This window comes from Enterobacter chuandaensis, assembly GCF_039718975.1.
GTDB lineage: Bacteria > Pseudomonadota > Gammaproteobacteria > Enterobacterales > Enterobacteriaceae > Enterobacter > Enterobacter chuandaensis.
Genome location: NZ_CP097173.1, coordinates 1 through 56,243 on the forward strand (window position 1 = coordinate 1; position 56,243 = coordinate 56,243).

The window sequence follows — 56,243 nt, forward strand, 5'->3', positions numbered from 1 at the left end:
GTGTCACTTTCGCTTTGGCAGCAGTGTCTTGCCCGATTGCAGGATGAGTTACCAGCCACAGAATTCAGTATGTGGATCCGCCCGTTGCAGGCGGAGCTGAGCGATAACACGCTGGCTTTGTATGCGCCAAACCGTTTTGTGCTCGATTGGGTAAGAGACAAGTACCTCAATAACATCAATGGCCTGCTGAACGATTTCTGCGGGTCAGATGTTCCACAGCTGCGTTTTGAAGTGGGCACAAAGCCGGTCACCCAAACCGTTCGTGAAACCGTGAACGTCACCGCGCCCGCTCAGGCTGTTCCGGCTCCGGCGCCTCGCGTCGCACCTGCTCGTCAGGGCTGGGATAACGTCCCTGCGCCCGCTGAGCCCACCTATCGTTCTAACGTTAACGTGAAGCACACGTTCGATAACTTTGTTGAAGGTAAGTCGAACCAGCTGGCGCGCGCGGCGGCCCGTCAGGTTGCCGATAACCCCGGCGGGGCCTACAACCCGCTGTTCCTGTATGGCGGCACGGGTCTGGGTAAAACGCACCTGTTGCATGCGGTGGGTAACGGCATTATGGCGCGCAAGCCCAACGCGAAAGTGGTGTATATGCACTCCGAGCGCTTCGTTCAGGACATGGTAAAAGCCCTGCAAAACAATGCGATCGAAGAGTTTAAACGCTACTACCGTTCCGTTGACGCGCTGCTGATCGATGACATCCAGTTCTTTGCTAATAAAGAACGATCGCAGGAAGAATTTTTCCACACCTTCAACGCCCTGCTGGAAGGCAATCAGCAGATCATTTTGACCTCGGATCGTTATCCAAAAGAGATCAACGGTGTTGAAGATCGTCTGAAATCCCGCTTCGGCTGGGGCCTGACCGTGGCGATCGAGCCACCGGAGCTGGAAACCCGCGTCGCGATCCTGATGAAGAAAGCCGATGAGAACGACATCCGCCTGCCGGGTGAAGTGGCTTTCTTCATTGCCAAGCGTCTGCGCTCCAACGTGCGTGAGCTGGAAGGGGCGCTGAACCGCGTTATCGCCAATGCCAACTTCACCGGTCGTGCGATCACCATCGATTTTGTGCGTGAAGCACTGCGTGATTTGTTGGCATTGCAGGAAAAACTGGTCACCATCGACAATATTCAAAAGACGGTGGCTGAGTACTACAAGATCAAAGTGGCAGATTTACTGTCTAAACGTCGTTCCCGCTCGGTGGCGCGTCCGCGTCAGATGGCGATGGCGCTGGCAAAGGAGTTAACCAACCACAGTCTGCCGGAAATCGGCGATGCGTTTGGTGGCCGTGACCATACGACCGTGCTGCACGCTTGTCGTAAGATTGAGCAGTTACGCGAAGAAAGCCACGACATAAAAGAAGATTTTTCCAATCTAATCAGAACATTATCATCGTGACGCTATGAAATTTACCGTTGAACGTGAACATTTATTAAAACCGCTGCAACAGGTGAGTGGCCCATTAGGCGGCCGCCCAACGCTGCCTATTCTCGGAAACCTGCTGCTTCAGGTCGCGGACGGTACGCTGTCGCTGACCGGCACAGACCTGGAAATGGAAATGATCGCGCGCGTTACGCTGACTCAGCCGCACGACGCGGGCGCGACCACGGTTCCTGCACGTAAATTCTTTGATATCTGCCGCGGGCTGCCGGAAGGCGCTGAAATCGCCGTGCAGCTGGAAGGCGACCGTATGCTGGTGCGCTCTGGCCGCAGCCGTTTCTCGCTCTCCACGCTGCCAGCTGCGGACTTCCCGAACCTGGACGACTGGCAGAGCGAAGTTGAATTCACCCTGCCACAGGCGACGATGAAGCGCCTGATTGAAGCCACGCAGTTCTCCATGGCGCATCAGGACGTGCGTTACTACTTAAACGGCATGCTGTTCGAAACCGAAGGTGAAGAGCTGCGTACCGTCGCGACTGACGGCCACCGTCTGGCGGTCTGTTCCATGCCGATTGGCGATTCGCTGCCAAACCATTCGGTGATCGTGCCGCGTAAAGGGGTGATTGAACTGATGCGTATGCTCGACGGTGGCGACACGCCGCTGCGCGTGCAGATCGGCAGCAACAACATCCGCGCGCACGTGGGCGATTTTGTCTTCACCTCGAAGCTGGTTGACGGTCGTTTCCCGGATTATCGCCGCGTGTTGCCGAAGAACCCGGACAAAACGCTGGAAGCGGGCTGCGATAGCCTCAAGCAGGCCTTTGCACGTGCGGCTATTCTCTCCAACGAGAAATTCCGCGGCGTGCGCCTGTACGTGAGTGAAAACCAGATCAAAATCACCGCTAACAACCCGGAGCAGGAAGAGGCAGAAGAGATTCTGGACGTCACCTACGCCGGGGCTGAGATGGAAATCGGCTTTAACGTCAGCTACGTGCTGGATGTGCTCAATGCACTGAAATGCGAGAACGTACGCATTCTGCTGACTGACTCCGTTTCGAGCGTACAGATTGAAGATGCCGCATCACAGTCGGCTGCTTATGTTGTCATGCCAATGAGACTGTAATGTCGCTCACCCGTCTGTTGATCCGCGACTTTCGCAATATCGAAAGCGCGGATCTCGCTTTATCCCCCGGCTTTAACTTTCTGGTTGGCGCGAACGGCAGCGGCAAAACCAGCGTGCTGGAAGCCATCTATACGCTCGGCCACGGCCGGGCGTTTCGCAGTTTGCAGATTGGTCGCGTCATTCGCCACGAGCAGGAATCCTTTGTTCTGCACGGGCGTTTGCAGGGGGCGGAGCGAGAAACCGCCATCGGCCTGACCAAAGACAAGCAGGGCGACAGCAAGGTGCGCATCGACGGCACCGACGGCCACAAGGTGGCGGAGCTGGCGCTGCTGATGCCGATGCAGCTGATTACGCCCGAGGGGTTTACTTTACTCAACGGCGGCCCCAAATACAGAAGAGCGTTCCTCGACTGGGGATGCTTTCACAATGAAGCCGGTTTCTTTAACGCCTGGAGCAACCTGAAGCGTCTGCTCAAGCAGCGTAACGCTGCACTGCGCCAGGTGACCCGTTACGCCCAGCTGCGTCCGTGGGATATGGAGTTAATTCCTCTCGCGGAACAAATCAGCCGTTGGCGTGCCGAATACAGCGCGGGTATTGCCGAAGATATGGCCGACACCTGCAAACAGTTTTTACCCGAGTTCTCTCTCACCTTTTCCTTCCAGCGCGGCTGGGAGAAAGAGACGGATTATGCCGAGGTGTTAGAGAGAAGCTTCGAGCGCGACCGCATGTTGACCTACACCGCGCACGGCCCGCACAAGGCGGATTTCCGCATTCGTGCCGACGGTGCGCCGGTGGAAGACACGCTGTCGCGCGGGCAGCTCAAGCTCCTGATGTGCGCGCTGCGCCTGGCGCAGGGGGAGTTCCTCACCCGCGAGAGCGGACGGCGCTGCCTGTACCTGATAGATGATTTTGCCTCGGAACTTGACGACGCGCGGCGCGGGCTGCTTGCCAGCCGCTTAAAAGCCACGCAGTCGCAGGTTTTCGTCAGCGCCATTAGCGCTGAACACGTTATGGACATGTCGGACGAAAATTCGAAGATGTTTACCGTGGAAAAGGGTAAAATAACGGATTAACCCAAGTTGAAATGAGCGAGAAACGTTGATGTCGAATTCTTATGACTCCTCCAGTATCAAAGTCCTGAAAGGGCTGGATGCGGTGCGTAAGCGCCCGGGTATGTATATCGGCGACACGGATGACGGCACCGGTCTGCACCACATGGTATTCGAGGTGGTAGATAACGCTATCGACGAAGCGCTCGCGGGTCACTGTAAAGACATCGTGGTCACCATCCATGCGGACAACTCCGTCTCCGTCACCGATGATGGCCGTGGCATCCCGACCGGTATTCACCCGGAAGAGGGCGTCTCTGCTGCGGAAGTGATCATGACCGTGCTGCACGCAGGCGGTAAGTTCGATGATAACTCCTATAAAGTTTCCGGCGGCCTGCACGGCGTAGGCGTTTCCGTAGTAAACGCCCTGTCGCAGAAGCTGGAGCTGGTTATCCAGCGCGAAGGCAAAATTCACCGTCAGATCTACCAGCACGGCGTGCCTGAAGCCCCGCTGGCCGTTACCGGCGATACCGAGAAAACCGGTACCATGGTGCGTTTCTGGCCGAGCCTTGAAACCTTCACCAACGTCACCGAATTCGAGTACGACATCCTGGCGAAGCGCCTGCGTGAACTGTCGTTCCTGAATTCCGGCGTCTCTATTCGCCTGCGCGACAAACGCGACAACAAAGAAGACCACTTCCACTACGAAGGCGGTATCAAGGCGTTCGTTGAGTATCTGAACAAGAACAAAACGCCAATTCACCCGAATATCTTCTACTTCTCCACCGAAAAAGACGGTATCGGCGTAGAAGTGGCGCTGCAGTGGAACGACGGTTTCCAGGAAAACATCTACTGCTTCACCAACAACATTCCACAGCGCGACGGCGGTACGCACCTTGCGGGCTTCCGCGCGGCGATGACCCGTACCCTGAACGCCTACATGGATAAAGAAGGCTACAGCAAAAAAGCGAAAGTCAGCGCCACCGGTGACGACGCCCGTGAAGGCCTGATTGCCGTGGTCTCCGTGAAGGTGCCGGATCCGAAGTTCTCCTCACAGACTAAAGACAAGCTGGTCTCTTCCGAGGTGAAATCCGCGGTTGAACAGCAGATGAACGAACTGCTGAGCGAATACCTGCTGGAAAACCCGAACGACGCGAAAATCGTTGTGGGCAAAATTATTGATGCGGCGCGTGCCCGTGAAGCGGCGCGTAAAGCCCGCGAAATGACCCGCCGTAAAGGCGCGCTGGACCTGGCTGGCCTGCCGGGCAAGCTGGCTGACTGTCAGGAACGCGACCCGGCGCTGTCCGAACTGTACCTCGTGGAAGGGGACTCCGCGGGCGGTTCTGCGAAGCAGGGCCGTAACCGTAAGAACCAGGCGATTCTGCCGTTGAAGGGTAAAATCCTCAACGTTGAGAAAGCGCGCTTCGACAAGATGCTCTCTTCTCAGGAAGTGGCGACGCTCATCACCGCGCTGGGCTGCGGCATTGGTCGCGATGAGTACAACCCGGACAAGCTGCGCTATCACAGCATCATCATCATGACCGATGCGGACGTCGACGGCTCGCACATTCGTACGCTGCTGTTGACCTTCTTCTATCGTCAGATGCCTGAAATCGTTGAGCGTGGCCACGTCTACATTGCACAGCCGCCGCTGTACAAAGTGAAGAAAGGCAAGCAAGAACAGTATATTAAAGACGACGACGCGATGGATCAGTACCAAATCGCGATCGCCCTTGATGGTGCGACCCTGCACGCGAACTCGCACGCCCCTGCACTGGCCGGTGAACCCCTGGAGCGTCTGGTCTCCGAGTTTAACGCCACGCAGAAAATGATTGGCCGTATGGAGCGTCGCTATCCAAAAGCGCTGCTGAAGGAACTGGTCTATCAGCCAACCCTGACCGAAGCCGATCTGAGCAACGAGCAGACCGTGACCCGCTGGGTGAACACCCTGGTGAGCGAGCTGAACGAGAAAGAGCAGCACGGCAGCCAGTGGAAGTTCGACGTTCAGCAGAATGCGGCACAGCAGTTTGAGCCGATTGTTCGCGTGCGTACTCACGGCGTCGACACCGACTACCCGCTGGAGCACGAATTTGTAACCGGCCCGGAATACCGCCGTATCTGCACGCTCGGCGAGAAGCTGCGCGGCCTGATCGAAGATGATGCGTTCATCGAACGTGGCGAACGTCGTCAGCCGGTAGCCAGCTTCGAGCAGGCGCTGGACTGGCTGGTGAAAGAGTCCCGTCGCGGCCTCTCTATCCAGCGTTATAAAGGTCTGGGCGAAATGAACCCGGATCAGCTGTGGGAAACCACCATGGATCCGGAAAGCCGCCGCATGCTGCGCGTCACCGTGAAAGACGCGATTGCTGCCGACCAGCTGTTCACGACCCTGATGGGCGATGCGGTAGAACCACGTCGTGCCTTCATCGAAGAGAACGCGCTGAAAGCGGCAAATATCGATATTTAATCGTCGTTATACTGCATGATAACTGGCCGCGCTTTTAGCGCGGCTTTTTTGTGGGCGCAGGCATATCCAGCGACATCACGGACGGTAAACGGCTCGCCAGCGTATCTATCGCTATTCTTACCCTCAGCGGCAGGTGCGGCGTCTGCTGCCAGACGGCATGAACGTTGAAATGCACATCCGGTGCCTGCTTTAAGAGCGGGACGAGTTTACCCTGGTGAATATCTTTAACGACCATCCAGCACGGCAGCCATGCAATGCCGTGTCCGGCCAGCGCAGCGTCGCAAATAGCCTGTAAGTCATCCATATTGAGTGAGGAACGGGGAGTAAAGGTGTGCGACGTCCCTTCGTCATCCATCAGTTGCCAGGACAACACTCTGCCTGCGCGCAGATAGTTAATGGCCGTATGCTCGGGTAAATCATCCACCCTTTGCGGCTGGCCCTTCTTCAGCAGATACTCCGGCGCGGCGCACAGCACCATGCGGTGCTCTCCCAGCTTTCTGGCCACCAGCACGCTGCTGTCCTGCAGCGTGCCGTTGCGCACCGCCATATCGAAGCCTTCCTCGACCAGATCCACCACGCGGTCGCTGAATGACATTTCAAGCTCAAGCCCCGGGTGTTCCTGCGCCAGCGCGATCAGCAGCGGGGCGACGCACTGGCGGCCAAACAGCACCGGCATGGCAACGCGCAGGCGGCCGCTGACCTGCTGTTTTCCGGTTTCAAGCAGCGATTCCGCGCCCCGAATCTCCTCCAGCGCGCGAAGGCAGCGTTCATAAAAAAGCGCGCCATTATCGGTCAGCCTCTGGCTGCGGGTGGTGCGTTGAAAAAGGCGCACTCCCAATCGCTGTTCGAGGCGAGCGATGCTTTTTCCCACCGCTGAGCGCGACAAATGCAGCCTGATAGCGGCCTGGGCAAAACTTCCTGCCTCAACGGTGGCCACAAAAACAGGAATATCCTTCAGCGTATCGGTCATGGATTGTATCTATTCTGGCGTCAATAAAGAGAAAACTTATCGCCACTGGTGATAATCAGTCAACGGTAGACTGTCAGGACTAAAGCTCATCTGATGGCAGGAGAAATAAAATGACAGAGACAATGCAACGCTGGTCCATGGATGCCCTCGGGCGCGAGAACCTCAAGCTCATTCAGGAACCTGTTCCACAGCCCGGCCCGGGTGAGATCCGCGTGCGGGTGAATGCCGTAGCGCTTAACTATCGCGATAAAATGGTTGTTGAAGGCACAATGCCGATCCCGCTTTCCTTCCCTTTTACCCCGGCGTCTGACATGGCGGGCGTGGTGGACAGTATTGGTGAAGGCGTTACGCGCTTCAAACCCGGCGCACGCGTCATCTCAACCTTCTTCCCTGAGTGGATCGACGGTAAGCCGCAGGCGGACGCGCGTAATCTGCCCTATAAAACGTCCGGCGGCTACTTCCAGGGAATGCTGGCTGAGTATGTGATTGTGAAGGAAGACGCGCTGGTGGCCTCCCCGGAGACTCTGGATGACGCTGAAGCCAGCACGCTTCCCTGCGCAGGGCTTACCGCCTGGTTTGCGCTGGTGGAGCGCGGCCAGCTGCGCGCCGGGCAATCGGTGCTTGTACAAGGGACGGGCGGCGTGGCGATATTCGCCCTGCAAATTGCAAAAGCGCACGGGGCAGAGGTATTTGTCACCTCGGGGAGCGATGAGAAACTGGCGCTCGCCAAAACGCTGGGGGCCAGCCAAGGCATCAACCGGCTGAAAGGCGACTGGGCAGAAGATACGCTGGCGCTCACGCAGGATCGCGGCATCGACCATATTATTGAAACCGTGGGGGGCGAAAACCTGAAGCACTCCCTGCGCGCCGTTGCCGTTCACGGACGTATCTCGGTGATTGGCGTGCTGGCCGGGACGGACATTTCGTTACCTGCTGGCGAGCTGCTGCTGAAATCCCCCGTCATTCAGGGGATTGGCGTGGGGCACCGCCGGGCGCTGGAAGATTTCGTCCGCGCCGTGGATGTGACGGGGCTGAAACCCGTGATTGAACGCCGCTACCGCTTTGACGAGCTTAAACAGGCGTTTGAACACCTCGATCGCGGCGCGTTCGGTAAAATCGTTCTCACCCGCGAGTAAGCCTTTGTTCCCCGGGATAAGCGTAAAAGGGGGGATTCTGTTGCGCAATATAGCTCTATTTTTGTGGGCTTAATCGCGTTAGCATGAGGCAGCACTCATTTATCCCGGGGAACTCATGGCTATCAAACTTATTGCAATCGATATGGACGGTACGCTGCTGCTGCCAGACCACACTATCTCTCCTGCCGTTAAAAACGCGATCGCCGCCGCACGTGCGAAGGGCGTGAATGTGGTTCTGACCACGGGGCGTCCGTATGCGGGCGTGCACAGCTACCTGAAAGAACTGCACATGAATCAGCCGGGCGACTACTGCATCACCTATAACGGCGCGCTGGTGCAGAAAGCCGCAGATGGCAGTACGGTTGCGCAAACTGCGTTGAGCTATGATGACTACCTGTTCCTCGAAAAACTGTCCCGTGAAGTGGGCTCCCACTTCCACGCGCTCGATCGCAATACGCTCTACACCGCCAACCGCGATATCAGCTACTACACGGTGCATGAATCCTACGTTGCGACCATTCCGCTGGTGTTCTGTGAAGCCGAGAAAATGGATCCTACGACGCAGTTCCTGAAGGTGATGATGATTGACGAGCCGGAGATCCTGGATAAAGCCATCGCGCGCATTCCGGCAGAGGTAAAAGAGAAGTATACCGTGCTGAAAAGTGCGCCGTACTTCCTCGAAATTCTCGATAAACGCGTCAATAAGGGCACCGGCGTGAAATCGCTCGCTGATGCGCTGGGGATTAAGCCGGAAGAGATCATGGCGCTGGGTGACCAGGAAAACGACATCGCGATGATTGAATTTGCAGGCGTGGGCGTGGCAATGGATAACGCGATCCCGTCGGTGAAAGAGGTGGCCAACTTCGTCACCAAATCCAACCTGGAAGACGGCGTTGCCTGGGCGATCGAGAAATTCGTTCTGTCGTAACAAGCGCTTAAATCATCAGCCTCGGTTATCGACCGGGGCTTTTTTTTGCGCTGAATTTATTGAATTGTTCTTTTTGTGATCTGTATTGTAGTACAACATGAATTGATTGTACTACATTGTCGCCAGGGCAAAGACGAACCACCTCACGTTTGTACTGCAAAAGTGAGGTGAAATTCAGCGGTCGCGGTAAAGTAGTGATGGACATACAGAGCACAAGGACTCTCCATGACTCTCAATAAAACCGATCGCATCGTCATCACGCTGGGCACCCAGATTGTGGGGGGAAAATACGTTCCCGGTTCGCCGCTGCCGGCAGAGGCCGAACTGTGTGAGGAGTTTGAAACCTCGCGCAACATCATCCGGGAAGTGTTCCGCTCGCTGATGGCGAAGCGGCTGATTGAAATGAAACGCTATCGCGGCGCGTTTGTCGCTCCGCGCAACCAGTGGAACTACCTCGATACCGACGTGCTGCAGTGGGTGCTGGAAAACGACTACGACCCGCGGCTTATCGGCGCGATGAGTGAAGTTCGAAACCTGGTGGAACCGGCAATTGCGCGCTGGGCGGCGGAACGCGCAACCTCCGGCGATTTGGCCCAGATTGAGTCGGCTTTAAACGACATGATCGCCAATAACCAGAACCGGGAGGCGTTTAACGAGGCGGACATTCGCTACCACGAAGCGGTGCTGCAGTCGGTGCATAACCCGGTATTACAGCAGCTTAGCGTAGCGATCAGCTCGCTACAGCGAGCGGTATTTGAACGTACCTGGATGGGCGATGAGGCCAACATGCCGAAGACGCTCCAGGAACATAAAGTGCTGTTCGATGCGATACGGCATCAGGACGGCGATGCGGCAGAGCAGGCGGCACTAACCATGATTGCCAGCTCGACACGAAGGCTAAAGGAAATCACATGACATCTCGCTACATCGCCATTGACTGGGGATCGACCAACCTGCGCGCCTGGCTGTACCAGGGCGAGCAGTGCCTGGAGAGCAGGCAATCAGAAGCAGGCGTCACGCGCCTGAACGGTAAATCCCCCGAGGCGGTGTTAGCAGAGGTCACACAAAACTGGCGCGACAGCGCCACGCCAGTGGTTATGGCGGGAATGGTGGGCAGCAACGTAGGCTGGAAAATCGCGCCTTATCTGCCGGTTCCCGCTCGTTTCTCCGCCATTGGTGAGCAGTTAACGTCAGTTGGCGACAATATCTGGATTATTCCCGGTTTGAGCGTCTCCCGCGACGATAACCACAACGTGATGCGCGGCGAAGAGACGCAGCTGCTTGGCGCGCGCGCGCTTTCTCCTTCTTCTGTCTACGTCATGCCCGGCACGCACTGCAAGTGGGTCCAGGCTGACGCTGAGCAAATCCACGATTTTCGCACCGTGATGACCGGCGAACTGCACCATTTGCTGCTCAACCATTCGCTGGTGGGAGCCGGTTTACCTGAGCAGGAACCCTCGCCAGAGGCGTTTGCCGCCGGGCTTGAACGTGGGATTGCCTCCCCTGCCGTTTTGCCGCAGCTTTTTGAGGTTCGCGCCTCGCACGTGTTGGGAAATCTCCCGCGCGAGCAGGTCAGCGAGTTTCTCTCCGGCCTGCTGATTGGCGCAGAGGTCGCCAGCATGCGTGAGTTCATCGCGCACGAGCAGGCCATCACGATTGTCGCAGGCGCATCGCTGACGTCGCGCTACGAGCAGGCGTTTCGCGCCGTTGGGCGTGATGTTGCAACGGTATCCGGCGACACGGCATTTCAGGCAGGAATAAGGAGCATCGCTCATGCAGTGGCAAACTGATCTTCCCCTTATCGCAATTTTGCGCGGCATCACGCCCGATGAGGCGTTAGCCCACGTCGGCGCGGTTATCGACGCCGGATTCGACGCGGTGGAAATCCCGCTCAACTCGCCCGATTGGGAAAAAAGCATTCCGGCCGTGGTGGAGGCCTTCGGCAATAAGGCGCTGATTGGCGCAGGTACCGTGTTACAGCCTGAGCAGGTCGATCGGCTGGCAAAGATGGGCTGCAGGCTTATCGTCACGCCCAATATTCAGCCTGAGGTAATCCGCCGAGCGGTGGGTTACGGCATGACCGTCTGCCCGGGCTGCGCCACCGCCACTGAAGCCTTTGCTGCCCTCGATGCGGGCGCGCAGTCGCTCAAAATTTTCCCGTCGTCGGCTTTTGGACCGGACTACATCAAGGCGTTGAAAGCGGTATTGCCCGCCAGCGTGCCGGTCTTTGCCGTGGGCGGCGTAACGCCAGAAAACCTGGGTCAGTGGATGAGCGCTGGCTGTGTGGGCGCCGGACTGGGCAGCGATCTTTATCGCGCCGGACAGTCCGTGGAACGTACCGCACAGCAGGCGGCAGCATTTGTGAAAGCGTATCGAGAGGCAGTTAAATGAAAATAACCAAACTCACCACGTACCGTTTACCCCCGCGCTGGATGTTCCTGAAAATCGAAACCGATGAAGGAGTAGTAGGCTGGGGCGAACCCGTAATTGAAGGGCGCGCGCGCACCGTTGAAGCGGCGGTGCACGAGCTGGGTGAATACCTGATCGGTCAGGATCCGGCGCGCATTAATGACCTGTGGCAGGTGATGTACCGCGCGGGCTTCTACCGCGGTGGTCCGATCCTGATGAGCGCCATCGCCGGTATCGACCAGGCGCTGTGGGATATCAAAGGTAAAGTGCTGAACGCGCCGGTCTGGCAGCTCATGGGCGGCCTGGTGCGCGACAAAATCAAAGCCTACAGCTGGGTGGGCGGCGACCGTCCTGCGGAAGTGATCGACGGCATCACGCAGCTGCGCAACATCGGCTTTGACACCTTCAAGCTCAACGGCTGCGAAGAGATGGGCGTTATCGACAACTCGCGTGCGGTAGACCGGGCGGTCAACACCGTGGCGCAAATCCGTGAAGCCTTTGGCAACGAAATTGAGTTTGGCCTGGATTTCCACGGCCGCGTCAGCGCGCCGATGGCCAAAGTGCTGATTAAAGAGCTGGAGCCGTATCGCCCGCTGTTTATCGAAGAGCCGGTGTTGGCCGAGCAGGCGGAATACTATCCAAAACTGGCTGAACAGACCCACATTCCCATCGCGGCGGGTGAACGTATGTTCTCGCGCTTCGAGTTTAAACGCGTGCTTGAAGCGGGCGGGATTGCGATCCTGCAGCCTGACCTCTCTCACGCGGGCGGCATCACCGAGTGCTACAAAATTGCCGGGATGGCAGAAGCTTACGATGTGGCGCTGGCACCGCACTGCCCGCTCGGGCCGATTGCGCTGGCGGCCTGTCTGCACGTCGATTTCGTCTCCCGCAACGCGGTGTTCCAGGAACAGAGCATGGGAATTCACTATAACAAGGGCGCGGAACTGCTTGATTTTGTGAAAAACAAAGAAGACTTCTGCATGGAAGGCGGTTTCTTTAAACCGTTAACGAAGCCGGGCCTTGGCGTGGAAATTGACGAAGCCAAAGTCATTGAGCTGAGTAAAAATGCGCCGGACTGGCGTAACCCACTGTGGCGTCATGAGGACGGCAGCGTAGCGGAATGGTAATCGCCATCCCGTAGACCCGGTAAGCTTCCGGGCAAAAATCATACATACAAAAATATAACCCTCTGTAAATTACAGGGCATGGTGAGCGGCTTCGCTATGCCCAAAATCTGGAGACAGATTGCGATGGATATTCCAGTTACTGCTGCAAAAACCGGGCGTCGCCGCTACCTGACGCTGATTATGATCTTTATTACCGTGGTCATTTGCTATGTTGACCGCGCCAACCTCGCCGTGGCATCGGCCCATATTCAGGAAGAGTTTGGCATTACCAAAGCGGAAATGGGCTACGTCTTTTCGGCGTTTGCCTGGCTTTATACGCTCTGCCAGATCCCCGGCGGCTGGTTCCTTGACCGCGTGGGTTCACGTTTGACCTATTTTATCGCCATTTTAGGCTGGTCCGTGGCGACCCTGTTCCAGGGGTTCGCGACCGGGCTGATGTCGCTGATTGGCCTGCGCGCTATCACCGGGGTTTTCGAAGCGCCCGCGTTTCCAACCAACAACCGCATGGTGACCAGCTGGTTCCCTGAACACGAACGCGCGTCCGCCGTTGGCTTTTACACCTCCGGGCAGTTTGTCGGTCTGGCGTTCCTGACGCCGCTGCTGATCTGGATCCAGGAGCTGCTGAGCTGGCACTGGGTGTTCATCGTGACCGGCGGGATTGGTATTCTCTGGTCGCTGATCTGGTTTAAGGTTTATCAGCCGCCGCGTCTGACCAAAAGCATCACCAAAGCTGAACTGGACTACATCCGCGACGGTGGCGGTCTGGTGGACGGTGATGCGCCGGTGAAAAAAGAGGCGCGCCAGCCGCTGACCAAAGCGGACTGGAAGCTGGTCTTCCACCGTAAGCTGGTGGGCGTTTATCTGGGCCAGTTCGCGGTGACTTCTACGCTGTGGTTCTTCCTCACCTGGTTCCCGAACTACCTGACTCAGGAAAAGGGGATCACGGCGCTGAAGGCGGGCTTTATGACCACCGTGCCGTTTCTTGCGGCGTTTTTCGGCGTGCTGCTCTCCGGCTGGCTGGCCGATAAGCTGGTGAAAAGAGGGTGCTCGCTGGGCGTGGCGCGTAAAACGCCGATTATCTGCGGGCTGCTGATCTCAACCTGCATCATGGGCGCCAACTACACTAACGATCCGGTGTGGATTATGACCCTGATGGCGGTGGCGTTCTTTGGTAACGGTTTCGCCTCTATTACCTGGTCGCTGGTGTCGTCCCTTGCGCCGATGCGGCTGATTGGCCTGACCGGCGGCGTGTTCAACTTTGTCGGCGGACTGGGCGGGATAACCGTACCGCTGGTCATCGGCTACCTGGCGCAGGACTACGGCTTCGGCCCGGCGCTGGTCTACATCTCTGCCGTGGCCCTGATCGGGGCACTCTCCTACATTCTGCTGGTGGGCGATGTGAAACGAGTAGGCTAATCCCTACGGATGTTTTACCCTGATGCACTCACCGTGCATCAGGGTATCCTCATGAAACAAATCACCTTCACCTCCCGCAACCACCAGCTGACCAACATCAATACCTGGACGCCGGACAGCCAGTGGCTGGTCTACGACGTGCGCCCGTCCGGGGCGTCGTTCACCGGTGAAACCATCGAGCGGGTCAATGTCGGTACGGGTGAGGTAGAGGAGATTTATCGCGCCACTGATGGCGCGCACGTCGGCGTGGTGACCGTTCATCCTGCACAAGAGAAATATGTCTTTATCCACGGCCCGAAAAACCCGGACGCAGGCTGGCACTACGATTTTCATCATCGCCAGGGGGTGATTGCGCAAAACGGCCAGGTGAGCAATCTGGACGCGATGGATATCACTGCTCCTTACACCGCAGGCGCGCTGCGCGGCGGAAGCCACGTGCACGTCTTCAGCCCGAACGGGCAGCTCGTCAGCTTCACCTATAACGACCATGTTCTGCACGAGCGCGATTCGAAGCTCGATTTACGCAACGTTGGCGTGGCGGCACCGTTTGGCCCGGTGAAACCGCAGGGGAATCATCCTCGTGAATATTCAGGTACTTTCTGGAGCGTGCTGGTCAGCCGCACGACGCCCAACCCGCAGCCGGGCAGCGATGAAATCAACCGCGCCTACGAAGAGGGCTGGGTGGGCAACGACAGGCTGGCGTTTATCGGAGATACCCTCTCCGCGCAGGGCGAAAAAGTGCCGGAACTGTTCATTGTTAACCTGCCAGAAGATGAACAGAGCTGGAAACGCGCGGGCGATACGCCGCTGCAGGGCACCGCTGAAGCCATGCCAGCGCCGCCTGCAGGGGTGAAGCAGCGTCGTCTGACCTTTACCCATCACAAGGCATACCCGGGGCTGATGAACGTGCCGCGCCACTGGGTGCGCAGTAATCCGCAGGGGACGCAAATCGCGTTTCTGATGCGTGATGATAACGGCGTTGTGCAGCTGTGGCTGATCTCACCTGAAGGTGGCGAGCCGCGCCAGTTAACGCACACCGAAAGCGGTATTCAGTCGGCATTCAACTGGCATCCTTCGGGCGATCGACTGGGATTCGTGCTCGAAAATCGGATCGCCTGCTGCGACGTGCAGACCGGGGAGGTGACGTTTTTGACGTCCGATCACGGCAACCCGCCGTCTGCTGATGCGGTCGTATTTTCCCCGGACGGGCGCGTTATTGCCTGGATGGAAGAGACGGGCGGTTTCCGTCAGCTTTGGGTAACGGAAACCGCGCAGAACTAGCGCGGCGGCATCTCTGCGGGCGGGATGACGGCGTTGGTCGCCAGATTTTCCTGCTCGCTTTTCTCAACGCGTGAGCGCACGGAGCTGTCCGTGCGGAACATGTCCCACGGCAGCAGCAGCGTATCGGCCACCGCCGTAAACGGCATATCCAGGATAACCAGGGATTTGGTGCCCCAGTTCGTATCGTCATCGGAGATCATCGCCGCGCTGGCGCGCGTCCCCGGATATGTTCCTTCTTTACCGCCGGTGTGAGACATCACGCTCGAACACCCGCAAAGTAAAACTACCCCGCTGAACGTCGTCAGCTTTATCAGAACATTTTTCATCATCACTCAGTCATCGTTAATGGCACTGCATAGACCTGCAACTCAGGGTTATAGCGAGCCTTATCCAAAATGAATAGCCCGATAACCCCGCACTGTGGCAGCCATCGCAATTTAACTCTTTGTGCTGTTGCCCCAGAGTCTATGCGACAACCAGCAAAGTGCAAAAAAATCTCGCATAAATAGTCTTGAAAAGCCTGATTACAGACCCATTTTAAGAATGTGACCCGATAACGAACACGCCTGACGGGTGTTCGGGGCGCAAAGGCCTGTCCATGGTGGAAGGCTAAAATTTCTCGCTGATTTCAGGAGTTTTATTTATGCGTAACTTCGATCTTTCTCCGCTATACCGTTCTGCAATTGGTTTTGACCGCCTGTTTAACCATTTAGAAAATAACCAAAGCCAGAGCAACGGCTACCCTCCATACAATGTTGAGCTGGTTGACGAAAACCACTATCGCATCGCGATTGCCGTCGCCGGTTTTGCAGAAAACGAACTGGAGATCACCGCGCAGGACAACCTGCTGGTGGTGAAAGGTTCCCATACGGCCGAGCAGAAAGAACGTACCTACCTTTACCAGGGCATCGCCGAGCGCAACTTTGAACGCAAGTTCCAGTTAGCCGAGAACATTCACGTTAAAGGCGCGAACCTGGTTAACGGCCTGCTGTTTATCGAACTGGAACGCGTGATTCCGGAAGAGAAAAAACCGCGCCGTATCGAAATTAACTAATTACGCGGGTCGCGTAAGCGGCCCACCCGGACTTGCTTGCCGTAACGGGAGCATATGCGAATCCATCAGGATTTGCAGGAACAACTGCGCACAAAATTAAACTGTGCCGAACTCGCTTCTCAGAAGGAGATTTAGTATGCGTAACTATGATTTATCCCCCCTGCTGCGTCAGTGGATTGGTTTTGACAAACTGGCTAACGCTCTGCAAAGCGCCACCGAGCAACAGACGTTTCCGCCGTACAACATCGAAAAAAGCGACGATAACCACTATCGCATCACCCTTGCGCTGGCCGGGTTCCGCCAGGACGAGCTGGATATCCAGCTTGAAGGCACGCGCCTGACCGTGAAGGGGACGCCGGAAAAACAGGAAACCGAAACCAAATGGCTGCATCAGGGGCTGGTGAATCAGCCGTTTAGCCTGAGCTTTACCCTGGCTGACCATATGGAAGTGTCCGGCGCGACGTTTACCAACGGGCTGCTGCATATTGACCTGATCCGTAACGTGCCGGAAGCCATCGCGCCGCAGCGTATCGCCATTAGCGAGCGGCCGGCATTGAATAGCTGATAGTGTGCGGGCTGGTGCCCTCACTCCGGCCCTCTCCCACAGGGAGAGGGTGAAAAGATAAGGCCCTGCCCCGGCAGGGCTTTTTTGTGCGCCATCGCCCATACAATCGCATCCGGCTCTGAGAGAATCCTTAGCATAACTAAGGTTATACACAGGATGTGGATCATGAGTGATATCGCGTTAACCGTAAGCGTGTTGGCCCTGGTCGCGGTTGTGGGCCTGTGGATAGGCAATATCAAAATCCGTGGCGTCGGGTTTGGGATTGGCGGGGTGTTGTTTGGCGGCATTTTTGTCGGGCACTTTGCCGACACGCTCGGACTGGTTCTCAGCGCCGATATGCTCCACTTTATTCAGGAGTTCGGCCTGATCCTCTTCGTCTATACCATCGGGATTCAGGTAGGGCCGGGCTTTTTCGCATCCCTGCGCGTCTCCGGGCTACGGCTCAATCTGTTTGCTCTCGGCATTGTGGTGATGGGCGGGCTAGTCACCGCGATCCTGCACAAAATCTTTGCTATCCCGCTGCCCGTGGTGCTGGGCATTTTCTCCGGCGCAGTCACCAACACGCCAGCGCTCGGTGCGGGGCAGCAAATCCTGCGCGATCTGGGCATTGAACCCGGCATTGTCGACCAGATGGGGATGAGCTACGCCATGGCCTATCCGTTTGGGATTTGCGGCATTCTGCTCTCCATGTGGCTGGTACGCGTCCTGTTTCGCGTTAACGTCGACAAAGAGGCGAAGGACCACGAAACCACGCTCACCAACGGCCATATGCCGATCAAAACCATCAACATTCGCGTCGATAACCCCAACCTGAACAACATGGCGATTCAGGACGTGCCGATCCTCAACAGCGCCAATATCATCTGCTCCCGCCTTAAGCGCGACGACGTGCTGATGGTGCCTGCGCCCGGCACGATGATTCGGCAAGGTGACTTGCTGCACCTGGTCGGCCAGCCGGGGGATTTGAACAACGCGCGGCTGGTAATTGGTCAGGAAGTGGATACCTCGCTTTCAACCCGCGGCACCGACATGCGTGTTGAGCGTGTTGTGGTGACCAACGAGCATGTTCTGGGCAAGAAAATACGCGATCTGCAGGTGAAAGAGCGCTACGACGTGGTGATCTCCCGCCTTAACCGTGCAGGTGTCGAACTGGTCGCCAGCCCGGAGGCCAGCCTGCAGTTCGGGGATATCCTCAACCTGGTTGGGCGCCCGTCGTCCATCGACGCCGTGGCGGATATGGTGGGTAACGCCCAGCAAAAACTGCAGCAGGTGCAGATGCTGCCAGTGTTTATCGGCATCGGGCTCGGCGTGCTGCTCGGCTCGATTCCGCTATATGTACCGGGCTTCCCGGTGGCGCTCAAGCTCGGCCTGGCAGGCGGGCCGCTAATTATGGCGCTGATCCTCGGACGTATCGGCTGTATCGGGAAGCTCTACTGGTTTATGCCGCCGAGCGCCAACCTGGCGCTGCGCGAGCTGGGCATTGTGCTGTTCCTGGCGGTTGTCGGGCTGAAGTCCGGTGGGGATTTTGTCGATACCCTGGTCAAGGGCGAAGGGATGAGCTGGGTCGGCTATGGCATCTTTATCACCGCGATCCCGCTGCTGACGGTGGCAATCCTGGCGCGAATGTTCGCCAAAATGAACTACCTGACGCTGTGCGGCATGCTGGCGGGCTCTATGACCGATCCGCCAGCGCTTGCCTTTGCCAACAACCTGCACGCCACCAGCGGCGCGGCCGCGCTCTCCTATGCCACCGTCTATCCGCTGGTGATGTTCCTGCGCATCATCACCCCGCAGCTACTGGCCGTGCTGTTCTGGGGGATGGGCTAACAGGTCTTCCGGGTGGATGCGCCGCAGATGGTAGTCCACCTGGTAATCGCTGGTATTTCGGAACATCACGGAATAATTGAGAAACTCGCCGCTGTCGCTGTAGGAAAGAGAGGTAATTCGCAGCAGCGGCGTCTGTTCCGGCAGGTTCATATAACCGGCCAGCTGTTTATCTGCCAGCACCGGCGTCAGGCTCTCATAGTTGCCGCTGATGGTGATCCCGCACTCCTTCTCGATGTAATCAAACTTAGACCCCTCAAGATGCGCCAGCGACAGATTGCGGAACAGCTTCACCGGCATAAAGCTGTCCTCCAGCATCAGCGGCTTTCCGTCCACGTAGCGCACCCGCCGTGAAAAGTAGATCCGCTCATCCACCTGGATCCGCAGCTGGCTGGCGATGGCGGGCGGGGCGGGCATCACTTCGAACTGCAGCACCTTGCTCTGCACCTCTTTCCCCTGCTGACGCAGCACCTCCACCAGCCCGGTCAGGTTAGTGGTTTCGTGGTGAACGTCTTTGCGCGAGACAAACGTTCCGCTACCGTGTCGGCGCTCAACCAGCCCCCAGCTCACCAGCAGATCCAGCGCCTTGCGGATGGTCATGCGCGCCACGCCAAACTCCTGCGCCAGCGCTTTTTCGCCGGGTAACGGGCTGCCGATGTTGTAGTCCGACGAATTCAGCCGTAGCCGTAATCGGTCGGCAATGGATTTGTAGATCACCAGTAGACCTCTCTGCCCTTATCAGGGCGTGGAATGCGTCCTGACATGTCCATATTTACAGCGAAAAGTAGACCTGATTGGTCAAAATAAAACCATGAATGCGATCACGAATCGCAGCGGCACGCCATGTTCGCGCATCAGTTAATTCTTATGCTCACCTCAGGCCAGCACAAAACCATAAAGGCCTCTACCCCTACAGGTTGTTACGTGAGGATTTAAAAATGCTCAGTCAAATACAACGTTTTGGCGGCGCCATGTTTACCCCGGTTTTGCTGTTTCCATTCGCCGGGATCGTGGTGGGAATCGCCATCATGCTTCGCAATCCGCTGTTTGTCGGCGAAGCCTTAACCGCCCCCGATCATCTTTTCGCGCAGATTGTTCACATCATTGAAGAGGGCGGCTGGGCGGTGTTTCGCAATATGCCGCTGATTTTTGCCGTTGGCCTGCCGATTGGCCTGGCGAAGCAGGCGCAGGGCCGCGCCTGTCTGGCGGTGCTGATTAGCTTCCTGACCTGGAACTACTTCATTAACGCGATGGGGATGACCTGGGGCCACTTCTTTGGCGTCGACTTCTCCGCCGAACCGACGGCGGGTAGCGGCCTGGCGATGATTGCCGGGATCAAAACGCTCGATACCAGCATCATCGGTGCCATTGTGATCTCAGGCATCGTCACCGCCATCCACAACCGCTATTTCGACAAGCCGCTGCCGGTGTTTCTGGGGATTTTCCAGGGCAGCTCGTTTGTCGTTATCCTCGCGTTCTTCGTCATGATCCCCTGCGCCTGGCTGACGCTGCTGGGCTGGCCGAAAGTGCAGATGGGCATTGAGTCCCTGCAGGCGTTCCTGCGCTCTGCCGGGGCGCTGGGCGTGTGGGTGTATACCTTCCTGGAACGCATTCTGATCCCAACCGGATTGCACCACTTCGTCTACGGTCCGTTCATCTTCGGCCCGGCGGCGGTGGAGGGCGGGATTCAGGTCTACTGGGCGCAGCACCTCCAGGAGTTCAGCCAGAGCACCCTGCCGCTGAAAACCCTCTTCCCGGAAGGCGGATTCGCGCTGCACGGCAACTCAAAAGTGTTTGGCTCGGTCGGGATTGCCTTCGCTATCTGGTACACCGCGTCGCCAGAAAACCGCGTCAAGGTGGCGGGCCTGCTGGTTCCGGCCACGCTCACCGCCGTGCTGGTGGGCATTACCGAACCGCTTGAGTTCACCTTCCTGTTTATCTCGCCGCTGCTGTTTGCCGTTCACGCCGTGCTGGCGGCCACCATGGCGACGGTGATGTACGCCTTCGGCGTGGTCGGGAACATGGGCGGCGGCCTGCTAGACCAGTTCCTGCCGCAAAACTGGATCCCGATGTTCCATAACCACGCCTCGACGGTATTCACCCAGATTGGCATCGGCGTCTGCTTCACCGGTATCTACTTCGTGGTCTTCAAAACGCTAATCGAACGTCTGAACCTGAAAACGCCGGGCCGGGAAGAGAGCGAAATCAAACTCTACAGCAAGGCCGACTATAAGGCGGCACGCGGGCAAACCACCGCCCCGGCAGCGGCCAGCCAGCAGGTCGGGCAGGCCGCCGGATTCCTGCAGGCGCTCGGCGGCGCAGCAAATATCGAAAGCATCAACAACTGCGCCACCCGCCTGCGAATTGCGCTGGTGGATATGGCGAAAACCCAAAGCGATGACGTCTTCAAAGCCCTCGGCGCCCATGGCGTGGTGCGACGCGGCAACGGTATTCAGGTGATTGTCGGCCTGCACGTTCCTCAGGTGCGCGACCAGCTTGAATCGCTGATGAAAACCCCTTTAACGAATGAACACACCACCCTGACAGAGGCTATATCATGAAAAAATTCTCAGTTGTCATTGCAGGCGGCGGCAGCACCTTTACGCCTGGTATCGTCCTGATGCTGTTAGCCAACCGTGACCGCTTCCCGCTGCGCGCCCTGAAGTTCTATGACAACGACGGCGCACGTCAGGAGACCATCGCCGAAGCGTGCAGAATCATCCTTAAGGAGCAGGCTCCGGAGATTGAATTCAGCTACACCACCGACCCTAAAGCGGCGTTTACCGATGTGGATTTCGTAATGGCGCACATCCGCGTGGGCAAATACCCGATGCGTGAAAAAGATGAAAAAATCCCGCTGCGCCACGGCGTACTGGGCCAGGAAACCTGCGGACCGGGCGGGATTTCCTACGGCATGCGCTCTATCGGCGGCGTGCTGGAGCTGGTGGATTATATGGAGCAGTACTCCCCGAACGCGTGGATGCTGAACTACTCCAACCCGGCGGCGATTGTCGCGGAAGCCACGCGCCGCCTGCGTCCGAACGCTAAAATCCTCAACATCTGCGATATGCCGATCGGCATTGAAGGGCGCATGGCGCAGATTGTCGGCCTGAAGGACCGCAAAGAGATGCGCGTGCGCTACTACGGTCTGAACCACTTCGGCTGGTGGACGTCGATTGAAGATCTGAACGGCAACGATCTGATGCCGAAGCTGCGCGAATACGTGGCGAAAAACGGCTATGTCCCGCCTTCAGAAGACGCGCATACCGAAGCGAGCTGGAACGATACCTTTGCCAAAGCCAAAGACGTGCAGGCGCTGGATCCGGACACCATGCCGAACACCTACCTGAAGTACTATCTGTTCCCGGACTACGTGGTCGCGCATTCCAACCCGGAACGCACCCGCGCCAATGAGGTGATGGATCACCGTGAGAAGCACGTGTTCAGCGCCTGCCGGGCGATTATCGAAGCCGGTAACTCCGCCGCCGGTGAGCTGGAAATCGACGAACATGCGTCGTACATCGTCGATCTGGCAACCGCGATTGCCTTCAACACCCAGGAGCGGATGCTGCTGATAGTGCCAAACAACGGAGCCATCCATAACTTTGACGCCGACGCGATGGTGGAAATTCCGTGCCTGGTCGGCCATAACGGACCGGAACCGCTGACCGTAGGCGATATTCCACACTTCCAGAAAGGGTTGATGAGCCAGCAGGTGGCGGTGGAAAAACTGGTGGTGGACGCCTGGGAGCAGCGCTCGTACCAGAAGCTCTGGCAGGCGATCACCCTGTCGAAAACCGTACCGAGCGCCTCCGTCGCGAAAGCGATTCTGGATGACCTGATCGAGGCCAACAAAGAGTACTGGCCAGAGCTGCACTAATCGTCCTGACCGGCATCGCCCGATGCCGGTCTCCTTGTCCTTGTCGTTTTACGCTATGCTGAAGCCTGCCCGTAGCACGACAAGGAACCTTCATGAAAATTTCCCGCCTCGGCGAAGCGCCGGACTACCGCTTCTCTCTGGCTAATGAACGCACGTTTTTAGCGTGGATCCGCACCGCGCTGGGCTTTCTTGCCGCCGGCGTCGGCCTCGACCAGCTCGCGCCTGATTTCGCCACGCCGCTGATCCGCGAGGTGCTGGCGCTGCTGCTGTGCCTGTTCGCGGGCGTGCTGGCGATTTACGGCTATCTGCGCTGGCTGCGCAATGAGAAGGCGATGCGTCTGAAGCAGGATCTGCCCTATACGCGCGGGCTGCTGATTATCAGCACGATTCTGCTGACGGTGGCGGGCGTGGTAATGGTGCTGGTGTTCTATGGCGGATAGCCGCAAAGCGCGGCGCGAAGCGGACCCCGGCCTGCAGCCGGAGCGGACGTCGCTCGCCTGGCTGCGCACGCTGCTGGGGTATGGCGCGCTGATTGCTCTGGCGATTAAGCACAACTGGCACCGCACCGGGGTGCCATTCTGGATTTCTATTGTTGTGCTGGCGCTGGTGGCCATCATTTTATGGCGCTATACCCGCAGTCGTAACCTGATGGACGTGGCGCAGAACGATTTTGTACAGCCTAAAGCGGTGCGGGATAAATTCCTGATTGCGCTGGCCGTGCTGTCGCTGTCACTGCTGTTTGCCGTAACCCACATTCAGCAAATTGTGAGCTTATAAGCCCGGTGGCGGCTGCGCCTTACCGGGCCTACGGTTAACGGCTTTTTGCTAAATACTTCGCCATCTCGTCTTCCGGCACCATGCCGCCGCCGGTCGCCCACACCAGATGGGTGACGTTGGCATCAGCCTGAACACGCAGCGGCCCGGCCATCCCCGCCAGCGCCGACGGTTCCAGCCGAATGCCTTCCTCCTGCGCCAGCCAGCCGAGCATGTCGTACATGCTTTGATCGGAAAGGGTATAGAACCCGTCGAGCAGGCGCTCCATCGCGCGGCCCACGAAGCCGGACGCGCGCCCGACAGCCAGACCGTCCGCCGCCGTCACGTTATCAATGCCCAGATCCTGCACGGCAATCTCATCGTGCAGGCCGGTGTAAACGCCCAGCAGCATGCACGGCGAGTGCGTTGGCTCCGCGAAGAAGCAGTGAACGTTGTCGCCAAAGGCCAGCTTCAGGCCAAACGCCACCCCGCCTGGACCCCCACCGACGCCGCACGGCAGGTAGACGTACAACGGATGATCGGCATCCACCACGCGGCTCTGTTCAGCAAACTGCGCCTTCAGGCGCTCGCCTGCAACGGCATAGCCCAGGAACAGGGTGCGGGAGTTTTCATCGTCGATGAAGAAGCAGTTCGGATCGCTTTCCGCCGCTTTGCGTCCCTGCTCCACCGCCACGCCATAATCCTGTTCATATTCCACGACGATGACGCCGTGGCTGCGCAGTTTGGCCTTCTTCCACTCGCGGGCGTCGGCGGACATATGTACTGTCACCTTAAAGCCGATGCGGGCGCTCATAATGCCGATGGACATCCCGAGGTTGCCGGTTGAGCCCACCGCAATGCTGTACTGGCTGAAGAAGTCCTTAAAGCGCGGCTCCAGCAGAATGCTGTAGTCGTCGTCGATGCTCAGCAACCCGGCTTCCTGCGCCAGTTTCTCCGCGTGGGTCAGCACCTCGTAGATGCCGCCGCGCGCTTTGATCGAGCCGGAGATCGGCAAATGGCTGTCTTTTTTCAGCAGCAGCGTGCCGGGAATGGATTTTTCAGATTCTTTCTCCAGTCGCGCCTGCATTGCCGGAATGGCGACCAGTTCAGATTCAATAATTCCGCCCGTTGCCGCCGTTTCCGGGAAGGCTTTCGCCAGATACGGCGCGAAGCGGTTCAGGCGCGCGTGGGCGTCGTCAACGTCGGCTTTGGTCAGCCCGACGTAGGGCAACCCCTCTGCCAGCGTGGTGGTTCGCGGGTTAAGCCAGGTGGTTTCTTTCAGGGCAATCAGATCCTCAACCAGAGGAAACTGTGCGGTTAAAGTGGTGATAGTTGCGTTTTCCATAATACGTCTCTTCGCGCTCAGATAATGAAAGAAAGCAGGAATGTGCCGCCAAGTGCAAGCACCGAGGCGATAAACGTCGCCGTCGTATAGTATTTGAAGGTCTCATTCAGGGTCGCGCCGCAGTATTGCTTCACCAGCCAGAACAGGGAATCGGTCACGATCGTGCAGCCAATGGCGCCAGAACCGATGGCAATGGTGATGATCTCCGGGCTTACGTTCGGATAGAGCGGCAGCATCGGCGCGACTATCGCCGTCGCGCCCATCATCGCCACCGTCGCGGAGCCGACGGCGGCATGCAGCACCAGCGCCACCAGCCAGGCGAGCAGGATAGGGTGCATGTGCAGGTTCGAGAGAATATGCGCCAGCGAGTCCGCCAGCCCGCTGGTTTTCAGGATGGCGTTAAACGCGCCGCCCGCGCCGATAATCAGCAAAATGTTGGCGATAGAGCCGAAGCCGTGCTCGGTGTGCGTCAGCATCGTGCCCATGCCCATATGCTGGCGGATCCCCAGCAGGTAGTAGGCGACAAACACGGCGATAAACATGGCGGTGATCGGGTTGCCGATAAACTCCAGCAGCGTATACAGCGTGCCTTCTTTCGACATATTCAGCTCGGCGATGGTTTTCACCAGCATCAGGGCAATCGGCAGGAGCACCGTGAACAGCGTGGCGCCCAGCGACGGCAGGGTGTGTTCTTCTCGCACCTTCAGGTCTGAAAATTCCGCCGGAACCGGTTTAAACGGCAGACGATTGCCGAGCAGCTTCAGGAACAGCGGGCCACCGACCAGAGACGCCATCAGGCCCACCATCAAACCATAGACAATCACCGTACCGACGTCTGCGCCTAATTTATTGGTCACAAACAGCGCGGCCGGATGCGGCGGCACCACACAGTGCACCGCCATCAGCGCGGTACAGAGCGGAATGGCCAGCTTGAGCAGCGACGTGTTGGTCTTTTTGGCGATGGAAAACGCCAGCGGGATCAGCAGTACCACGCCCACTTCCACGAACAGCGTAATGCCGCAGATAAGGCCTACCAGAACCATAATCACGTCCGCCGACAGCCAGCGGCAGCGCTGCAGTGCGATCCCAATGCGCTCGGCCGCGCCGGAGACTTCCATCATTTTGCCGAGAATGGTGCCAAGACCAATCACCGCCGCCAGGAAGCCCAGCGTGCCGCCAATTCCGCTCTCGATGGCGTTCACCATATCCAGCGGGCTCATCCCCATCATCGCACCGACGAAAAAGCTCGCCAGCAGCAGCGCGAGGAACGGGTGAAACTTCAGCTTAACGATGGTTAAAACAATCAACACAATGCTGACCAGCAGCGTTATCACAACCCAGACCGGCGATCCCATATTTCACCTCACCCTTATGTCATCTGAGGGTATTGGACGAAAAAACGGCGTGAGCTGACAAACGATAAAAATTGGCGTTCAGGTGAGCCAGATTGGATCAACTGAGTGACTGCGCTCTAAAAAGTGCACTTAATCCGTATTAGGTTCACATAAATTCACTCTTGAGCGGTATGCTGAGCGCAGAAACCACGCGTGAGAATTGTGATGACCGATGTGAATGAAGCCAGAAACCGGCTTTTAAACGGCTGGCAGCTGTCGAAAATGTACACCTTTGAAGTGGCCGCCCGGCATGAGTCCTTCGCTCTGGCGGCGGAGGAGCTGTCGCTCAGCCCCAGCGCGGTGAGCCACCGCATCAACCTGCTCGAAGAGGAACTGGGTATTCAGCTGTTTGTTCGCTCGCACCGTAAAGTCGAGCTGACGCAGGAAGGAAAGCGCGTTTACTGGACGCTAAAATCATCCCTCGATACCCTGAATCAGGAGATCCTGGACATCAAAAACCAGGCGCTCTCCGGCACGCTGACGGTTTACTCCCGCCCGTCGATCGCCCAGTGCTGGCTGGTGCCTATGCTGGGGGACTTTACCCGCCGCTACCCGTCGATTTCACTTACCATTCTGACCGGCAATGATTACGTCAATATGCAGCGAACGGGGGTCGATCTGGCGCTCTATTTCGACGATACGCCGCCAAATCACCTCTCTCATCACTTCCTGATGGACGAGGAAATTTTGCCCGTCTGCTCATCGCAATATGCCCGCGAGCATGAACTGCTGAAAAACTCCCATAACCTCAGCCACTGCACGTTACTGCACGACCGTCAGGCCTGGAGCAACGATTCCGGTACGGATGAGTGGCTGAGCTGGGCGCAGCATTTTGCGGTGAATATGCCGCCATCGTCGGGTATCGGTTTCGATCGCTCCGATTTAGCGATTATTGCAGCCATCAACCACGTGGGCGTTGCGATGGGCAGAAAGCGGCTGGTGCAGAAACGGCTCGAACGAGGCGAGCTGATCGCCCCGTTTGGGGAAAAGACACTGAAGTGCCATCAGCACTATTACATCTCAACGCTTCCTGGCCGCCAGTGGCCGAAAATAGACGCCTTTATAGGCTGGCTGAGAGAGCTGGCGGGTTGAAGAATTATTACGCTTTCGCTCTACACCAAATGTGAAAAAGCGTGCTAAATACAGGTAATGCTTTCGATTTATCCAGGGTAAACCGTGCTAAAGCCTCTTATTGCTACCGCGTTACTGATCTCTTCCGGCTGGGCCATTGCCGCCGAGCCGCCGCTGACGGCTGCCCATTATGCGCAGCAGCTGGGCGTTGGGATGGATGTGGACTGGGCGCGTACCGAGCGCGGCATACGCGAATTCGACCCGCTGGTGGTACGCGATTTTCGTGCAAAAGGTATTACCCACGTGCGCATCCGCGTGGCCGACGAGCCGACGGAAGCGCGGCTGATCCACCTGCGCAAGCTGGTGGAAGCCTGCGAGCAGTATGGCGTGATCCCGATTATCGCTTATCAGGCCGATGAATATAAAAACGACCCGAAAGCCGATAACGAGAAAGAGACAATCAACTGGTGGATTGCCGTGGCGCACTATTTTGGTCAGAGCTATCCGCTGCTGGGTTTTGACCTCATCTATGAGCCGGCCGACAAGCTCAACCATAACCTGGCGTCGCTAAACCGCGTGTATGAAAAAACCATTAAAGCGATCCACGACATAGATCCGCAGCGCATGATCTTTATCGCGCCACGCCTGCGCGCCGCGCCGGAGGATTTATCCAGCCTGAAGCTGCCCGCGCACAGTCAAAACTACCTGCTGGCGGAGTGGCATATTTTCCCGTGGGGGCCGCTGAAAAATAGCGGTAAATACCCGTGGACGTCCGGCACGGCGGCGGAGAAGGCGGCTATCCGTAACCGCATCAATACCGCGCTGCGCTGGCAGCAAAAAACCGGGCACGTTAGCTGGGTCGGGGGCTGGGGCGTGGGGGAGTCAAACCACCTCACGCCAACCGCGTCGCAAATGGCCTTCGCCACCTTTATGGCCTGCGAGCTGCAAAAGGCGAAAATTCCGTACGCGTTGAACGCGGACTTCCAGTTTTACGACGGGGAAGAGGGAGCCTGGCGGCCAGCGCCAGAGCCGTTATTGCAGGCGATGATTGCGCCCGTCTGTGAAAAGCCCGGCGAGAAGCCGGGCCATCATGCGGTTAAACCGGCTGCTCGTGATGCGGGACGCGCGACGCCAGCGGCAGCCAGCACAGTAAAATCAGCAGCCCCATCAGCGTCATCAGAAGGCCCAAACTAGCCTGCCCGGTCTGCGGCATCATGGCCGATAGCCAGGCCAGCGCGCCGGAGCCGATGTTCTGCAAACCGCCCACCAGCGCGCCCGCCGTGCCAGCGAGGAACGGGAACGGCTCCATCGCGCCGCTGGTGGCGAGCGGGAACAGCATTCCTGCGCCGAAGAAGAACAATGCCGCCGGGATGAGCAACGTCCAGACCGACATCACGTCAAACAGCCCCGGGATCCACATCATCAGACCCGCCAGCAGACAGCTGATCACCGACTGCCACATCAGCGTGGAGAAACGCTTGTTCGGGCGTCCGGCAAACCATGCGCCGAAGAATGCCGCCGGGATCGGCAGAATAAACAGAATGCTCACCACCATGCTGCTCAGGCCCAGCCCCGCGCCCAGCAGCACGCCGGAACAGGCTTCGAACACCGCAATGCCCGCCAGACCGCCGATCAGCATCAGCAGGTAGCAGGTAAACGCCCCGTTACCGAACAGCGTTTTGTAGCTGGCAATAAGTTTCGTGCGCGGCGCGTCTTTTGGGCGGGTTTCCGGCATCCAGCGCGCCATGCTGAAGGTGACAATGACGCAGAGCACCAGCAGGAAGGCGTAGCAGGCGCGCCAGGACCACATTGTGTCCAGCAGGCCGCCAATCAGCGGAGCGAGAAGCGGGCTGACCAGAATACCCATATTCAACAGGCTGTTGGCATGACGGAGCTGGGTACCCTGATACATATCGCGCGGTAAGGTACGCGCCATCACTCCGCCGACGCCGGTCCCGACGCCCTGCAGGGCGCTGGCGGCAATCAGTACGGTCAGGCTATGGGTGGTAATGGCAATCACCGTCGCCACCATGAAAATGCTCATGCCCACCAGGATCACCGGGCGACGCCCGACGCGGTCGGAGAGCGGGCCGTAGAAGAGTTGCGAAACGCCATAGGTCAGCAGGTACGCTGCCATCACGCTCTGCACCGCACCCTCGCGGACGTTCAATTCCTTTGCCATGTCGGCGATAGCCGGAATGTAGATGGTTTGCGCCATCTGACCGACGGCCACCAGTAACACCAGCATCAACAATAAGTTAACGTTCCTTTGTTTTTTCATGTCGCTGAATACTTTTGCCAAAAGAGAAAAATGAAGAATAAGTGACTACGCATTCCCATAAATGCGCGAGGAATCTACCACAGACAGATGGCAATTTAAGCATTGTCGCGGTGAATGAAAAAACCGGGAAAGGCAGGATTTGTAAACAATAACGGCAACTAATGTTGCCAGTGATTTACGCCAGACGCAGCAGAATGGCACCGCCGGCAATACCCAGCGCCGCCGCGATGCGCAGGCCCGCAACCTTTTCTTTTAAAAGGACAAACGCGATCAGCGCGCCAAAGAGAATCGAGGTTTCACGCAGCGCCGCGACCACCGCCAGCGGTGCCTGCGTCATTGCCCACAGCGCCAGGCCATAAGATCCCATGGTCCCCACGCCGCCGAGCAGCCCCTTTTTCCAGTGCAGACGCAGGTAGCTGGACGCCTCGCGCCGACGCGCCACCATCGCCCAGCTTAGCAGGCAGAAGCCGTTCATAAAGAAGGTCCAGAGCGTGTAGCCCAGCGCGGTGTCCGACAGCCGCACGCCGGTACCATCCACCAGCGTATACCCGGCAATAAAGCAGGCGTTCAGAAGCGCGAGCCAGATCCCTTTGCGCGACTGCATGCGGCCATTCATCGCCATCGCCAGAATCGACAGGCAAATGACCCCGATGCCGGACCAGGCGAGCCAGGAGAGATGGTCCCCGAGCGCCAGCACGCTGATCGTCGCCACCAGCAGCGGGGCGGTGCCGCGCATCAGCGGATAGGTCTGGCTCATGTCCGAGACCTGATAGGTCTTCGCCACCAGCACGGTGTAGACCACCTGTAAGGCGCAGGAGACGATCAAAAACGGCCAGCTTGCCGCAGAAGGTTGTGGTGAGAAGGGCAGTAAAATCAGGGCAATAATCGCGGCTGAGCCGCTAACGCCGATCGCAGAGTAGAGCTTATCCGTTCCGGCTTTAACGATGGCGTTCCAGCTGGCATGCAGCAGTGCGGCGAAAAGCAAAATGCAGAAAACGGTGATGGTCATGGCGTATCGGGTGATGAATTGTCACTCAACTGTAACATTCACATCCTGATGCCGCCAGCCGGTTACACCGCACAAAAAAGGCGGTGCGTCACCCGCGGTTCGTCCGAGACCAGCGTAAAACCGGCTCGATTGTAAAATCCGTATGCGCTGTCCGGCGCGTGGGTATTGAGAAAATCAAACCAGATGCTGGCATCGGCCATCACCACGGTTAAAAGCTGTTTGCCAATGCCCAGCCCGCGACACTTCTCGCTGACATAGAGATGGCGAATGCGCCCGGCACGCGGCTGCTGGCTGAACGGATCGCGGTTGAGGCCGCACACGCCCACCAGCCTGCCGTTGATAAACGCGCCCAGCAGCTTTTCACCCGGCGCGTTAAAGCGGTTTTCACCCCGCAGCCAGTTTTCTTCCAGCCTGCGCAGCATATTGAAATTCAATGCGATACTTTCCGCCTTCAGGGCGATATACCCCGGCTCATCCGGTGTGACAGGCTCAATTAACAGACGCGACATAGCATTCCCTCGTTATTAAAGAGGGGCGGTTGCCCGCCCCTCTCAGGTGCGACTTGAACCTGAATTACCGAACGTATTTCAGGACAGCATCAAGCAGTTGCAGTACTGCAACAATGAGTTTGAGGATAAGTATCACCATATCCACTACGCTCATACGCGTCTCCTTTTGGTTAAAAGGAGCACGATGCTGGCGTACCTTTCCGCCGCCTGTTGCCAGCACCTGGATTGACGTAACACAGTGTGCTCACTTCAGGGGTTAAGGCACTGACGGCACCACCCGTTTCAGCCAGGACTTCGTTGCGCCGGTAGAACTGCGGCCCCCTCGCTCACTGCGAACACCCTCAGTATAGATAAATACTGTATGTATGAACAGTATTTTTTGGACAAAAATCGGAAGGTGATCCATACTCAAAAACGTCAAAATCCGTGCCGGAATTGCGCGTTCGTGTTCGATCGCGTATACTTTTTGCGTTGACGTAACACAGTGTGTTCTGCGGCAACCAACCGCAAAACCCTGATAAAAACCTCGCTTAGGCGGGGTTTTTTGTTTTCTGGCCTGCCAAAAACAACTGCTGTATAAGCGAGGGTTCTGCTGTTTGGCTTCGATGTGGACTAGTTAAGATAGCTTAGGAGAGGTATTAGACTCATTTTGTAAGATAACACCACTAAATTTATAAACTAATATAACCACTAATGGTCCTCAAGTAATTAAATTGTTTCGCCTATAATAGTAATGAATAAAAGTGAGCCAATTTATTTTTTATATGAATGTTTGGTTTAAATAATTTTACTGATTTGAATTCCAGAGATTTTCATTGTATATTTCTTGAGTCGCAAATACTGTATGGATACATTATGCAAGCTTCTGATTATTTAAAGATGAAGTTCCAGGGTGACAGGCAGTTAGCACTTTATGGACAGCAAGGCGTTGCAGGGACATGGAAAGCATTAAAGGGAATCGGTTCTGATATTTACTCAGGAATAGAACGTGTAAGTTGGTACTCATCATGCGTAATCCCCAACTATCACGATGTGTGTGATGAGCTTCTCTCAGAAGAAAAGAGAATGTATCTCTCAATTCTCTCGCTTTACCGTTATCGTGATGTAATAGCCCACATGTTCTATCTTTATTTTGAAAGTGTTATTACCGATTCTGAAAATGGAAATGAACAAAATCGCGTTCGTGAGATGGATTCAAAAGTAACCGGGCTTGTTAATAATATCCCGACCAGCAAAGCCGCGCGTATAGCAATAGCATGGGGGCTGGCCAAATCCCTTTCCGAATCAGGCCTGCTGTCTGAAATCGTCGTCGAACGGCTTGCACGCCGCGTACCTAACGTTGTCATGGCGCTTCAATTGATTGGAACGGAACAGAAGTGCGCTCTTGCCGCGCGTCGCCTTAAAACATTGGATCCTAAGTATTACGCCACCCTCTATGCTGCACAACTGGAGATGCTTTACTACTTTTTTGAGCCATTCCTGTCTGAACTCATTAAGAAAGTCCAGATGGGATTCTATAAGGATTTCGATGCAATTTATAACGACTTAAAGAGTAATGAGCATGTTTAAGAGTTTGTTATCAATTCTGTTTACAGATATTTTATTTCCCGTTTATATTTTTGCGTGCGCCTCTTTGTTTCTGTGGTTGGTGCCTGACCACTGGGTATTACTAACATTCATTTCTCTTATTGTATTTATTATTGTTCATCCTATGATTTTTGGCCGCTTTGATAAGTACGATTAGATTTTTAAAAAGGATTTTTTATGTCAAACCCAGCTTATTTGTTTTTAACAGATGAAAATGGTTCTCCCATGGTTGGTCCTTGCCTTGTGTCAGGGCGCGAGGGTGCAATTGAACTTAAATCGTTCACTCATAATGTCAATATCCCAGTCAACGGGAACACCGGGAAACTGACGGGCACGCGTATACACATGCCCATCATGTTCCAGAAAGAATTTGATCGTGTAACACCACTTCTCTTTCGCGCGCTGAGTACGGGAAGGACGCTCCAGTCAGCCATTATTAAGATGTATCAGATTAATGAGGCGGGTTTAGAACAGGAATATTTTAATATCCTTCTGGAAAATGTGAAAATAACCTCAATCACACCAGACCTTTATCCCGGCGCTAACACCGGAACACACCTTGAAACGGTTCTCATACGCTACGAGAAAATCACCTGGAAGCATTGCGATGGAAATGTCATCTATAGTGACTCCTGGAATGAGCGAGCAACGTACTGAAACGTGATCCCTGACGCATTTTTGCGCAGATGAAAATATTTCCATTGTCACATCCGAAAACCTGTGTTTGTATAAATTCAATCAATGATTCCAAACACAGGTCCCCAATGACTTCATCCATCTTCACTTCGACCCTACTAAAAACTGCGCAACCTGCCGCAGTGGTCGTCGTGCGTGTGGTGGTGGTCGTCGGCAATGCGCCGTAGGGACTGGATCAACACACGAATCCAAAACCCCGCCGGCGCAAACCGGGCGGGGTTTTTCGTTTAGGACCCTCCCCGGAACGTCGGCCCAGAAGAAAAGGACTGGAGCATGGCAAGTTCGGGCACAACATCCACGAAGACGCGTTTCACCGGCGCGCAGCTGATCGTTCATTTGCTGGAACGACAGGGCATCACTACCGTTGCGGGCATCCCGGGCGGCACGGTTCTGCCGCTGTACGATGCGTTGAGCCAAAGCACACAGATCCGCCACGTGCTGGCGCGTCACGAGCAGGGGGCAGGCTTTATCGCTCAGGGCATGGCGCGTACGCAGGGCAAACCGGCAGTCTGTATGGCCTGCAGCGGCCCCGGCGCAACCAACCTGGTGACCGCCATCGCCGACGCGCGCCTCGACTCCATTCCGCTGATCTGCATTACCGGCCAGGTGCCGTCCTCGATGATCGGCACCGATGCGTTCCAGGAAGTGGACACCTACGGCATCTCTATCCCCATCACCAAACATAACTATTTAGTTCGCGATATCAGCGAGCTGCCTCAGGTTATCAGCGATGCGTTCCGCATTGCGCAGTCTGGCCGCCCGGGCCCGGTGTGGATAGACATTCCTAAGGATGTCCAGACCGCAGAGATCGAGATCGACGTTTTGCCGGAACCAGGCGAGCGGGCACCTGCGCCAGAATTCAGCGCTGAGAGCGTGCGCGATGCCGCAGCCATGATTAACGCCGCCAAACGCCCGGTGCTCTACCTGGGCGGCGGAGCGATTAACGCCGCAGATGAAATCCGTCAGTTCGCTGAAAAAGCCAACCTGCCTACCACGATGACCCTGATGGCGCTGGGCATGCTGCCTAAAGTGCATCCGCTGTCATTGGGCATGCTGGGCATGCACGGCGCGCGCAGCACCAACTACATCCTGCAAGAGGCGGATTTGCTGATTGTTATGGGTGCCCGTTTTGATGACCGGGCGATTGGCAAAACCGAGCAGTTCTGCCCGAACGCCAAAATCATTCACGTAGATATCGACCGCGCCGAGCTGGGTAAAATCAAGCAGCCGCACGTGGCGATTCAGGGCGACGTGGCCGACGTGCTGGCGCAGCTGATCCCGCAGACGGACGCAGCCGACCGCGCCGACTGGCGTCAGCTGGTGGCGGATCTGCAGCGCGAGTTCCCGGGGGCCATCCCAACCGAAGGCGACCCGCTGAGCCACTATGGCCTGATCAACGCCGTGGCCGCCTGCGTGGACGACAGCGCGATTATCACCACCGACGTGGGCCAGCATCAGATGTGGACCGCGCAGGCGTATCCGCTGAACCGTCCACGCCAGTGGCTGACCTCCGGCGGCCTCGGCACCATGGGCTTCGGCCTGCCAGCGGCAGTAGGCGCTGCGCTCGCCAACCCGGACCGCAAGGTTATCTGCTTCTCCGGCGACGGCAGCCTGATGATGAACATTCAGGAAATGGCGACGGCGGCCGAAAACCAGTTAGACGTGAAAATCATCCTGATGAACAACGAGGCGCTGGGGCTTGTGCACCAGCAGCAGAGCCTGTTCTACAAGCAGGGCGTGTTTGCGGCGACCTATCCGGGGATGATTAACTTTATGCAGATTGCCGCCGGCTTCGGCCTGCATACCTGCGATCTGAACGCGGAAGAAGACGCCCACGGGGCGCTGCAGGCGGCGATTTCTCGTCCGGGCCCGGCGCTGATCCACGTGCGTATCGACCCTGAACAAAAAGTGTATCCGATGGTGCCGCCGGGTGCGGCAAATACTGAGATGGTGGGAGAATAAGCCATGCAGAAACAACATGATAACGTCATTCTGGAACTCACCGTCCGCAACCACCCTGGCGTCATGACCCACGTCTGCGGGCTCTTTGCCCGCCGGGCGTTTAACGTGGAAGGCATTCTCTGTCTGCCGATTCAGGGCAGCGAGCACAGCCGCATCTGGCTGCTGGTCAACGACGACCAGCGTCTGGAGCAGATGATGGCGCAGATCGACAAGCTGGAAGATGTCACCAAAGTGGCGCGCAACCAGTCCGATCCCACCATGTTTAACAAAATTGCGGTGTTTTTCGAATAAAGATCGCTTAAGGTAAGCGTCTTTCGCTCTTGTAGGCCGGATAAGCGCAGCGCCATCCGGCTTTTTCAGACCGCAGGAACACACATGACCACCATCGCTCTCATCGACGACCACCTTATCGTCCGCTCCGGCTTTGCCCAGCTTCTGAACCTCGAACCGGATTTTCAGGTCGTGGCCGAGTTTGGCTCCGGTCGCGAGGCGCTGGCGGGCCTGCCGGGGCGCGGGGTGCAGGTCTGTATCTGTGATATCTCGATGCCGGATCTCTCCGGGCTGGAGCTGCTAAGCCAGCTGCCGAAGGGCATGGCGACGATTATGCTGTCGGTCCACGACAGCCCGGCGCTGGTCGAGCAGGCGCTCAACGCGGGCGCGCGCGGCTTCCTCTCCAAACGCTGTAGCCCGGACGAACTGATCGCCGCCGTGCGCACCGTCTCCACCGGCGGCTGCTATTTAACGCCGGATATCGCCATCAAGCTGGCAGCCGGAAGGCAGGATCCGCTCACCAGGCGCGAGCGTCAGGTGGCCGAGAAGCTCGCGCAGGGCATGTCGGTGAAAGAGATTGCCGCCGAGCTGGAACTGTCCCCGAAAACCGTGCACGTTCACCGCGCTAATCTGATGGAAAAACTTAACGTCAGCAACGACGTCGAGCTGGCGCGCCGCATGTTCGACAGCTGGCAATGAGTTCCGCTTTTTCACGGCTGATCGCCGTTGTCGCCAGCTTTTTTATCTTCTCCGCCGCGTGGTTTTGCCTGTGGAGCATCAGCCTGCACCTGGTGGAACGCCCGGAGCTGGCGGTGCTGCTGTTTCCCTTCGGCCTGCGTCTGGGGCTAATGCTCCAGTGCCCGCGCGTCTACTGGCCGGTTTTGCTCGGCGCAGAGTGGCTGATGCTGGTCTGGCTGGCGCAGGAAGTGGCCCTCGCGCATCTGCCCTTATTGATGACCGGAAGCCTGCTCACGCTTCTCCCGGTTGCGCTCATTTCCCGCTACCGACACCAGCGCGACTGGCGCACGCTGCTGCGTCAGGGGGCGGCGCTGATTGCCGCCGCGTTGTTACAATCCCTGCCGTGGATCGGCGAGAAGGAGATGCTTAACGCCCTGCTGCTCACCCTTACCGGCGGTCTGACCCTCGCGCCGACCTGCCTGGTTTTCTGGCACTACCTCACCAGCACCGTCTGGCAGCCGCTCGGTCCGGCGCTGGTTTCCCAACCGGTGAACTGGCGCGCCCGGCACCTCATCTGGTATCTGCTGCTGTTTGTGGTGAGCCTGTGGCTCCAGCTTGGCCTGCCCGCCGAGCTTTCACGCTTCACGCCGTTTTGTCTGGCGCTTCCAATAATTGCCCTGGCCTGGCACTACGGCTGGCAGGGGGCGCTGATCGCCACGCTGATGAACGCCATCGCGCTGATTGCCAGCCAGACCTGGCACGATCATCCTGTAGATTTACTGCTCTCCCTGCTGGCCCAGAGCCTGACCGGGCTGCTACTCGGCGCGGGCATTCAGCGCCTGCGCGAGCTGAACCAGTCCCTGCAAACCGAGCTGGCCCGCAACCGCCGCCTGGCGGAGCGTCTGCTGGAGACGGAAGAGAGCGTGCGGCAGGAGGTGGCCCGCGAGCTGCACGACGATATCGGCCAGACCATCACCGCTATCCGCACCCAGGCGGGCATTGTCCAGCGCCTGGCGGCGGAAAACGCGGGCGTGAAGCAGGGCGGGGCGCATATCGAACAGCTTTCGCTGGGCGTCTATGATTCCGTTCGCCGCCTGTTAGGACGGCTGCGCCCGCGCCAGCTCGACGATCTCTCGCTGGAGCAGGCGGTGCGTTCTCTGATGCGCGAGATGGAGCTGGAAAGCCGCGGCATTGTCAGCCATCTCGACTGGCGCATTAACGAATCTTCGCTCAGCGAAGGCCAGCGCGTGACGCTGTTCCGCGTCTGTCAGGAGGGGCTGAACAATATCGTCAAACACGCCAGCGCCAGCGCGGTCACCATCCAGGGCTGGCAGCAGGATGAGCGCCTGATGCTGGTGATTGAAGACGACGGTTGCGGCCTGCCGCCGGGCTCCGGCCAGCAGGGCTTTGGCCTGGCGGGGATGCGCGAGCGCGTCAAGGCGCTGGGCGGCACGCTGACCCTCTCCTGCACCCATGGGACGCGCGTCAGCGTCAGCCTGCCGCTACGGAGTTACCATGTTTAAAACCCCTGCCAGCGCCGCACCAATTGGCGACAAAGCTGAAATCGACGCCCGCTACCGTTACTGGCGTCGCCATATCCTGATGACCATCTGGCTCGGCTACGCACTGTTCTACTTCACCCGCAAAAGCTTCAACGCTGCCGCGCCGGAAATCCTCGCCAGCGGCGTGATGACGCGCACCGATATCGGCCTGCTGGCGACGCTGTTTTACATCACCTACGGCCTGTCGAAGTTCTTCTCCGGCATCGTCAGCGACCGCTCCAACGCGCGCTATTTTATGGGCGTTGGGCTGATCGCCACCGGCGTAGTGAACATCCTGTTTGGCTTCTCCACCTCGCTGTGGGCCTTCGCCCTGCTGTGGGCGCTGAACGCCTTTTTCCAGGGCTGGGGCGCGCCGGTCTGCGCCCGCCTGCTCACCGCCTGGTACTCGCGCAACGAGCGCGGCGGCTGGTGGGCAATCTGGAACACCGCGCATAACGTCGGCGGGGCGCTTATCCCGATGGTAGTGGGCGCCGCGGCGCTGCACTACGGCTGGCGCGCGGGGATGATGATTGCCGGTGGCCTCGCGATTGTCGCCGGGCTGTTCCTCTGCTGGCGCCTGCGCGACCGACCGCAAACCGTCGGCCTGCCTGCGGTGGGCGACTGGCGGCACGACGAGATGGAAATTGCCCAGCAGCAGGAGGGCGCGGGACTGACCCGCAGGGAGATCCTCACCCGATACGTGCTGAAAAACCCGTACATCTGGCTGCTGTCGCTCTGCTACGTGCTGGTCTACGTAGTGCGCGCGGCGATCAACGACTGGGGCAACCTGTACATGTCCGAGACGCTCGGCGTAGACCTGGTGACCGCCAACTCGGCGGTGACCATGTTCGAGCTGGGCGGGTTTATCGGCGCGCTGGTGGCGGGCTGGGGCTCGGATAAGCTATTCAACGGCAACCGTGGCCCGATGAACCTGATTTTCGCCGCAGGGATTTTGCTCTCCGTGGGCTCGCTGTGGCTGATGCCGTTCGCCAGCTACGTGATGCAGGCGGCGTGCTTCTTCACCATCGGCTTTTTCGTGTTTGGCCCGCAGATGCTGATCGGCATGGCGGCGGCGGAGTGCTCGCACAAAGAGGCGGCAGGCGCGGCGACGGGCTTTGTCGGGCTGTTTGCCTACCTCGGCGCGTCGCTCTCCGGCTGGCCGCTGGCGCGGGTGATCGACGTCTGGCACTGGAGCGGTTTCTTTGCGGTGATTGCCATCGCTGCGGGGATCTCAGCGCTGCTTTTGCTGCCGTTTTTGCACGCGCAGGCACCGCGCGAAGCGTGACGCGCCTCACCTTTTGCTGCCGAGACGCGCAAAACTAAGAAATTTTCCCGGTTTCACCTGGACGCTGTCTCAGGCATCTCTCCCGGCTGATTTTTACAATGCTGCAAAAATCAGCTCAGGAGTAAATCAACCATGCTGGCCTTCTTAAACCAGGTGCGCAAGCCTACCCTGGATCTGCCGCTCGACGTGCGGCGCAAGATGTGGTTCAAACCGTTCATGCAGTCCTATCTGGTGGTCTTCATCGGCTACCTGACCATGTACCTGATCCGCAAAAACTTTAACATTGCGCAGAACGACATGATCTCAACCTACGGGCTGAGCATGACGCAGCTGGGGATGATCGGCCTGGGCTTCTCCATCACCTACGGCGTGGGGAAAACCGTCGTTTCCTATTATGCGGACGGCAAAAACACCAAGCAATTCCTGCCGTTTATGCTGATCCTCTCCGCTATCTGTATGCTCGGCTTCAGCGCCAGCATGGGTGCGGGCTCCGTCAGCCTGTTCCTGATGATCGCCTTCTATGCCCTGAGCGGTTTCTTTCAGAGTACCGGCGGGTCGTGCAGCTACTCCACCATCACCAAATGGACGCCGCGCCGCAAGCGTGGTTCGTACCTCGGCATGTGGAACATCTCCCACAACCTCGGCGGGGCGGGTGCAGCAGGCGTGGCGCTGTTTGGCGCAAACTATCTGTTCGATGGCCACGTGATCGGCATGTTTATCTTCCCGTCGATTATCGCCCTGATTGTCGGCTTTATCGGCCTGCGCTTCGGCAGCGACTCTCCGGAATCTTACGGCCTCGGCAAAGCTGAAGAGCTGTTCGGCGAGGAGATCAGCGAAGAGGACAAAGAGACTGAAGAAAACGAGATGTCCAAATGGCAGATCTTTGTGGAGTACGTGCTGAAAAACAAAGTGATCTGGCTGCTGTGCTTCTCAAATATCTTCCTGTACGTGGTGCGCATCGGTATCGACCAGTGGTCCACCGTGTATGCCTTCCAGGAGCTGAAGCTTTCTAAAGAAGTGGCGATTCAGGGCTTCACCCTGTTTGAAGTGGGCGCGCTGGTCGGCACCCTGCTGTGGGGCTGGCTCTCCGACCTCGCCAACGGCCGTCGCGCGCTGGTGGCCTGCGTCGCGCTGGCGCTGATTATCGCCACGCTCGGCGTCTACCAGCACGCCAGCAACCAGTACGTTTACCTGGCGTCCCTGTTCGCGCTCGGCTTCCTGGTGTTTGGTCCGCAATTACTGATCGGCGTGGCGGCAGTGGGCTTCGTCCCGAAAAAAGCGATCGGCGCCGCCGATGGGATTAAAGGCACCTTCGCCTACCTGATCGGCGACAGCTTCGCCAAGCTGGGCCTGGGGATGATCGCCGACGGAACGCCGATTTTCGGCCTCACCGGCTGGGCGGGCACCTTCGCGGCGCTGGATGCGGCGGCGATCGGCTGTATCGTCCTGATGGCGATGGTGGCGGTGCTGGAAGAACGTAAGATTCGCCGTGAGAATCGTGCGCAGAAGCAGAAATTGAAAGCGGCCTGAGTGTGCAGGTAACTTCTTTGCCCGGTGTGTGATGCCGGGCTTTTTTGTTTTGTACGTTACGCCTTTACCCCGTTTTACACACCCGCTCCTCTCCATGCTCTACAGTGTTTTTGCTGCCGCCTTTCGTGCAGCCTTAGCCCCTTTGCTAACGGAGAACCTGCATGTTGACCCGACGATTGTCCTGCCTGGCGCTGCTGATGGCGCTGGCCTCCCCCGCAATGGCTGCGGATGCCCCTGGCTACGGCGAGAAGCTGGAGGGTTTTGACTACGGTTGGCCGGTAAAACACTTTACCTTTACCTCGCAAAACCAGCCTCTGGATATGGCCTACCTGGACGTTAAGCCGGAAAACCCCAATGGCCGCACCGTGGTGCTGATGCACGGCAAAAACTTCTGCGCCGGTACATGGGACGGTACGATCCGCGCGCTTTCAGCCAGCGGGTATCGGGTGATTGCTCCCGACCAGATCGGCTTCTGTAAATCCACCAAGCCGGAGCGGTATCAGTACACCTTCCAGCAGCTGGCGGATAACACCCACGCGCTGCTGAAATCGCTCGGCGTCGATCGCGTGACGGTCATCGGCCACTCGACCGGTGGCATGCTGGCGACCCGCTACGCGCTGATGTGGCCGCAGCAGGTGGAACAGCTGGTGATGGTCAATCCGATAGGCCTGGAAGACTGGAAAGCGCGCGGCGTGCCGCATATTACGGTCGACCAGTGGTACCAGCGCGAGCTGAAGGTCAGCGCCGACGGCATTCGCCAGTACGAGAAAAACACCTACTACGCCGGGGAGTGGAAGCCGGAATACGAGCGCTGGGTGACCATGCTTGCCGGGCTGAACAACGGGCCGGGTAAAGAACGCGTGGCCTGGAACTCGGCGCTGCTCTACGACATGATCTACACCCAGCCGGTGATCTACGAATTTAGCGACCTGAAGATGCCGGTATTATTGATGATCGGCACGAAGGACAACACCGCCATCGGGAAAGATCTCGCCCCGCCGGAGATCCGCAAGACGCTCGGCAACTATGCGGTGCTGGGTAAAGAGACGGCGAAACGCATTCCCCACGCGACGCTGGTGGAATTTAACGACATGGGCCACGCGCCGCAGATGCAGGATCCCGCACGCTTCCACGAGGCGCTGCTGAAGGGGCTTCAGGCTCGCTAACTGGTCTCCAGCAACAGCCCGCGCAGCCACGCCTGCGCGGGATTGCTTTCATCGCATTTATCCAGCTTTTTTCGGTTCACTATTCTGGCCGTACCCGCTGTCGACACGGTGCGTTTCCCGCTATGATGAGCGGCTAGTCTAAGGAGAACGCATGGTCTGGATAATGCTGGCAACGCTTGCCGTGGTGTTTGTGGTTGGGTTTCGCGTCCTGACCTCAGATTCCCGCCGCGCCATCAAACGTTTAAGCGAGCGTCTGGGGATCACCCCGATGCCGGTTGAGTCGATGATCGATCAGTTTGGTAAAACGCCGGGCAATGAGTTTATCCGCTACCTTGAGCGACCTGACGAAGCGCATCTGCAAAACGCCGCGCAGGTGCTGCTCATCTGGCAGGTCTGCATTGTCGACGGTAGCGAAGAGAATTTGCATACCTGGCACCGTATGCTGCGTAAAGCCCGCCTGGCCGCGCCGATCACCGATGCACAAATCCGCCTCGCCCTCGGCTTTATGCGCGAGATGGAGCCCGATCCGCAGGAGCTTAACGCCTTCCAGCTGCGCTACAACCAGCTTTTCCTGCCGGAAGAGGGCGTGTTTTACCTGCACTGATCCCCTGTAAAAACGACAAAAGTTGTCAAATCGTTAAATTCGTCACACTTTTGATGATAAACTGCGCGACTTTTCCGCACGTTTTTTTCTTCAGGTGACGCCATGACAGAACATATCCAGCCCACGACCAGACCGCAGACAAAAGAGGTTTCGCGCCCCAACTGGTCGGCGGTTTTCTCCGTGGCGTTCTGCGTCGCCTGCCTGATTACCGTTGAGTTTCTGCCGGTGAGCCTCCTGACACCGATGGCGCAGGATCTGGGTATTTCCGAGGGCGTGGCGGGCCAGTCCGTTACCGTCACCGCCTTCGTGGCGATGTTCGCCAGCCTGTTTATCACCCAGGTGATTGGTTCTATTGACCGCCGCAAAGTGGTCATTCTGTTCAGCGTGCTGCTGACGCTCTCCTGCCTGCTGGTCTCCTTCGCGGAAAGCTTCACCCTGCTGCTGCTCGGTCGCGCCTGTCTCGGGCTTGGGCTCGGCGGATTTTGGGCGATGTCGGCCTCGCTGACCATGCGCCTGGTGCCCGCGCGCACGGTGCCAAAAGCGCTTTCCGTCATCTTCGGTGCGGTGTCTATTGCGCTGGTGATTGCCGCGCCGCTCGGCAGCTTCCTCGGTGGGATTATCGGCTGGCGTAACGTCTTTAACGCCGCGGCGGTGATGGGCGTGCTGTGCATTATCTGGGTGTGGAAGGCGCTGCCGTCGCTGCCGGGCGAGGCGGCGCATCATAAGCAGAACATGTTCGCGCTGCTGAAGCGCCCCGGCGTGCTGGCGGGGATGACCGCCATCTTCATGGCCTTTGCCGGACAGTTTGCCTTCTTTACCTACATCCGCCCGGTATTTATGACTATGGCGGGCTTTGACGTCGACGGCCTGACGCTGGTGCTGCTGAGCTTCGGTATCGCCAGCTTTGTCGGCACCTCGCTGTCGTCGCAGTTCCTGAAACGCTCCCTGAAGGTCGCTCTGGCGGGCGCGCCGCTGGTGCTGGCTGTCAGTGCCACGGTGCTGGTGCTGTGGGGCAGCGACAAGTGGGTAGCGTCGGCGATCGCTATTATCTGGGGCTTTGCCTTTGCGCTGGTGCCGGTGGGCTGGTCGACGTGGATCACCCGAACGCTTGCCGATCAGGCGGAAAAAGCCGGGTCGATTCAGGTGGCGGTGATCCAGCTGGCGAACACCTGCGGCGCGGCGGTGGGTGGCGTAGCGCTCGACCACCTGGGGCTGACCTCGCCGCTGGTGATTTCCGGTACGCTGATGTTGCTGACGGCGCTGCTGGTGGCGGGGAAGGTGAAGGCGCGCTGATTGATTAATAGTCACCCCATCGTTATACTTGTACCGTAACTTGTACAGGAGGAAATATGCAGGTTGTGACTTTTACCGAAGCACGAAGCCGACTCAAAGATGTGTTGGACGACGTGAATGACAACGTGGAGACCACCATCATCAGCCGCCGAAACGGGGGGGATGCGGTGGTGATGTCTTTACAGCACTACAACTCGATGATGGAAACCATCCATCTGATGAGTTCGCCTGCCAATGCCAGTCGACTGATGGAGTCAATCGCACAGGTAAATACCGGAAAAACCACGCAGAGGGATTTGATAGATGACCAGGCTACTGATTTGGACTGATAACGGCTGGGATGATTACCTGTGGTGGCAGGAGCAGGATAAGAAAACGCTTCGCAGAATCAATAAATTGATTGAAGATGCGAAGCGTCAACCCTTTAATGGCCTGGGTAAGCCGGAACCGCTTAAGGGTAATCTTTCCGGATACTGGTCCCGCCGAATCAATGATACTGACCGTCTGGTTTACGGGGTGTCGGATAGCGCTCTCACTATTTTAATGTGCCGCTATCACTATTATTCGTAGATCATGCCGATGCCTTCACCCGTCTTCTCGAATCCATCGAAATCAGCACCACCGACGACACAATCAGCAGCGTCCCCAGCCAGTCCGGCAGGGTGAACGCCACGCCCAGCAACACCACCGACAGCAGCGCGCTGCTCAGCGGCTCGGCGCAGCTCAGAATGCTCGCCTTCGGCCCGCCGATCATCTGCGCGCCCTTCAGATACAGGCTGAACGTCAGCGCCGTGCCGATCACCACCAGGTAGAAAAACGCCAGCAGCAGGCCGCCGTCAATCACAAAGGTGGTACCGCGTCCGGCGTAGAACGGCGTCAGCATCAATCCCGCAATCAGCATACTCCAGCCGACAATTGGCAGCGTACCGTAGCGGGCAATCAGCGCTGACGGATAGGTCGTATAAAACGCGGCGGCAAACGCCGAAGCGATGCCGAAGAACAGCGCGGCAGGCGAGATGGAGAGCGAAGTCGGATCGCCGTGGGTGACCAACAGGAAAGTACCGATCAGCGACGTAAAAATCGCTGACAGGACAAACACGCCGGGACGCGTTTTCCGCGCCAGGGCGAACCACGCCACGATGATGGTCGGCGACAGAAACTGCAGCACGGTGGCGGTAGCGGCGTTGGATTTTTCAATCGTCAGCAGGAAGGTGAGCTGCACGGTGAGCGCGCCGACCAGCGAGAAAAACAGCAGGCTGAGAGCGTCTTTGCGATGCTTGATGACCGAGAAAATCTTGTCGCCGTGAACGAAGGAGAGCGTCAGGAGGATCACGCCGGTAAACAGCAGGCGAATCATGGTCAGGTAAGGCGAAGAAATGTGGCTTTTCTCCATGATGTACTGTGCACAAACCCCGGAACTGCCCCATAAAACGGCGGCGATCAGGACGTTTAGCATCCCTTTGCGTGTGGAACCCATGTTCTCCCCTGTTATGTTGGTTTTTTTGTAGCATAACATGGGATCTTGCCGGGTGGCGCTGCGCTTACCCGGCCTACAAGGTTGTGTAGGCCCGTGCAAGCGCAGCGCCGCCGGGCGAAATAAACGGCGCTGTACTAGAACCACGCCTCCCACATCGCGCCAACGTTGAAGTCGTCGAGCGTTTCGTCTTTGGTGTTGTTCACGCGCGCGGTGCGTTCGTTATCCACCTTGCCGCCGGTCACGTAGAAGCGCAGCATCGGACGGAACTCCGGCCCCATGGCGATAGACATGTTCTGCGACAGGGTCAGCTTCCAGCCCTTGTTGTCGCCGCCGTTGTCGTAATCAACGTGCTGCCAGCCCGCTTCCAGCCAGGTGGAGTGAACGTCGTTCCACCAGTGCATCGGACGCACGATGGCGTTGTAGTTCTTACGATTATCGGTCTTATCACGGCTGTTATCGTAGTCGTGGAAGGCGAGAATGTACTCCACCTGCGTGGCCTGAGTGAATTTGTAAAGCCCTTCGAAGCTGGCGTAGACCGTGGTCAGATCCTCGGTTTTGTTGAATACGCTGTTGTCCGCGTTATCGGAGTAGCGGGCGATGACCTTGTTCACGCCGCTGTCGTTGGTGTGGCTCAGCACCACGCCGCCCTGCCAGGCGTTCAGACGCTCATCGCTCTCCACCGCTTTTGAATCAAAGCCGTAGTTGGCGTACAGCTCCAGATCCAGCGGACCGACCTTCATGCCGTGGATTTTCGAGGTGGCCGCGTAGTTGCCTTTATCGCCCGTGCCGGAACCGCCGGTACAGGTGATGCGCGACGGGTTCGCTTCATCTTCCATTACTTCCGGACTACAGGATTCCACCGCCGCCACGGCGGCTACGTCAAACTGCACGCCGCCGATGTCGAAGTTTTTCACCCCGGCGCCCTGGCCGTCATGGTTCATCCAGAAGTAATCGTTGATGCCCTGCTGCGGACGCTGGTGGAAGTCACGACCGGCCCAGAAGTAGGCGTTCGGGTTGGAGGCCATAATGTTGGTCACCCCCGCGTAGGCTTTTTTCAGGTTAACTTCGTCGCCCCAGTGGTCGATCATCACGTTGATGTCCCAGATGGCGCCGTTGTCCCCCTTGAAGGCCTTGGAGAGCTGGAATTCCCCGCCGTTGCCTTCGTTGCCCAGACGACCAATCGCGGACGCGCCGTTGTAGGAGCCGTCCACCGCCACGTATTTCTGATCGGCGGCCTGGAAGTGCGCCCCGTAGCGGGCGTAGCCGGTAAATTTAATCCCGAACGGGATCGCCATATCGGGAGATTGCGCCGCGCTCTGCGGCTCGGTCACCACGTCCGCTTTTTTCGCAACCGCGGCATCCATTTTGGCCTGACGCTCGGCGAGGGCTTTATCCACCGCTTTTGCCACAATAGCGTCGATTTGCTCCTGCGTAAATTCTTGTGCGAGTACAGAAATTGGGCAAAGCGCGGCGATAACCGCCATGGTTAATGGAAGTTTTTTAATCGTATTCATGGTTATCTCAATATAGTTTAATTTTATTCAGACAATAACCATCCCGCTCCGATCTGACAGAGTATGTCGCTATCATCAGAACAAGTGGATCTCTATTTAGGGTACAGAGGTATTACATTAACTTTATTTCGCCATAGACTATCTCTGATATAAATGAATAATTTCTTCAGACAATTCACGCGCTAATAAAGAATTCATTAAATGATCCTGCGCGTGCACCATGATTAACGTCATCGGCTGGCGGCCTTCGCCCGCATCCTGCTCGATCAGTTTGGTCTGCATCTTGTGCGCCTGGCGCGCGTAGCCGTCGGCTTCGCGCAGCAGGCTTTTGGCCTCGTCAAAGTTGCCCTGACGCGCCGCGTGCAGCGCTTCAAAGCACAGGCTGCGGGACTGTCCGGCATTGACGATAATTTCCATTACGGCTTCTTCTAATGCGATCATCATTATTACTCTTTTTCAAAACTATTATTTAAGGCGGTGGCGGCAAACCACTGTCCGCTTTTCTTAATGGTGCGCTGCTGCGTTTTTAAATCGAGCTGGATAAATCCGTAGCGATTTTTATAGGCATTGCACCACGACCAGTTATCAATAAACGTCCACATATGGTAGCCAAGACAATTGCACCCTTCGCTAATCCCTTTATGCAGCCACGTTAAATGCTCCGAAATAAATTCAATGCGGTATTGATCGTTAATCTGGCCATTTTCAATAAAGCGCTGCTCGTTTTCGACGCCCATGCCGTTTTCAGAAATAAAGCAGCGTGGGTTGCCGTAATTGTCGCGCAGGTTAACCAGAATATCGTAAATACCCGGCTCGTAGATTTCCCAGCCGCGGTACGGGTTCATCTTGCGGCCCGGCATCTCGTAGCTATCAAAGAACCATTCCGGCATAAACGGCGCCTGCGGGTTCACCGCGCTGTCGCGACACTTCACGCGACGCGGCTGATAGTAGTTAATGCCGAGCAGGTCGATTTTCCCTTCCGCGATCAGGGCGCTGTCTTCCGGCTTGCAGGCAGGCAGCTGATCGTACGCTTTCAGCAGCGCCACCAGGTCCGCCGGGTATTCACCGCGCAGCACCGGGTCGAGGAAGCTGCGGTTAAACATCAGGTCCGCAATGTGCGCCGCCTTCACGTCCGCCGGGTTCTGCGAGCGCGGGTAGGACGGCGTCAGGTTCAGCACGATGCCAATCTCCCCCGCGTAATGCCCGGCGCGGTAAGCCTGAACCGCCTTCGCATGGGCCAGCACGGTGTGATATGCCACGGTGGCTGCCCGACGAAAATCAACCACGTTCGGGTAGTGGAAGTCGTACAGATAACCGCCTTCCACCGGCACGATCGGCTCGTTGAAGGTAAACCAGTGCAGCACGCGATCGCCAAACAGCTCAAAGCAGATCTGCGCATAGCGGGCGTAAGCATCCACCACGTCGCGGTTTTCCCAGCCGCCAATCTCCTGCATCGCCATCGGCATGTCGAAATGGAACAGGGTGATAAACGGTGTAATGCCCTGTTCATTCAGCTCATCAATGACCTGATTGTAAAAATCGACCGCTTCCGGGTTCACTTCACCGATACCGTCGGGGATCAGGCGCGCCCAGCTAATCGAGGTACGAAAGCTGTTGTGGTTCAGCTGCTTTAACAGCTGAATGTCCGTTTTCCAGTGCTGATAAAACGTGGAGGTCTGCTGCGGCCCCACGCCGTTGTGAAAACGGTTCGGCTCGCGGGCAAACCAGTAATCCCACGTGGTTTCCCCCTCTCTTGCCCCTTCGGTCTGGAGAGCAGAGCTTGCGCTGCCCCACCAGAAGTTATCGGGAAATGCGTATTTCATGACCACTCCTCTTTGACTTAATTGCTTGTCGCTTCAGCGGTACCGACGGTTGCCTGGGCCTTCTGCTCTTCATTTTTGATGAGCGTACGCTCATAGGCGCGCAGGAACGGCAGGTACATCAGCGCGGACATCACCATACAGACCAGGCACATCACCACCGGGCTCAGCGCCCAGTTCGCCGCCCACGAGGCACCAATCGGTGCAGGGGTGGTCCACGGGGTCAACGACACAACCTGTGCCAGCCAGCCGAGTTTGGTTGCACCGTACGCCAGGCAGGCGTTGACCAACGGAACAAACACGAACGGGATAAACAGCATCGGGTTCATGATGATCGGCGCGCCGAACAGAATCGGTTCGTTGATGTTAAAGAAGCTTGGCACAACGCCCATTTTGCCGATGGTGCGCAGGTGGGTAACGCGGCTGCGCAGCAGCAGGAAGGCCAGCGGCAGCGTGGAGCCTACGCCGCCAATCAGCAGGTAGTGATCCCAGAAGCCCTGCAGGTAAACGTGCGGCAGCGCCGCGCCTGCGGCGAGTGCCGCCTGGTTTGCAGAGAGGTTCGCCATCCAGAATGGGTTCATGATGCCGGTGACAATCAGCGAGCCGTGAATACCGGCGAACCAGAAGATCTGGCACAGCAGCACGGAGAGCAGAATCGCGGGCAGGGAGTCAGACGCGGATACCAGCGGCTCCAGCAGGTGCATGATCGCCTGCGGGATGATCATCCCGGTCTGCGCTTCAATGAACAGGTTCAGCGGGTGCAGCGTACCGATCACCACCATCACCGGGATCAGGATTTCGAACGAGCGCGCCACGCCGGTTGGCACTTCCTTTGGCAGGCGGATGGTCACGTTGTTCTGCTTCAGCCACGCATAGACGCGGGTGGAGTAGATGGCGGTGATTAGCGCGGTGAAGATGCCCTGACCGGAGAGATACTGGGTCGAGATTTTGCCATCGGCATACGGCGCGGCGACCAGCAGGAAGGCCATAAAGGCCAGCAGGCCGGACATCACCGGGTCGAGGTTAAACTGACGCCCCAGGCTCGCCCCAATCCCCACCGAGATGAAGAAGGTCATGACGCCCATGCTGAGGTTAAACGGCAGCATCAGCTGCTCGCGGTAGGTCTGGGAGAAATCCAGCCAGCCGCGGGCGAAGCTGTTGGTGGTATCCGCCGAGAACGGCGGGAAGATGAACACCAGCATAAACGAGCCGATGATCATAAACGGCAGCGCGGCGGTAAAACCGTCGCGGATGGCAATCACATACTTTTGCTGACCCAGCTTTGCGGCCAGCGGGGTAATTGACTGCTCAATCACCGCGACCATGGATTGATATAACGAACTCATGTGAACACCTTTTAGTGTGCCGCTTCGATGAGCGACAGAGCATAGTCCAGTACTTTATCGCCACGCTGCATGCCGTAGTCCATCATGTCGATGGGCTGCACCGGAATGCCATGCGTCGCCGCCTTGTCTGAGAGTGTCTGTAACATGTATTTCACTTGCGGTCCGAGAAGTACCACCTGGTATTGCGGAAACTGCGTATCAAATTCGGAAACACCGTACGCATCTATCTTCACCGGCACACCACGTTCTTTCGCGACATCGACCATTTTGCTGACTAACAGGCTGGTGGACATCCCGGCAGAACAGCACAGCATAATCTTGAACATCGACAACCATCCTCTAAATGTAAAAAGTTATTGCGAGGATGATTGGACATGATACGGAAACCGGTTTCCATTCATAAAAGACAGAAGTGTGACAACCATCAAGATCCGTTACTTATGAGGCTAATTAACCGGATGTGGGTCACATAATTTGGCTGTTTTTACGTCATTTTGAGTGGAAACGGAAAATCGGTTTCCATGGAAAACGGAAACGGATATACTCCGTTCTGGCTATAATATGAGCCGTAGCGGTGATGGAATTTGCAGGCACGAAGTCAGCCTGCCAGGGGAAAGAGATGTCGACAATCAATGATGTATCACGTCTTGCCGGGGTGTCTAAAGCCACGGTATCGCGAGTGTTGAGTGGGTCACGTGGCGTGAAGGAAGCCAGCCGTCAGGCCGTTCTGAAGGCAGCGGATGAGCTGAACTATCGTCCCAACGTGATTGCCCAGTCGCTGCTGAGCCAGTCGACGGGCTGCATTGGGGTGATTTGCGCACAGGAAAATATTAACCAGACCACCGGTTATCTGTACGCGCTGGAAAAACAGCTCAGCCAGCATCAAAAACACCTGCTGCTGCGCTTCGCCCATAGCAAAGCGGAAGTGATGAACGCGCTCGAAGAACTCTCCTGCGGCCTGTGTGACGACATCCTGGTGATTGGCGCGCGTTTCCCGCTGGACGTGGAGATGGAAAACGTCATTCTGGTTGACTGTATGGAAGCTGAAAACACCAACAGCATCCAGTTCGACCACGCCTTTGCCGCCGAAACCGCCTGTAACTATCTCACCAGCCAGGGACGTCGCCAGATTGCCCTGATCCACCCGCACGGTAGCGGGTTTGCCGACCAGGTGCTGCTTGGCTACAAGCACGCGCTGGAGAAAAACTTCCTGCCCTTTAATCGCAACCTGGTCTTTATGGACGCGACATCCTCATCCGTAGCGCTGCAGGAGTTGCTCAACAACGCCAGTACTCTCAATTTCAACGCGCTGCTGGTGGCGGACGAGCAGGAAGCCCAGCGGGTCATCCCGCAGCTTCAGGCGTTTAATAAATCGGTGCCGGACGACATCATGGTCTTCAGCCTGGGTGGATCGCTGCATCTGCCGGGTATTCCGGTGATCCCGGCCATCGAGTATTCAATGGACGCCATGGCAGCGCGTATCGTGAGCTGGCTGACCGAGAAAACGCAGATGCTCGGGTCCTATGTTCTGCGTGGGGATTTGATTATTCCGGATGTGCGGAAGCGGTAAAACATTTTCCAGGCCGGGTGAGCGCAGCGCCGCCCGGCGAGAACTCAGTAATCTTCCATACAATCCACCTGACTGACTGCATCCCAGTAGGCGTCCGGGTTGTCGCGCTTCACGGCGGTAACGGCATTTTTGATCAGCAGCTGGTTGGCCTCCGACGACAAAATCATCTCCTGCCAGGCCTTATCGCTCTGCTTTTTCTGTGGCGTACAGGCTTTCTTAATATCTTTCATAACCTGCTGCTTTATTTGCGCCTCTTTCGCCGGGTCGTTCTTTTCCTGGGCATGGACGAACGCGGCGAAGAGCAGACAAACCAGCAGGCAGACCAGGTGCGCAGCTTTCATCAAAACCCCCTTGAGAAGTCACAGGCATCTCATGAAATATATCGTTACCTTCAGTGTCACGACGCCAGCCGAAAGTATGAATTTTCTCCAGGGTATGGGTATGCGATAGTGAAACGCCAGAAAAAATAAGGAGAAAAATATGCATCTGAGCATTACTGATAACGTCACGACGCAGGAGAAAGAGGAGTTACTAACGGGACTGAGGGCTTTTAACGGACAGTTTCTCGATCTGACTAACTTTAGCGGCGATATTGGCGTTTACGTGCGTGACGATAAAGGCGTCATGCTCGGCGGGCTAATAGGCATGCGTAAAGGCGACTGGCTGAATATCGACTTTCTCTGGGTGAGTGACACCGTGCGGGGAACCGGCGTGGGCAGCCGGCTCATCAAAACGGCCGAAGAAGAAGCCAGACGCAAAGGCTGCAGGCACGCGCTGGTGGATACCGCCAGCTTCCAGGCGCGCCCGTTCTATGAAAAACAGGGGTACCAACTGCAGATGTCTTTGCAGGATTATCCTTATCCGGGCATGCAGCGGCATTATCTGGCGAAAGCGCTTTAAGTCCGCTGCGGTGATTATGGATTCTGCTATTTATTGCGAGTCGCTTTCCTAATTTGAAGCATGCTGCTTGTCTTCTTTTCAGGCCCTGGCGCATGCTTTGGCCTGGTCAAATAAAGCGTGGAGATGTCAATGGAACGGACAGCAAAACTCTTCAAAAAAGGGCGGAATCAGGCCGTGATGCTGCCTGCTGAATTCGCATTTGATACGAAGAGTGTCTACATCCGGCGGGATGAGGAAGGGAATGTTGTTTTGGCGGCAAAACCTGTTCAGACAAAGAGTTGGGATAATTTTTTCCGCCTGCTGGCAGTTACGGACGTACCGGATTCGTTTCTGAGCAAAGAGGAACGTAATCAGAGTGTTATGAAAAGAGACCCTTTGGATGGAGCCTGTTCATGAGGCATATGCTGGATACGAATATTGTAAGTCACTTATTTAAACGACACCCGGAGGTTGTAAGCAGAATGACATGCCTGACTCCGGGAGACGTTTGTATCTCAAGCATTACCGAAGCAGAACTGCTATATGGCGCAGATAAGAAGAAAAGCAGTAGATTGAAAGAAACAATTCAGGAGTTTCTCAATACCATCACGATTTGCGACTGGGACAGTGACGCCGCCGCAACGTACGGTGAACTCCGTGCCGCAATGGAGAAAAAAGGGAAAGTGATGGACGATCTCGATCAGCTGATCGCTGCACATGCTATCAGCCGGGGGACAACGATTGTGACCAACGATCGTGCATTCAGAATGGTGCAGGAGCTTGCCGTCGAGGACTGGACGACAACGTCGTGATCCCTGTTGCCGGGTGACGCCGGCATTCCCCCATATAACTTATCCTTCTTATTGATTCTTTTTCGTTTTTTATTTCACCGCCTCGTTGTCGATATAGTCACTACAACATTCAGCAAAAGGAACTGTCTCGTGAAACGTCGATTGGGTGCTCTGGTACTCGCTGGCCTGCTGCTGGCAGGGTGCGATCAAAGTGGCAGCGATGCCAAACACATAAAAGTGGGCGTCATCAACGGCGCTGAACAGGACGTGGCGGAAGTCGCCAAAAAGGTGGCGAAAGAAAAATATGGCCTGGACGTGGAGCTGGTGGGCTTCAGCGGCTCGCTGTTGCCCAACGATGCCACCAACCAGGGGGAACTGGATGCCAACGTCTTCCAGCATCGCCCTTTCCTTGCGGAAGATAACAAGGCGCATGGCTACAAGCTGGTCGCCGTGGCCAACACCTTTGTTTTCCCGATGGCCGGCTATTCCCGCAAAATCAAATCCGTGTCTGACCTGAAGGACGGGGCGACCATTGCCATTCCAAACGATCCGACCAACCTAGGCCGCGCGCTGCTGCTGCTGCAAAAAGAGAAGCTCATTACCCTGAAGCCGGACACCGGGCTGCTGCCGACGGCGCTGGATATTACCGCCAACCCAAAACAGCTGAAAATCATGGAACTGGAAGGGGCGCAGCTGCCGCGCGTGCTGGACGACCCGAAAGTGGATGTCGCCATCATTAGCACCACCTATATTCAGCAAACCGGGCTGTCGCCGGTGCATGACAGCGTCTTTATCGAAGATAAAAACTCGCCGTACGTGAACATCGTGGTGACGCGAGAAGACAACAAAGACGCCGAGAACGTGAAGGAATTTATCCAGTCATATCAGTCACCTGAAGTGGCGAAAGCGGCGGAGACGATCTTTAACGGCGGGGCGGTGCCGGGCTGGTAAGGCACTGGCAGAAAACGCGGTGATGAAATTGGCCCGATTCCATCGGTAATCGCCCTTTAACCCACAGCGTGACGCGCGGCGGCTGGCTATCCTCCTTATCACACCAACCGGAGGATAGCCCATGAACATTACCCACATTCGCAACGCCACCCAGCTGATTACCTACGCCGGAAAACGCCTTTTAATCGACCCGATGCTGGCACCGAAAGGCGCTTATCCGGGCTTTCCCGGCACGGCGCATGCCGATATTCGCAACCCGACGGTCGAACTCCCCGTTGACGTCAACACGCTGCTGGACGCCGACGCGGTGATCGTCACCCATACCCATGACGATCACTGGGATCGCACCGCGGCGGAGCTGATCGCCAAAGACAAACCGATCTACGTGCAAAACGACCGCGACGCCGCGCTGCTGCGCAGCCAGGGGTTTAGCAACCTGACGGTCATGACCGACGCGACCACCTTCGGCGACATCCAGATTACGAAAACGGACGGCGGCCAGCACGGTACCGACCGCGCTTACGCCGTGCCGGAGCTGGCGGAGCGGCTGGGCGAGGCCTGTGGCGTGGTGCTGCGTCATCCTGAAGAGAAGACGCTCTATCTTGCCGGGGATACCATCTGGCGCGAAGAGGTGGCAGCCGATCTGCAAAAGTACCAGCCGGATGTAGTGGTACTGAACGCCGGGTATGCCCACGTCATCGGCTTTGGGCCCATTATTATGGGGCAGGAGGATGTGCTCAACGTCCACTTCCTGCTGCCGCAGGCTAAAATCGTCGCGAGCCACATGGAGGCGATTAACCACTGCCTGTTGACCCGCAGCGCGCTGCGTGAGTACGTTGAGGCCAATCAGGTGAGCGATGCGGTGAGCATTCCCCAGGATGGCGAAACCATTATATTCTGAGTGTGTTAACGGGAAAGGAGAGACAGATGTCGCTAATCAACGTCGCGATTGTCGCGGTAGACGGGTTCAGCCCGTTCCACTACTCCGTTCCCTGCATTCTGTTTGGTGATTCGGTCTCCGGCGAAAAGCGCTTTAACGTGACGATCTGCGCCGAAACGCCGGGGTTTCTTACCTCAAAAGACGGTTTCGCCCTCAACGCCACGCAGGATTACACCGCCATCGGGCAGGCCGAGATTGTCGTGGTGCCCTACTGGCAGCACGTCCTTGAGCGCCCGCCTCAGGCGCTGCTCGACAGCCTGGTGCAGGCGAGAGACAACGGCGCAGAAATTGTCGGCCTGTGTCTGGGGTCTTTTGTGCTGGCCTATGCGGGCATCCTCGACGGTAAACGGGCCGCCACCCACTGGGAGTTTGAACATCAGTTTCAGTCGCTCTTTCCGGACGTCCAGCTGGATATCAATGCCCTCTACGTGGATGACGGCAATATCATCACCTCTGCCGGTACTGCGGCTGCGCTGGACTGCTGTCTGTATATCATTCGCCAGCGTTTTGGCAGTGTGGTCGCCAACCAGATTGCCCGTCGGATGATTGTGCCGCCTCATCGCGAGGGCGGGCAGGCGCAGTTCATCGCCCAGCCGGTTCCGAAAGATACCCGTGACGCACGTATTAACTGCCTGATTGACTACCTGCAGCAGCACATCAACGAACCGCATAGTCTGGACTCGCTGGCAGAGGTGGTTTCGATGAGCCGTCGCACGCTGACCCGCCATTTTATTAAAGCCACGGGCATGAGCGTCGCCGACTGGCTTACCGCCGAACGCCTGCGGCGCAGCCAGATATTACTTGAAGCCGGAAATATGCCCGTTGAGAGCGTGGCAGAGCTGGTGGGATTTAATTCCGCCGTCACCTGGCGACAGCAGTTTAAGGCGCGCTTTGGGGTAAGCCCTGCTGAATGGCGAAAAACGTTTCGTCTGCACATTTAATGTATTACAGCTAACTTAAGATTTAAGAGTGAGTTAAACATTTCTTATTTTTTGTTAATCGACTTCTTACGTTTCTAAAATAATCTTTTTTTAAGATGCCATAACCTAAATTAGATATACTCGCCTTAAGAATGCTCTTATATTGTACAAATTATAATTGCGTCTTAATTTTGTGGCATGGATGAACACGTCTAAAATAAAAAACAAAATAATTTCATTAAGAAATTATGCTATTGCTATGTTCCTGGCTGCGCTATTTTCAGCAAGCGCTCACGCTGCACCGCTGTCGCCAGCCGATCGCGATGCCATTCAACAGCAACAGCAACAGCTTTTACTCCAGAACCAGCAACAGCGTGAAGAGCTTGAGCGGAGTATTCTCCTGCCCGAACCCGCCAGACCACGGACTGTTACCGGCTCCGGGCCTTGTTTCACCATTA

General features: G+C 57.1%; 59 protein-coding genes and 1 other annotated feature (1 of these 60 running past the window's edge). Of the genes, 43 read left to right on the forward strand and 16 right to left on the reverse strand.

Translation table 11 applies throughout. The features are described from left to right. Genes dnaA through gyrB form a run of 4 tightly spaced genes read left to right on the forward strand, consistent with a single transcriptional unit; the run spans position 1 to position 6,013 of the window. Positions 1–1,395, forward strand: coding sequence for a chromosomal replication initiator protein DnaA (dnaA, locus tag MX657_RS00005; RefSeq protein ID WP_119916710.1), 1,395 nt, complete (start codon positions 1–3; stop codon positions 1,393–1,395). Positions 1,396–1,399: 4 nt separating this feature from the next. Next, on the forward strand, positions 1,400–2,500 hold the full coding sequence (gene dnaN, locus MX657_RS00010) for a DNA polymerase III subunit beta (RefSeq protein ID WP_008500170.1): 1,101 nt from the start codon (positions 1,400–1,402) through the stop codon (positions 2,498–2,500). Next, the gene (gene recF / locus MX657_RS00015) at positions 2,500–3,573 is read left to right on the forward strand and encodes a DNA replication/repair protein RecF (protein WP_045260850.1); all 1,074 of its coding nucleotides are present in this window, start codon (positions 2,500–2,502) and stop codon (positions 3,571–3,573) included. The genes dnaN and recF overlap by 1 nt, the downstream gene beginning before the upstream one ends. A 28-nt stretch (positions 3,574–3,601) precedes the next feature. After that, a complete protein-coding gene (gyrB, locus tag MX657_RS00020) occupies positions 3,602–6,013 on the forward strand; it encodes a DNA topoisomerase (ATP-hydrolyzing) subunit B (protein ID WP_346806861.1) in 2,412 nt (803 codons plus the stop codon). Positions 6,014–6,047: 34 nt separating this feature from the next. Here gyrB and MX657_RS00025 read toward each other — a convergent pair whose 3' ends face one another. Next, positions 6,048–6,983, reverse strand: coding sequence for a LysR family transcriptional regulator (locus MX657_RS00025; protein WP_346806863.1), 936 nt, complete (start codon positions 6,981–6,983; stop codon positions 6,048–6,050). Between the two features lie 110 nt (positions 6,984–7,093). Here MX657_RS00025 and MX657_RS00030 point away from each other — a divergent pair, with 110 nt between their 5' ends. The 8 genes from MX657_RS00030 (at position 7,094) to MX657_RS00065 (ending at position 15,280) form a co-directional block, all read left to right on the forward strand. Further along, positions 7,094–8,119: a zinc-dependent alcohol dehydrogenase family protein gene (locus MX657_RS00030; RefSeq protein ID WP_119916715.1), complete on the forward strand. Its 1,026-nt coding sequence runs from the start codon at positions 7,094–7,096 to the stop codon at positions 8,117–8,119. A 115-nt stretch (positions 8,120–8,234) separates the two neighbouring features. Further along, the gene (gene yidA, locus MX657_RS00035; RefSeq protein ID WP_119916716.1) at positions 8,235–9,047 is read left to right on the forward strand and encodes a sugar-phosphatase; all 813 of its coding nucleotides are present in this window, start codon (positions 8,235–8,237) and stop codon (positions 9,045–9,047) included. Between the two features lie 225 nt (positions 9,048–9,272). Next, positions 9,273–9,962 carry a D-galactonate utilization transcriptional regulator DgoR gene (gene dgoR / locus MX657_RS00040; RefSeq protein WP_346806866.1) on the forward strand — a complete coding sequence of 230 codons (690 nt, stop codon included), beginning with the start codon at positions 9,273–9,275 and terminating at the stop codon, positions 9,960–9,962. Further along, positions 9,959–10,837 carry a 2-dehydro-3-deoxygalactonokinase gene (locus MX657_RS00045; RefSeq protein WP_119916717.1) on the forward strand — a complete coding sequence of 293 codons (879 nt, stop codon included), beginning with the start codon at positions 9,959–9,961 and terminating at the stop codon, positions 10,835–10,837. Before dgoR ends, MX657_RS00045 begins: the two co-directional genes overlap by 4 nt. Further along, positions 10,821–11,438 (forward strand): 2-dehydro-3-deoxy-6-phosphogalactonate aldolase, encoded by a 618-nt coding sequence (locus tag MX657_RS00050; protein WP_119916720.1) that lies wholly within the window; start codon positions 10,821–10,823, stop codon positions 11,436–11,438. The genes MX657_RS00045 and MX657_RS00050 overlap by 17 nt, the downstream gene beginning before the upstream one ends. Further along, entirely contained in the window at positions 11,435–12,583 is a 1,149-nt protein-coding gene (gene dgoD, locus MX657_RS00055; RefSeq protein ID WP_028014940.1) for a galactonate dehydratase, read from the forward strand. The genes MX657_RS00050 and dgoD overlap by 4 nt, the downstream gene beginning before the upstream one ends. Before the next feature lie 78 nt (positions 12,584–12,661). After that, positions 12,662–13,999, forward strand: a complete 1,338-nt coding sequence (locus MX657_RS00060) for an MFS transporter (RefSeq protein WP_119916721.1) — start codon at positions 12,662–12,664, stop codon at positions 13,997–13,999. A 51-nt stretch (positions 14,000–14,050) separates the two neighbouring features. Then, entirely contained in the window at positions 14,051–15,280 is a 1,230-nt protein-coding gene (locus tag MX657_RS00065) for a DUF3748 domain-containing protein (protein WP_346806869.1), read from the forward strand. Here the strand turns inward: MX657_RS00065 and MX657_RS00070 are convergent. Beyond that, complete coding sequence (locus MX657_RS00070; protein ID WP_080329761.1) at positions 15,277–15,609, reverse strand: YceK/YidQ family lipoprotein; 333 nt, start codon at positions 15,607–15,609, stop codon at positions 15,277–15,279. The genes MX657_RS00065 and MX657_RS00070 overlap by 4 nt on opposite strands. A gap of 249 nt (positions 15,610–15,858) precedes the next feature. Beyond that, positions 15,859–15,930 (forward strand) — a sequence feature (ROSE (Repression Of Heat Shock gene Expression) occurs in the 5'-region of heat shock genes and acts as an RNA thermometer to modulate expression.). On the opposite strand from MX657_RS00070, the gene ibpA reads away from it, so the two are divergent. The 3 genes from ibpA (at position 15,924) to MX657_RS00085 (ending at position 18,726) form a co-directional block, all read left to right on the forward strand. Continuing rightward, positions 15,924–16,334, forward strand: a complete 411-nt coding sequence (gene ibpA, locus MX657_RS00075) for a small heat shock chaperone IbpA (protein ID WP_008500162.1) — start codon at positions 15,924–15,926, stop codon at positions 16,332–16,334. Its footprint overlaps the feature before it by 7 nt. Positions 16,335–16,470: 136 nt before the next feature. Beyond that, positions 16,471–16,899 carry a small heat shock chaperone IbpB gene (gene ibpB / locus MX657_RS00080; protein WP_346806871.1) on the forward strand — a complete coding sequence of 143 codons (429 nt, stop codon included), beginning with the start codon at positions 16,471–16,473 and terminating at the stop codon, positions 16,897–16,899. A 165-nt stretch (positions 16,900–17,064) separates the two neighbouring features. Continuing rightward, positions 17,065–18,726 carry a putative transporter gene (locus tag MX657_RS00085; protein ID WP_218727938.1) on the forward strand — a complete coding sequence of 554 codons (1,662 nt, stop codon included), beginning with the start codon at positions 17,065–17,067 and terminating at the stop codon, positions 18,724–18,726. Here the strand turns inward: MX657_RS00085 and MX657_RS00090 are convergent. Beyond that, positions 18,694–19,440 carry a GntR family transcriptional regulator gene (locus MX657_RS00090; RefSeq protein ID WP_119916727.1) on the reverse strand — a complete coding sequence of 249 codons (747 nt, stop codon included), beginning with the start codon at positions 19,438–19,440 and terminating at the stop codon, positions 18,694–18,696. The two genes, MX657_RS00085 and MX657_RS00090, sit on opposite strands and share 33 nt — an antisense overlap. A gap of 221 nt (positions 19,441–19,661) precedes the next feature. Here MX657_RS00090 and MX657_RS00095 point away from each other — a divergent pair, with 221 nt between their 5' ends. From MX657_RS00095 to MX657_RS00110, 4 genes are all read left to right on the forward strand, one after another. Beyond that, positions 19,662–21,284: an alpha-glucoside-specific PTS transporter subunit IIBC gene (locus MX657_RS00095; RefSeq protein ID WP_265195256.1), complete on the forward strand. Its 1,623-nt coding sequence runs from the start codon at positions 19,662–19,664 to the stop codon at positions 21,282–21,284. Then, a complete protein-coding gene (locus tag MX657_RS00100) occupies positions 21,281–22,603 on the forward strand; it encodes a 6-phospho-alpha-glucosidase (RefSeq protein WP_080329766.1) in 1,323 nt (440 codons plus the stop codon). Before MX657_RS00095 ends, MX657_RS00100 begins: the two co-directional genes overlap by 4 nt. Positions 22,604–22,695: 92 nt before the next feature. After that, positions 22,696–23,043: a YidH family protein gene (locus tag MX657_RS00105; protein WP_023309821.1), complete on the forward strand. Its 348-nt coding sequence runs from the start codon at positions 22,696–22,698 to the stop codon at positions 23,041–23,043. Beyond that, the gene (locus tag MX657_RS00110) at positions 23,033–23,380 is read left to right on the forward strand and encodes a DUF202 domain-containing protein (RefSeq protein WP_080329767.1); all 348 of its coding nucleotides are present in this window, start codon (positions 23,033–23,035) and stop codon (positions 23,378–23,380) included. The genes MX657_RS00105 and MX657_RS00110 overlap by 11 nt, the downstream gene beginning before the upstream one ends. 34 nt (positions 23,381–23,414) lie before the next feature. On the opposite strand, the gene dsdA is transcribed toward MX657_RS00110, so the two are convergent. Continuing rightward, complete coding sequence (gene dsdA, locus MX657_RS00115; protein WP_346806875.1) at positions 23,415–24,701, reverse strand: D-serine ammonia-lyase; 1,287 nt, start codon at positions 24,699–24,701, stop codon at positions 23,415–23,417. Between the two features lie 17 nt (positions 24,702–24,718). After that, a complete protein-coding gene (gene dsdX / locus MX657_RS00120) occupies positions 24,719–26,056 on the reverse strand; it encodes a D-serine transporter DsdX (RefSeq protein ID WP_080329769.1) in 1,338 nt (445 codons plus the stop codon). A gap of 204 nt (positions 26,057–26,260) precedes the next feature. On the opposite strand from dsdX, the gene dsdC reads away from it, so the two are divergent. Both dsdC and MX657_RS00130 read left to right on the forward strand, forming a co-directional pair. Then, on the forward strand, positions 26,261–27,187 hold the full coding sequence (gene dsdC, locus MX657_RS00125) for a DNA-binding transcriptional regulator DsdC (RefSeq protein WP_218729046.1): 927 nt from the start codon (positions 26,261–26,263) through the stop codon (positions 27,185–27,187). Between the two features lie 84 nt (positions 27,188–27,271). After that, positions 27,272–28,360, forward strand: coding sequence for a glycoside hydrolase family 5 protein (locus MX657_RS00130; protein WP_346806877.1), 1,089 nt, complete (start codon positions 27,272–27,274; stop codon positions 28,358–28,360). Here MX657_RS00130 and emrD read toward each other — a convergent pair. The 4 genes from emrD to tisB all read right to left on the reverse strand — a co-directional run bounded on the left by emrD (position 28,263) and on the right by tisB (position 31,119). After that, complete coding sequence (emrD, locus tag MX657_RS00135) at positions 28,263–29,447, reverse strand: multidrug efflux MFS transporter EmrD (RefSeq protein ID WP_119916794.1); 1,185 nt, start codon at positions 29,445–29,447, stop codon at positions 28,263–28,265. The genes MX657_RS00130 and emrD overlap by 98 nt on opposite strands. Before the next feature lie 175 nt (positions 29,448–29,622). Further along, complete coding sequence (locus MX657_RS00140; RefSeq protein WP_119916740.1) at positions 29,623–30,456, reverse strand: EamA family transporter; 834 nt, start codon at positions 30,454–30,456, stop codon at positions 29,623–29,625. A 62-nt stretch (positions 30,457–30,518) separates the two neighbouring features. Continuing rightward, positions 30,519–30,965 (reverse strand): GNAT family N-acetyltransferase, encoded by a 447-nt coding sequence (locus MX657_RS00145; protein ID WP_346806879.1) that lies wholly within the window; start codon positions 30,963–30,965, stop codon positions 30,519–30,521. 64 nt (positions 30,966–31,029) lie between these two features. Continuing rightward, positions 31,030–31,119: a type I toxin-antitoxin system toxin TisB gene (tisB, locus tag MX657_RS00150; RefSeq protein ID WP_045260836.1), complete on the reverse strand. Its 90-nt coding sequence runs from the start codon at positions 31,117–31,119 to the stop codon at positions 31,030–31,032. 701 nt (positions 31,120–31,820) lie between these two features. On the opposite strand from tisB, the gene MX657_RS00155 reads away from it, so the two are divergent. The 14 genes from MX657_RS00155 to MX657_RS00220 all read left to right on the forward strand — a co-directional run bounded on the left by MX657_RS00155 (position 31,821) and on the right by MX657_RS00220 (position 44,147). Further along, a complete protein-coding gene (locus MX657_RS00155; protein ID WP_346806881.1) occupies positions 31,821–32,534 on the forward strand; it encodes a hypothetical protein in 714 nt (237 codons plus the stop codon). Positions 32,535–32,729: 195 nt separating this feature from the next. Beyond that, the gene (locus MX657_RS00160) at positions 32,730–33,209 is read left to right on the forward strand and encodes an Hcp family type VI secretion system effector (RefSeq protein ID WP_333017634.1); all 480 of its coding nucleotides are present in this window, start codon (positions 32,730–32,732) and stop codon (positions 33,207–33,209) included. Positions 33,210–33,316: 107 nt separating this feature from the next. After that, positions 33,317–33,415 carry an ilvB operon leader peptide IvbL gene (ivbL, locus tag MX657_RS00165; RefSeq protein WP_057979964.1) on the forward strand — a complete coding sequence of 33 codons (99 nt, stop codon included), beginning with the start codon at positions 33,317–33,319 and terminating at the stop codon, positions 33,413–33,415. 106 nt (positions 33,416–33,521) lie between these two features. After that, entirely contained in the window at positions 33,522–35,210 is a 1,689-nt protein-coding gene (gene ilvB, locus MX657_RS00170; RefSeq protein WP_346806884.1) for an acetolactate synthase large subunit, read from the forward strand. A gap of 3 nt (positions 35,211–35,213) precedes the next feature. Continuing rightward, complete coding sequence (gene ilvN, locus MX657_RS00175; RefSeq protein ID WP_010426528.1) at positions 35,214–35,501, forward strand: acetolactate synthase small subunit; 288 nt, start codon at positions 35,214–35,216, stop codon at positions 35,499–35,501. Positions 35,502–35,585: 84 nt separating this feature from the next. Continuing rightward, the gene (gene uhpA, locus MX657_RS00180; protein ID WP_032626676.1) at positions 35,586–36,179 is read left to right on the forward strand and encodes a transcriptional regulator UhpA; all 594 of its coding nucleotides are present in this window, start codon (positions 35,586–35,588) and stop codon (positions 36,177–36,179) included. After that, complete coding sequence (gene uhpB, locus MX657_RS00185) at positions 36,176–37,681, forward strand: signal transduction histidine-protein kinase/phosphatase UhpB (protein ID WP_219366597.1); 1,506 nt, start codon at positions 36,176–36,178, stop codon at positions 37,679–37,681. Before uhpA ends, uhpB begins: the two co-directional genes overlap by 4 nt. Continuing rightward, on the forward strand, positions 37,674–38,984 hold the full coding sequence (uhpC, locus tag MX657_RS00190) for an MFS transporter family glucose-6-phosphate receptor UhpC (RefSeq protein WP_080329777.1): 1,311 nt from the start codon (positions 37,674–37,676) through the stop codon (positions 38,982–38,984). The genes uhpB and uhpC overlap by 8 nt, the downstream gene beginning before the upstream one ends. Before the next feature lie 132 nt (positions 38,985–39,116). After that, entirely contained in the window at positions 39,117–40,514 is a 1,398-nt protein-coding gene (uhpT, locus tag MX657_RS00195) for a hexose-6-phosphate:phosphate antiporter (protein WP_119916752.1), read from the forward strand. A gap of 161 nt (positions 40,515–40,675) precedes the next feature. Further along, on the forward strand, positions 40,676–41,680 hold the full coding sequence (locus MX657_RS00200; protein ID WP_119916753.1) for an alpha/beta fold hydrolase: 1,005 nt from the start codon (positions 40,676–40,678) through the stop codon (positions 41,678–41,680). A gap of 151 nt (positions 41,681–41,831) precedes the next feature. Then, a complete protein-coding gene (locus MX657_RS00205; protein WP_014830062.1) occupies positions 41,832–42,284 on the forward strand; it encodes a DUF1198 domain-containing protein in 453 nt (150 codons plus the stop codon). Between the two features lie 102 nt (positions 42,285–42,386). Beyond that, the gene (nepI, locus tag MX657_RS00210; protein ID WP_119916754.1) at positions 42,387–43,577 is read left to right on the forward strand and encodes a purine ribonucleoside efflux pump NepI; all 1,191 of its coding nucleotides are present in this window, start codon (positions 42,387–42,389) and stop codon (positions 43,575–43,577) included. Positions 43,578–43,633: 56 nt separating this feature from the next. Further along, on the forward strand, positions 43,634–43,906 hold the full coding sequence (locus tag MX657_RS00215; protein ID WP_080329782.1) for a type II toxin-antitoxin system Phd/YefM family antitoxin: 273 nt from the start codon (positions 43,634–43,636) through the stop codon (positions 43,904–43,906). Further along, complete coding sequence (locus MX657_RS00220; protein ID WP_014830066.1) at positions 43,881–44,147, forward strand: Txe/YoeB family addiction module toxin; 267 nt, start codon at positions 43,881–43,883, stop codon at positions 44,145–44,147. The genes MX657_RS00215 and MX657_RS00220 overlap by 26 nt, the downstream gene beginning before the upstream one ends. 1 nt (position 44,148) lies before the next feature. On the opposite strand, the gene MX657_RS00225 is transcribed toward MX657_RS00220, so the two are convergent. The 6 genes from MX657_RS00225 to MX657_RS00250 all read right to left on the reverse strand — a co-directional run bounded on the left by MX657_RS00225 (position 44,149) and on the right by MX657_RS00250 (position 50,060). Continuing rightward, a complete protein-coding gene (locus tag MX657_RS00225; protein ID WP_119916757.1) occupies positions 44,149–45,054 on the reverse strand; it encodes an EamA family transporter in 906 nt (301 codons plus the stop codon). Between the two features lie 134 nt (positions 45,055–45,188). Beyond that, positions 45,189–46,568 (reverse strand): carbohydrate porin, encoded by a 1,380-nt coding sequence (locus tag MX657_RS00230; RefSeq protein WP_080329784.1) that lies wholly within the window; start codon positions 46,566–46,568, stop codon positions 45,189–45,191. A gap of 138 nt (positions 46,569–46,706) precedes the next feature. Further along, positions 46,707–47,009 carry a PTS lactose/cellobiose transporter subunit IIA gene (locus MX657_RS00235; RefSeq protein ID WP_176212971.1) on the reverse strand — a complete coding sequence of 101 codons (303 nt, stop codon included), beginning with the start codon at positions 47,007–47,009 and terminating at the stop codon, positions 46,707–46,709. Between the two features lie 5 nt (positions 47,010–47,014). Then, positions 47,015–48,391, reverse strand: coding sequence for a glycoside hydrolase family 1 protein (locus tag MX657_RS00240; protein ID WP_252002713.1), 1,377 nt, complete (start codon positions 48,389–48,391; stop codon positions 47,015–47,017). Positions 48,392–48,408: 17 nt separating this feature from the next. Further along, positions 48,409–49,734, reverse strand: coding sequence for a PTS sugar transporter subunit IIC (locus MX657_RS00245; RefSeq protein ID WP_119916761.1), 1,326 nt, complete (start codon positions 49,732–49,734; stop codon positions 48,409–48,411). A gap of 11 nt (positions 49,735–49,745) precedes the next feature. Then, positions 49,746–50,060 (reverse strand): PTS sugar transporter subunit IIB, encoded by a 315-nt coding sequence (locus MX657_RS00250; RefSeq protein WP_119916762.1) that lies wholly within the window; start codon positions 50,058–50,060, stop codon positions 49,746–49,748. 293 nt (positions 50,061–50,353) lie between these two features. Here MX657_RS00250 and MX657_RS00255 point away from each other — a divergent pair, with 293 nt between their 5' ends. Further along, positions 50,354–51,304 (forward strand): LacI family DNA-binding transcriptional regulator, encoded by a 951-nt coding sequence (locus tag MX657_RS00255; protein WP_119916764.1) that lies wholly within the window; start codon positions 50,354–50,356, stop codon positions 51,302–51,304. A 44-nt stretch (positions 51,305–51,348) separates the two neighbouring features. Here the strand turns inward: MX657_RS00255 and MX657_RS00260 are convergent, their stop codons facing one another. Then, positions 51,349–51,645, reverse strand: a complete 297-nt coding sequence (locus MX657_RS00260) for a YicS family protein (protein WP_217479305.1) — start codon at positions 51,643–51,645, stop codon at positions 51,349–51,351. Positions 51,646–51,784: 139 nt separating this feature from the next. Between MX657_RS00260 and MX657_RS00265 the strand changes: the two genes are divergently transcribed. The 7 genes from MX657_RS00265 to MX657_RS00295 form a co-directional block, all read left to right on the forward strand. Continuing rightward, a complete protein-coding gene (locus MX657_RS00265) occupies positions 51,785–52,204 on the forward strand; it encodes a GNAT family N-acetyltransferase (RefSeq protein WP_346806887.1) in 420 nt (139 codons plus the stop codon). Between the two features lie 129 nt (positions 52,205–52,333). Continuing rightward, on the forward strand, positions 52,334–52,600 hold the full coding sequence (locus MX657_RS00270; RefSeq protein WP_346806889.1) for an antitoxin: 267 nt from the start codon (positions 52,334–52,336) through the stop codon (positions 52,598–52,600). Next, positions 52,597–52,995, forward strand: coding sequence for a type II toxin-antitoxin system VapC family toxin (locus MX657_RS00275; protein WP_346806890.1), 399 nt, complete (start codon positions 52,597–52,599; stop codon positions 52,993–52,995). Before MX657_RS00270 ends, MX657_RS00275 begins: the two co-directional genes overlap by 4 nt. A 129-nt stretch (positions 52,996–53,124) precedes the next feature. Beyond that, entirely contained in the window at positions 53,125–53,925 is an 801-nt protein-coding gene (gene nlpA / locus MX657_RS00280) for a lipoprotein NlpA (protein WP_008500128.1), read from the forward strand. Positions 53,926–54,046: 121 nt separating this feature from the next. After that, positions 54,047–54,826: an MBL fold metallo-hydrolase gene (locus tag MX657_RS00285; protein WP_346806891.1), complete on the forward strand. Its 780-nt coding sequence runs from the start codon at positions 54,047–54,049 to the stop codon at positions 54,824–54,826. A gap of 26 nt (positions 54,827–54,852) precedes the next feature. Further along, a complete protein-coding gene (locus MX657_RS00290; RefSeq protein ID WP_119916769.1) occupies positions 54,853–55,806 on the forward strand; it encodes a GlxA family transcriptional regulator in 954 nt (317 codons plus the stop codon). A gap of 238 nt (positions 55,807–56,044) precedes the next feature. Continuing rightward, on the forward strand, positions 56,045–56,243 hold the 5' portion of the coding sequence (locus MX657_RS00295; RefSeq protein WP_346806892.1) for a ShlB/FhaC/HecB family hemolysin secretion/activation protein. It continues 1,442 nt past the right edge of the window; only the first 199 of its 1,641 coding nucleotides appear in the window; its start codon is at positions 56,045–56,047; its stop codon lies off the right edge, out of view.

Coding starts and splice junctions, on each gene's coding strand:
- dnaN (WP_008500170.1), top strand. CDS start 1,400: ATGAAATTTACCGTTGAACGTGAACATTTATTAAAACCGCTGCAACAG.
- recF (WP_045260850.1), top strand. CDS start 2,500: ATGTCGCTCACCCGTCTGTTGATCCGCGACTTTCGCAATATCGAAAGC.
- gyrB (WP_346806861.1), top strand. CDS start 3,602: ATGTCGAATTCTTATGACTCCTCCAGTATCAAAGTCCTGAAAGGGCTG.
- MX657_RS00025 (WP_346806863.1), bottom strand. CDS start 6,983: ATGACCGATACGCTGAAGGATATTCCTGTTTTTGTGGCCACCGTTGAG.
- MX657_RS00030 (WP_119916715.1), top strand. CDS start 7,094: ATGACAGAGACAATGCAACGCTGGTCCATGGATGCCCTCGGGCGCGAG.
- yidA (WP_119916716.1), top strand. CDS start 8,235: ATGGCTATCAAACTTATTGCAATCGATATGGACGGTACGCTGCTGCTG.
- dgoR (WP_346806866.1), top strand. CDS start 9,273: ATGACTCTCAATAAAACCGATCGCATCGTCATCACGCTGGGCACCCAG.
- MX657_RS00045 (WP_119916717.1), top strand. CDS start 9,959: ATGACATCTCGCTACATCGCCATTGACTGGGGATCGACCAACCTGCGC.
- MX657_RS00050 (WP_119916720.1), top strand. CDS start 10,821: ATGCAGTGGCAAACTGATCTTCCCCTTATCGCAATTTTGCGCGGCATC.
- dgoD (WP_028014940.1), top strand. CDS start 11,435: ATGAAAATAACCAAACTCACCACGTACCGTTTACCCCCGCGCTGGATG.
- MX657_RS00060 (WP_119916721.1), top strand. CDS start 12,662: ATGGTGAGCGGCTTCGCTATGCCCAAAATCTGGAGACAGATTGCGATG.
- MX657_RS00065 (WP_346806869.1), top strand. CDS start 14,051: ATGAAACAAATCACCTTCACCTCCCGCAACCACCAGCTGACCAACATC.
- MX657_RS00070 (WP_080329761.1), bottom strand. CDS start 15,609: ATGATGAAAAATGTTCTGATAAAGCTGACGACGTTCAGCGGGGTAGTT.
- ibpA (WP_008500162.1), top strand. CDS start 15,924: ATGCGTAACTTCGATCTTTCTCCGCTATACCGTTCTGCAATTGGTTTT.
- ibpB (WP_346806871.1), top strand. CDS start 16,471: ATGCGTAACTATGATTTATCCCCCCTGCTGCGTCAGTGGATTGGTTTT.
- MX657_RS00085 (WP_218727938.1), top strand. CDS start 17,065: ATGAGTGATATCGCGTTAACCGTAAGCGTGTTGGCCCTGGTCGCGGTT.
- MX657_RS00095 (WP_265195256.1), top strand. CDS start 19,662: ATGCTCAGTCAAATACAACGTTTTGGCGGCGCCATGTTTACCCCGGTT.
- MX657_RS00100 (WP_080329766.1), top strand. CDS start 21,281: ATGAAAAAATTCTCAGTTGTCATTGCAGGCGGCGGCAGCACCTTTACG.
- MX657_RS00105 (WP_023309821.1), top strand. CDS start 22,696: ATGAAAATTTCCCGCCTCGGCGAAGCGCCGGACTACCGCTTCTCTCTG.
- MX657_RS00110 (WP_080329767.1), top strand. CDS start 23,033: ATGGCGGATAGCCGCAAAGCGCGGCGCGAAGCGGACCCCGGCCTGCAG.
- dsdA (WP_346806875.1), bottom strand. CDS start 24,701: ATGGAAAACGCAACTATCACCACTTTAACCGCACAGTTTCCTCTGGTT.
- dsdX (WP_080329769.1), bottom strand. CDS start 26,056: ATGGGATCGCCGGTCTGGGTTGTGATAACGCTGCTGGTCAGCATTGTG.
- dsdC (WP_218729046.1), top strand. CDS start 26,261: ATGACCGATGTGAATGAAGCCAGAAACCGGCTTTTAAACGGCTGGCAG.
- emrD (WP_119916794.1), bottom strand. CDS start 29,447: ATGAAAAAACAAAGGAACGTTAACTTATTGTTGATGCTGGTGTTACTG.
- MX657_RS00140 (WP_119916740.1), bottom strand. CDS start 30,456: ATGACCATCACCGTTTTCTGCATTTTGCTTTTCGCCGCACTGCTGCAT.
- MX657_RS00145 (WP_346806879.1), bottom strand. CDS start 30,965: ATGTCGCGTCTGTTAATTGAGCCTGTCACACCGGATGAGCCGGGGTAT.
- tisB (WP_045260836.1), bottom strand. CDS start 31,119: ATGAGCGTAGTGGATATGGTGATACTTATCCTCAAACTCATTGTTGCA.
- MX657_RS00155 (WP_346806881.1), top strand. CDS start 31,821: ATGCAAGCTTCTGATTATTTAAAGATGAAGTTCCAGGGTGACAGGCAG.
- MX657_RS00160 (WP_333017634.1), top strand. CDS start 32,730: ATGTCAAACCCAGCTTATTTGTTTTTAACAGATGAAAATGGTTCTCCC.
- ivbL (WP_057979964.1), top strand. CDS start 33,317: ATGACTTCATCCATCTTCACTTCGACCCTACTAAAAACTGCGCAACCT.
- ilvB (WP_346806884.1), top strand. CDS start 33,522: ATGGCAAGTTCGGGCACAACATCCACGAAGACGCGTTTCACCGGCGCG.
- ilvN (WP_010426528.1), top strand. CDS start 35,214: ATGCAGAAACAACATGATAACGTCATTCTGGAACTCACCGTCCGCAAC.
- uhpA (WP_032626676.1), top strand. CDS start 35,586: ATGACCACCATCGCTCTCATCGACGACCACCTTATCGTCCGCTCCGGC.
- uhpB (WP_219366597.1), top strand. CDS start 36,176: ATGAGTTCCGCTTTTTCACGGCTGATCGCCGTTGTCGCCAGCTTTTTT.
- uhpC (WP_080329777.1), top strand. CDS start 37,674: ATGTTTAAAACCCCTGCCAGCGCCGCACCAATTGGCGACAAAGCTGAA.
- uhpT (WP_119916752.1), top strand. CDS start 39,117: ATGCTGGCCTTCTTAAACCAGGTGCGCAAGCCTACCCTGGATCTGCCG.
- MX657_RS00200 (WP_119916753.1), top strand. CDS start 40,676: ATGTTGACCCGACGATTGTCCTGCCTGGCGCTGCTGATGGCGCTGGCC.
- MX657_RS00205 (WP_014830062.1), top strand. CDS start 41,832: ATGGTCTGGATAATGCTGGCAACGCTTGCCGTGGTGTTTGTGGTTGGG.
- nepI (WP_119916754.1), top strand. CDS start 42,387: ATGACAGAACATATCCAGCCCACGACCAGACCGCAGACAAAAGAGGTT.
- MX657_RS00215 (WP_080329782.1), top strand. CDS start 43,634: ATGCAGGTTGTGACTTTTACCGAAGCACGAAGCCGACTCAAAGATGTG.
- MX657_RS00220 (WP_014830066.1), top strand. CDS start 43,881: ATGACCAGGCTACTGATTTGGACTGATAACGGCTGGGATGATTACCTG.
- MX657_RS00225 (WP_119916757.1), bottom strand. CDS start 45,054: ATGGGTTCCACACGCAAAGGGATGCTAAACGTCCTGATCGCCGCCGTT.
- MX657_RS00230 (WP_080329784.1), bottom strand. CDS start 46,568: ATGAATACGATTAAAAAACTTCCATTAACCATGGCGGTTATCGCCGCG.
- MX657_RS00235 (WP_176212971.1), bottom strand. CDS start 47,009: ATGATCGCATTAGAAGAAGCCGTAATGGAAATTATCGTCAATGCCGGA.
- MX657_RS00240 (WP_252002713.1), bottom strand. CDS start 48,391: ATGAAATACGCATTTCCCGATAACTTCTGGTGGGGCAGCGCAAGCTCT.
- MX657_RS00245 (WP_119916761.1), bottom strand. CDS start 49,734: ATGAGTTCGTTATATCAATCCATGGTCGCGGTGATTGAGCAGTCAATT.
- MX657_RS00250 (WP_119916762.1), bottom strand. CDS start 50,060: ATGTTCAAGATTATGCTGTGCTGTTCTGCCGGGATGTCCACCAGCCTG.
- MX657_RS00255 (WP_119916764.1), top strand. CDS start 50,354: ATGTCGACAATCAATGATGTATCACGTCTTGCCGGGGTGTCTAAAGCC.
- MX657_RS00260 (WP_217479305.1), bottom strand. CDS start 51,645: ATGAAAGCTGCGCACCTGGTCTGCCTGCTGGTTTGTCTGCTCTTCGCC.
- MX657_RS00265 (WP_346806887.1), top strand. CDS start 51,785: ATGCATCTGAGCATTACTGATAACGTCACGACGCAGGAGAAAGAGGAG.
- MX657_RS00270 (WP_346806889.1), top strand. CDS start 52,334: ATGGAACGGACAGCAAAACTCTTCAAAAAAGGGCGGAATCAGGCCGTG.
- MX657_RS00275 (WP_346806890.1), top strand. CDS start 52,597: ATGAGGCATATGCTGGATACGAATATTGTAAGTCACTTATTTAAACGA.
- MX657_RS00285 (WP_346806891.1), top strand. CDS start 54,047: ATGAACATTACCCACATTCGCAACGCCACCCAGCTGATTACCTACGCC.
- MX657_RS00290 (WP_119916769.1), top strand. CDS start 54,853: ATGTCGCTAATCAACGTCGCGATTGTCGCGGTAGACGGGTTCAGCCCG.